We start from the raw sequence: 56800 nt of genomic DNA on the forward strand, positions 1-56800 counted from the left end.
CGATCAGTCTTCGGTCAAATACCTGATGGTGCAGAACCCTGGGCGCTACCGCAGCCCGGCCTATGCCTGGAGCCCGCAAACCTACGCCTGTGCAGTCAAGCGCGGCGACCAGGACTGGTTGAACTTCGTCAACACCGCGCTGCACGAGGCCATGACCGGCGTGGAATTCCCCACCTATGCGGCGTCGTTCAAGCAGTGGTTCGGTGTCGAGCTGCCGTCGCCCGCCATTGGTTTTCCGGTTGAATACAAATGACCCTGTGAGCCCGGAGCGCCACATCAAGGCGCTCCGACTAAGGTATTGCCGACCATGAATTATCAGTTGAACTTTGCCGCCGTCTGGCGCGATTTCGACACCTTGCTGGCGGGGCTGGGCCTGGGCCTTTCCCTGGCGCTGGTGTCGATTGCCATCGGTTGCGTGATCGGCCTGCTGCTGGCGTTCGCGCTGCTGAGCAAGCACCGCCTGCTGCGAGTGCTGGCCTCGGTGTACGTCACGGTGATCCGCAATACGCCGATCCTGGTGTTGATCCTGCTGATCTATTTCGCCTTGCCGAGCCTGGGCATTCGCCTGGACAAGCTGCCGTCGTTTGTCATCACTCTTTCGTTATACGCCGGGGCCTACCTGACCGAAGTGTTCCGCGGCGGGCTGGTGAGCATTCACAAGGGACAGCGTGAGGCGGGGTTGGCGATCGGCCTGGGCGAGTGGCAGGTGAAGGCCTACGTGACCGTGCCGGTGATGTTGCGCAATGTGCTGCCGGCGCTGTCGAACAACTTCATTTCGCTGTTCAAGGACACGTCCCTGGCGGCGGCGATTGCCGTGCCGGAGCTGACCTATTACGCCCGCAAGATCAACGTGGAGAGCTACCGGGTGATTGAAACCTGGCTGGTGACCACGGCCCTGTATGTCGCGGCCTGTTACCTCATCGCCATGCTGCTGCGGTATTTCGAGCAGCGCCTGGCGATCCGCCGTTAGGAGTGTTCCATGTACGAATCCCCCAGTTGGTTGCATGAGTTGTGGGTCGCCCGGGACACCTTGCTGGCCGGTTTCCTGACCAGTGTGCAGTGTTCGCTGCTGGCGATTGTGTTGGGCACCTTGATCGGCGTCGTCGCCGGATTGGCGCTGACATACGGGCGGGTCTGGACGCGCGCGCCGTTTCGTTTCTACGTCGACCTGATTCGCGGCACGCCGGTGTTTGTGCTGGTGCTGGCCTGCTTCTACATGGCGCCGGCGCTGGGCTGGCAGATCGGCGCGTTCCAGGCCGGTGTCCTGGGCTTGACGCTATTTTGTGGTTCGCATGTCGCCGAGATCGTGCGCGGTGCGTTGCAGGCCTTGCCCCGTGGGCAGATGGAAGCGAGCCAGGCCATCGGCCTGACGTTTTACCAGGCGCTGGGCTATGTGCTGTTGCCCCAGGCGTTGCGGCAGATCCTGCCGACCTGGGTCAATTCCTCCACCGAGATCGTCAAGGCCTCGACCTTGCTGTCGGTGATCGGCGTCGCCGAATTGCTGCTCAGCACCCAGCAGATCATCGCCCGGACCTTCATGACCCTGGAGTTCTACCTGTTCGCCGGGTTTCTCTTTTTCATCATCAACTACGCCATCGAATTGCTCGGGCGGCACATTGAAAAGCGGGTGGCCTTGCCATGACTGACGTATCCCTCTCGAACGCCCAACCGCTGCTGGACATTCGCGGCCTGCGCAAACAATACGGTCCGCTGGAAGTGCTCAAGGGTGTGGACCTGAGCATGCAGCGCGGCAACGTGGTCACGTTGATCGGCTCCAGCGGCTCGGGCAAGACCACGCTGTTGCGCTGCGTGAACATGCTGGAAGAATTCCAGGGCGGCCAGATCGTGCTCGACGGCGAGTCCATCGGTTATGACGAGGTGGACGGCAAGCGTGTCCGCCATCCTGAAAAAGTCATCGCCCGACACCGGGCGATGACCGGCATGGCCTTCCAGCAATTCAACCTGTTTCCCCATTTGACCGCGCTGCAGAACGTCACGCTGGGATTGCTCAAGGTGAAAAAGCTGCCCAAGGATGAAGCGGTGGCCTTGGCTGAAAAATGGCTCCAGCGGGTCGGCCTGCTGGAACGGCGCGATCATTTTCCCGGTCAGTTGTCCGGCGGCCAGCAGCAGCGCGTGGCGATTGCCCGGGCCATCGCGATGAACCCGAGCCTGATGCTGTTCGACGAAGTGACTTCGGCCCTGGACCCGGAGCTGGTTGGCGAAGTACTGAACGTGATCAAGGGGCTGGCCGAAGACGGCATGACCATGTTGCTGGTGACCCACGAAATGCGCTTTGCCTTCGAGGTGTCCGACAAAATCGTCTTCATGAACCAGGGCCGCATCGAAGAGCAGGGGCCGCCGAAGGAACTGTTCGAACGCCCCCAATCGCCACGCCTGGCGGAATTTCTCAAGAACACCCGTTTTTAAATTCAATTCAACAAGGAGATAACCATGAGCATTACGCGCTACGGCACCGGCAGCACCGCAGGCGGCGGCCAGCCACGGCCATTCGCCCGCGCCGTGGAGGCCGATGGCTGGTTGCACGTGTCCGGCCAGGTGCCGGCGGTGAACGGCGAGATCATTGCTGGCGGCATCGTCGAGCAGACGCACCAGACCATGAAAAACCTGATCGCGATACTCGAAGAGGCCGGTTACGACCTCAAGGATGTGGTGCGCTGTGGTGTCTGGCTGGATGACCCTAGGGACTTCTGGAGTTTCAACAAGGTCTTCGGCGAATACTTCAGCCCGGAACACGCCCCGGCCCGGGCTTGTGTGCAGGCGAGCATGATGGTCGATTGCAAGGTCGAGATCGATTGTGTGGCCTACAAGAAAAAGGCCTGAACACGATACTCTGGCGAGGCCACTTTCCGTGGCGAGGGAGCTTGCTCCCGCTCGGCTGCGCAGCAGTCGCAAAAATGGGCCTGCTGCGCAGGCCAGCGGGAGCAAGCTCCCTCGCCACAAGGGCGTTCGTGCCCGTTGAAAATTGATCTCAGGAACCGCAGACATGACCGAAGACACCATCAAACGCCGGGCTCGAGGATTGGATCGGGCGTTCGATATTCTCGATTTCCTCAAGGAAATCGGCCAGCCGCTGCGCCCGAACGATATTGCCAGCGGCATCGGCAGCCCCAAGTCCACGGTCTATGAACTGGTGGCGTCGCTGCTGGAGCGGCGCATCCTTGAGCCGGTGGGCAAGGACGGTCACGTCTACCTGGGCCGCCAATTGTATTTCCTCGGGCAGGCGCACCTGCGGCATTTCGATTTGAGCCGCGAGGCCGATCACGCCTTGCAGGAAATCGTCCGCCAGACCCGGGAAACGGCGCAGATGTGCCTGCTCAACGGGCGCAAATACACCGTCGCGCTGATGAAGGAAGGCGAGCGGCATTTTCGCATTTCGTCGGACATCGGCGAGAACGCGCCGATCCCCTGGACCGCGTCCGGGCGCCTGCTGCTGGCACATTTGAGCGACCAGCAGATCGTCGACCTGATCGACCCGGACGACTTCATCCTGCCGGACGGCGAGCGCCTGCCCCTTGAACAGTTCCTCAAGGAAATCCGCCAGGCCGGCATGGATGGATTTTTCTCCTTCGACAGCGTTGCCGACACCTTCACCCATTGCTTCGCCGCCCCGGTCAAAGACCCCAATGGCGTGGCGATTGCGACCCTGTGCATCGTCGCCCCGAGGGCCGACGCCAAGAACAATTACGCCGACTACCGCCGGGTGCTGATCGAAAGCGCCAACAACCTGGCCCGTCGCATCAACGAATAGACAGCCGAGGCTGTGTGAGGAGTTCAACCATGTCTTCTGCGATTCATAACGCTGGCGTCGAGAAGGGCGCTGCCGCGCCGGGTACCCATTTGCTGCGGGACGTCAGCCTGCCGGCACTGGTGCTGCACCGCGACGCGTTGGAACACAACATTCGCTGGATGCAGAAATTCGTCAGTGACAGCGGTGCAGAGCTGGCGCCCCACGGCAAGACCAGCATGACCCCGGCACTGTTTCGCCGCCAGATCGAAGCCGGCGCCTGGGGCCTGACCCTCGCCACGGCGGTGCAGACCCGTGCCGCCTACTCCCATGGCGTGCGCCGTGTGCTGATGGCCAATCAGTTGGTGGGCAGGCCGAACATGGCGCTGATCGCCGATCTGCTGGGCGACCCGACGTTCGAATTCCATTGCCTGGTTGATCATCCAGACAACGTCGCCGAGCTTGGGGCCTATTTCGCCTCTCGCGGTGCGCGCTTGAACGTGATGATCGAATACGGCGTGGTCGGTGGTCGTTGTGGTTGCCGGACCGAGGCCGAGGTGCTGGCCCTGGCAGAGGCCATCGGCGCGCAACCGGCGCTGGCATTGACCGGTATCGAAGGCTACGAAGGCGTGATCCACGGCGACCACGCCGTCAGCGGCATCCGTGCGTTCGCCGCGTCCCTGGTGGGACTGGCGATGCAGTTGCAGGACAGCGGCGCGTTTGCCATCGACAAACCCATCATTACCGCCTCGGGTTCGGCCTGGTATGACCTGATCGCCGAGTCGTTCGAAGCGCGCAATGCCCACGGACGTTTCCTCAGCGTGCTGCGTCCCGGCAGTTACGTGGCCCATGATCATGGCATCTACAAAGAGGCGCAGTGCTGCGTACTGGAGCGGCGCAACGACCTGCACGAAGGCCTGCGCCCGGCCCTGGAAGTCTGGGCCCACGTGCAATCGTTGCCGGAGCCGGGCTTTGCGGTGATTGCCCTGGGCAAGCGCGACGTCGCCTACGACGCCGGGTTACCGGTGCCGCTCAAGCGCTACACGCCCGGTTCGGATTCGGTGGCTGGGGACGACATCAGCGGCTGCAAGGTGACGGCGGTGATGGACCAGCATGCGTTCCTGACGGTGGCGCCGGGCGTCGAGTTGCGGGTAGGCGACATCATTGCGTTCGGCACCTCCCATCCGTGCCTGACGTTCGACAAATGGCGGGTGGCGTGCCTGGTGGATGAGGGATTGCGGGTAGTCGAGAGCATGGAAACCTGTTTCTAACGTTCAGACCGAGTCGCGCCCAGACCTCCTCGAAATGCCAGGATTTATCCATGACAGCTTCAAAACCTCGCATCGCGCTGATCGGCGAATGCATGATCGAACTGCAAGAACGCGCCGACGGCAGCCTGCAACAGAGCTTCGGCGGTGACACGCTGAACGCCGCTGTGTACCTGGCCCGGGCCTTGGGCGACAAAGGTTCGGTGGATTACGTCACCGCCCTGGGCGATGACAGTTTCAGCGACGCCATGTGCCAAGGCTGGGCGGTTGAAGGTATTGGCCTGGGCATGGTCCAGCGCTTGCCGGGGCGTCTGCCGGGCTTGTATTGCATCCAGACCGATGCGGCCGGTGAGCGGCGTTTCCTGTACTGGCGCAACGAGGCGGCGGTGCGCGAGTGCTTCACCACGCCGGCCGCCGCGCCGATCCTGGCGGCGTTGCCTGGCTATGACGTGCTTTATTTCAGCGGCATCACCCTGGCGGTCATCGGCGAGCAGGGGCGGCGCAAACTCATCGAGACCCTGATCGAGGCGCGCCGGCGCGGCGCCCAAGTGGTGTTCGACAATAATTACCGGGCCAGGCTTTGGCCCTCGATCGAGGCCGCCCGCGCGGCTTATCGCAGCGTGTTGCCCTACGTCGAGCTGGCGCTGTTGACGGTGGATGACGAACAGGCGCTGTACGGTCACGCCGACAGCGAGGCGGTGTTTGCCGCGTATGCGCAACTGGGCACGCCGGAAGTGGTGCTCAAGCGCGGCGCCGAGGCCTGTCTGATCTGTTGTGATGGTCGGTCTTACGACGTGCCTGCCCAGCGGGTCGAACGGGTGGTGGACACGACGGCGGCGGGTGACTCGTTCAGCGCCGCCTACCTGGCGAGCCGCTTGCTGGGTGGCAGCCCGGCGGAGGCGGCCGAGGCCGGGCACCTGTTGGCGAGCCGGGTGATCCAGGTACCGGGGGCGTTGATTCCCAGGTAGCGACATCCCTGGAGATCATGCATTTGTGGCGAGGGGATAAATCCCCTCGCCACAAGGGGTCGGTTCGCAGCTCAGGATCTATTCAATCCCGGTAAAACACCTGCACCAGGTGATAGCCGAACTTGCTCTTGATCGGCCCGTGCACCACTCGCAGCGGCTTCTTGAAAATCACCGCGTCGATGGCGCCGACCATCTGCCCCGGCCGTACTTCACCCAAGTCACCGCCGCGCTTGCCGGAGGGGCAGGTGGAGTATTTCTTGGCCAGGACGTCGAACGCCTCGCCCTTGGCGATGCGTTGCTTGAGCTGTTCGGCTTCTTCGGCGGTTTTCACCAGGATATGGCGGGCTTGGGCTTTCATTGCAGCGGTGACCTGAGCGGTGCAAAAGGGCGGCGATTATGCCTCAAGTCACTTGCCATGGTTGATCATCGCCCGAATTTTGGTGGCCAGCAGATCCAGGGTGAACGGCTTGGCGACCATATCCATGCCTTGATCCAGGAACCCTTGGCGCTCGGTGGCTTTCTGTGCGTAACCGGTCATGAACAATACTTTCAAGTCGGGCCTGTGCTGGCGGGCGATTTCCGCCAACTGCCGGCCATTCATGCCCGGCAGGCCGACATCGGTCACCAGCAGATCGATGCGCTGCCTGGACTCCAGCAACGCAATGGCCTGTTTGGCCTCTTCGGCTTCGAGCGCGGTATAGCCCAAGGCGTGCAGCAGATCGAGCACCAACATGCGCACCGCCGGTTCGTCTTCCACCAGCAGCACGGTTTCGCCGGCGTTGGCTGCCGGTGCGTCGGTGGTCGCCGGTTCGGCAGCCTGCTCGGCCGGCGCAACGTGCAGCCGCGGCAGGTACAGCTGCACGCGCGTGCCTTGGCCTGGCACGCTGTCCAGGCTCAGGTGCCCACCGGATTGCTGGGCAAATCCGTAGATCATCGACAACCCCAGGCCGGTGCCCTGGCCGATGGGCTTGGTGGTAAAGAACGGATCGAAGGCCTTTGCCAGAACCGCAGGCGTCATGCCGCTGCCGTTGTCGCGCACGGCGATCATCACGTAATCGCCAGCTTTTACCGGTTCCAGAGTGTTGATGTCGTGGCCGTCGAGGTAGACGTTGGCGGTTTCGATGGTCAATTCGCCGCCGTCAGGCATTGCGTCCCGGGCATTGATCACCAGGTTGAGCAGGGCATTTTCCAGTTGGCTGGCATCGGTGCTGACCGGCCACAGCTCACCGGCCATTTGCAGCCGCAGGACGATGTGATCGCCCGTGGTCCGGCTCAGCAAGTCTTCGAGTGAATGCACCAGGGCGTTGGCATCCAATGGCTTGCGGTCCAGCGACTGGCGCCGGGAGAAGGCCAGCAGGCGATGGGTCAGGGCGGCGGCGCGGTTGGCCGAGGAAATGGCCGCTTCGGTAAAACGGCCTATCTCGGCAGCGCGGCCGGAGGCGATGTAGCGCTGCATCAGGTCCAGGCTGCCGAGAATACCTGTGAGCATATTGTTGAAGTCATGGGCGATGCCGCCCGTGAGCTGGCCCACCGCTTCCATTTTCTGCGCATGGCGCAGCGCTTCCTCGGCACGCTCGCGTTCGAACATTTCGCTTTGCAGGCGATGGTTGGCTTCGGCCAATTGCTGGGTGCGGGCAATGACCCGTTCTTCCAGCGTTTCGTTGAGGTTACGCAGGGCTTCCTCGGTTTTCTTGCGGTCGGTCTCGTCGATCACAAAGATGTAGAAGCCGTTCACCGCTCCGTCACCGCCACGGCGGGGCAGGTAATTGATCAAGGCATGGCGCGGCCGGCCGTCACGGTGAGCCGATTCAACGGTGAAGCTGCACGGCTTGCCTGCCAGGGCGTCGGCGATCTGTTCAGCGCGGGCCGCGTAGGCTTCCTCGCCGATGACTTCGCGAATGGTCTTGCCGTACAGCTCCTGCGGGGTCAGCCCATACCAGTTCAGGTAGGCGCTGTTATTGAGCCGGAAGCGTTCTTCGCGGTCGACGTAGCTGATCAGCACCGGCATGGCGTTGATGATCAATTGCAGCTCGGTCTGGCTTTGGCGCAGGGCGTGTTCGGTGCGTTTGCGTTCGGTCAAGTCCAGCGCCGCGCCGAGAAAACGCTTGGGCCGGCCATGGCGATCCTTGTAGCAACGTCCGCGTACGAACACCCAGCGCAGCTCTCCGTCAGGCTGCAGCAGGCGGTATTCCTCGGCGTATTCGGTGCCGTGGGTGATGCAATGCTTGATGCTGTGCGCGACCATCGCCCGGTCTTCGGGATGCACGCCTTCGAGGTAGGCGTTGATGGGTAATTGGCGCGACAGATTCGGATCGACGCCATGGAGCAGCGCGAAATGCGCGTCGGCGATGAAGCGATCTTCGCGGATGTCCCAATCCCAGGTGCCCAGCGCATCGGTGGCCGCCAGCGCCAGTTGCAGGCGTTCTTCGCTTTCCTGCTGGGCCTTGAGGCTGGCCTCGGAGCGCCGCTCGAACTCCTGGGCCAGGCGTCGCCGTTCGCTGGTCTCGATGGCGGTGATCAGGATTCCCGCTACGCTGCCGCTCTCGTCATGCACCGGGCTGTAGGTCAAGTCCAGCCAGACATCACAGAGTCGCCCGCTGAAAGGCATGCGCCATTGTTGGTCGCGGCAGGTGCGCATGCTGCCTTGTAACACGCTGTGATAAATCCCTTCGGCCATTTCCCGAAGTTCGGGCCAGGCCGTGTGGGTGGGCTGGCCAAATGCCCGGGGATGTTTGTCGCCAACCAGCCGGGCGTAGGCGTCGTTGTACAGATGGGTCAGCTGCGGGCCCCACAGCACGGCCATCGGCATGGGCGAGTGGAGCATGATGTCCACGGCGGTGCGCAGGCTCTGCGGCCAGGTTTCGATGGCGCCCAGCGGGCTGGAAGTCCAGTCCAGGCGGGCGATCACCTGCTGTATGTCGCTGCTGGCGGGTATTGCGTTCATCACGGGAGTTCCTGGATGTCATGTCGATGCTGCGGCTTCTACTATCCTCTGGAGAAGGTAAGCGCGGGTTGATCTGAGGTTTTCCGGCTCGGGTCAGCGTGTCCAATGATGTTAGTGGAAGTATTCCTGACCATGGAAATTGATCCTTTATTACGAATCCTGGCCAGCCAGGACGGCTCCGACCTCTACATGTCCACCGGCGCACCGCCCTGTGCGCGTTTTGAAGGTGTGCTCAAGCCGCTGAGCAACCAGGCGTTCAAGGTCGGCGACATCGCCGGGCTTGCCGAGTCATTGATGGACGCCGAACAACGCCTTGAGTTCGATCGGGAATTGGAAATGAATTTGGCGATTTCCCTGGCCGGTGTCGGGCGGTTCCGGGTCAATATCTTCAAGCAACGCAATGACGTGTCCATGGTGATACGCAACGTCAAGTTGGATATCCCACGTTTCGAAGACTTGAAACTGCCGAAAGTGCTGCTGGACACAATCATGCAGAAGCAGGGGCTGATGCTGTTCGTCGGCGCGACCGGGTCAGGCAAGTCGACGTCCCTGGCGGCGTTGATCGATTACCGCAACCGCAACAGCAGCGGCCACATCATCACCATCGAGGACCCGGTGGAATATATCCATCGGCATAAAAAATCGATCATCAACCAGCGGGAGGTCGGGGTCGACACCCGCAGCTTCCATGCCGCACTCAAGAACACCCTGCGCCAGGCGCCGGATGTTGTCCTGATCGGCGAAATTCGCGACCGGGAAACCATGGAGCACGCCCTGGCCTTTGCCGACACCGGCCATCTGGTGATTTCCACCCTGCATGCCCACAACGCCAACCAGGCCCTGGACCGCGTGATCAATTTTTTCCCGGAAGAACGCCGGCCGCAGCTATTGAACGACCTGGGCAACAACCTCAAGGCGTTCGTCTCCCAGCGCCTGGTCCGCACACGCACCGGTCAGCGCCGGGCGGCGGTGGAGGTCATGTTGGGTTCGCCGACGGTGGCCGACCTGATTCGCCGCAACGAGTTTGGCGAACTCAAGGGGATCATGGAAAAGTCAGAGGAGCTGGGGATGCAGAGCTTTGATCAAGCGCTGTTCAACTTGGTGGTTGAGGGCGCGATTGATGAGGAGCAAGCACTGAAAAATGCCGACTCGGCGAACAACTTGCGTTTGCGCTTGAAGCTGCATGCCGAGTCGGGCGCGACGCCACCGGCCGATCCGCCGGCGGGGGAGTGGGGACTGATGGATTGATTGGCCGGACGCCGCGCTCCTGGCCTCAGGTCGCAAGCTCCGGTCGCCCGCGAAACTGCTCCAACGCTTCGGGATTGGCCAGTGCGTCGGTATTCTTCACCGCCTCGCCATGCACCACGTTGCGCACCGCCAACTCCACCACCTTGCCGCTGATGGTTCGCGGTATGTCGCTGACCGCGAGGATCTTCGCCGGTACATGCCGTGGCGTGGTGTTGGCTCGGATGACCTGGCGAATCTTCTGCTCCAAGGCATCATCCAGCGTCACGTCATCGCGCAGGCGCACGAACAGCACCACTCGCACATCGCCTTGCCATTGCTGGCCGATGGCGACGCTGTCGAGCACCGCGTCGACTTTTTCCACTTGCCGATAGATCTCCGCCGTGCCAATGCGCACGCCGCCGGGGTTGAGCACCGCGTCGGAACGCCCGTGGATCAGGAAACCGCCGTGGGGCAGTTCTTCGGCGTAATCTCCCTGGGACCACACGCCCGGAAACTGGCTGAAATAGGAGGCGCGAAGCTTTTCCTGATGGGGATCATTCCAGAGCCCGATGGGCATGGCCGGAAAATGCCGGGTGCAGACCAGTTCGCCTTTTTCGCCGATCACCGCTTCGCCGGCCTCGTTCCAGACCTGCACCGCCATGCCCAGGCTCTTGCCCTGCATCTCGCCCCGGCGCACGGCTGACAGCGGATTGCCATTGACGAAACACGACACGATGTCGGTGCCGCCCGACATCGACGCCAGGCAGACATCGGCCTTGAAGTCGCGGTACACGTAATCGTAACTGTGGGGCGCCAGGGCCGAGCCGGTGGACAGGATCGTCCTGAGACTGCTCAGGTCATGAGCCTGGCGTGGCTTGATACCTTGGCTTTCCAAGGCCGCCAGGTATTTGGGGCTGGTGCCGAACACGCTGATGCGTTGTTGGTCGATCAGCGCCAGCAGGCGTTCGGGGCCGGGGTGGAACGGCGAACCGTCATAGAGCACCACCGCGCTGCCCACGGACAGGGCTGACACCAGCCAGTTCCACATCATCCAGCCGCACGTGGTGTAGTAGAACAACCGATCCTCAGGGCCGAGATCCACGTGCAAGCCGTGTTCCTTGACGTGTTGCAGCAGCACGCCACCGGTGCTGTGAACGATGCACTTCGGCACGCCTGTGGTGCCGCTGGAATAGAGGATGTACAGCGGATGATCGAACGGCACACTGGCGAATTCCGGCTCGCCGCCGGGTTGATAGAAACCGTCCCATAGCGCCACGTTAGCCTGGGTCTTGAAATCCTCGGCGGATGCATCGGGCCGGGCATAAGGCAGTACGATCAGTTGCTGCAAGGACGGCAATCGCTCAAGGATTTCGTTGACCTTCGGTCGTTGGTCGATGAGCTTGCCGGCATAGCGATAGCCGGCGCAGGTGATCAGCACCTTCGGCTCGATCTGGCCGAACCGGTCAATGACGCCCTGGGTGCCGAAATCCGGCGATGAGCACGACCAGATCGCCCCCAGGCTGGTGGTGGCGAGCATGCCCACCAGCGTCTGCCAGGTGTTGGGCATGCAAGCGGCGACCCGGTCGCCTTGGATCACGCCAGCGGCCTGCAAGCTTTTTTGCAGGCCGGCGACGTGCGTGGCGAGTTCGGCCCAGGTCAAACGTTTCTCGCCGCCGTCCTCATCCAGGGCAACCACCGCCACGGCGTTATCGCGACGGCGCAGCAAGTGCTCGGCGAAATTCAGCGTCGCCCCCGGAAACCAACGGGCGCTGGGCATCTGCGGGCCTTCCACCAGCACCTCGGTGGGCGGCTGGTGAAAACGAATGTCGAAGCAGTCGACGACGGCCTGCCAGAACGCTTCGCGCTGGTCGATGCTCCAGGCGTGCAGGGCCAGGTAGTCGCTCAGTTGCAGGCCGTGCCGTTGGTTGATCAACTGGCAAAAGGCGTTCATGCGCGACTGGACGATGCGTTCGGGGCCGGGTTGCCAAAGGATGTCGGACATGGCGTGCCTCTTGTTTTTCTGTCGGGCCTGACGATTGTTCCTACGCTCTGCGTGGGAATACCTCTGGGGACGCTCCGCGTTCCGCTCTTGGGACGCGGAGCGTCCCTGTCTGCGCTCCCACGCAGAGCGTGGGAACGATCAGTATCCAGTAGGGAGGCTTATTGAGCCAACCACCCACCATCGATATTCCACGCCGCGCCCCGCACCTGGCTGCCGGCTTCGCTGCACAGGAACAGCACCAGCTCGCCCAGTTGCGGCGGGGTAACGAATTCCAGCGACGGTTGCTTCTCGGCCAGCAGGTCATGCTGGGCCTGTTGTGGGTCGACGCCGGTGGCGATGCGATCGTCGATCTGCTTCTGCACCAGCGGCGTCAGCACCCAGCCCGGGCAGATCGCGTTGCAGGTGACGTTGCTGGTGGCGGTTTCCAGGCCAACCACTTTCGTCAGGCCGATCACCCCATGCTTGGCGGCGACGTAGGCAGCCTTGCCCACCGAGCCCACCTGGCCGTGCACCGAGGCGATGTTGACGATCCGTCCCCAGCCCTTGGCCCGCATGCCCGGCAGGCTCAGGCGGGTGGCGTGGAACACCGAGGACAGGTTGATGGCGATGATCGAATCCCAGCGTTCCACCGGGAAATTTTCCACGGCGGCCACGTGCTGGATCCCGGCGTTGTTCACCAGGATGTCCACGCCGCCGAACTCGCGCTCGGCGTAGGCAAGCATGTCGGCAATCTGCGCCGGGTCGCTGACGTCGGCCGGATGATGACCGACCTGGCCGCCGAACTGTTTCACCTCGGCGATCACCGCCGAGGCATCGCCAAAGCCGTTGAGGATCAGGTTGGCGCCGGCCTTGGCCAAGCTCAGGGCGATGCCCAGGCCGATGCCGCTGGTAGAACCGGTGACCAGGGCAGTCTTGCCCGAAAGAGCGGTTGTCATGGGAACCTCACACAATGCCAGTGGCGTAGAACACACCGATCACGAAGAACACCGCAAGGGTCTTGATCAGCGTAATACAGAAAATATCTTTGTAAGCCTCACGGTGGGTCAGGCCGGTCACCGCCAGCAAGGTGATCACCGCGCCGTTGTGCGGCAGCGTGTCCATGCCGCCGCTGGCCATGGCGGCCACCCGGTGCAGCACTTCAAGCGGAATGTTGGCGGCATTGGCGGCGCTGATGAAGGTGTCCGACATGGCCGCCAAGGCGATGCTCATGCCGCCCGACGCGGAGCCGGTGATCCCCGCCAGCAGCGTCACGGTCACGGCTTCGTTGACCAGTGGGTTGGGGATGTTCTTCAGCCAGTCAGCCAACACCAGGAAGCCCGGCAAGGATGCGATCACCGCGCCGAAACCGTATTCCGACGCGGTGTTCATGGCCGCGAGCAATGCACCGCCCACCGCGCTCTTGCTGCCTTCCGCCAACTTGCTGCGAATGGCCCGAAAGCCGAACAGCAACACCAGGACGATGCCCACCAGCAGCGCCGCCTGGACCGCCCAGATAGCGGTGAGTTTGGCGATGTCGCTGGACACCGGCGTCGCCATGCCCGGCAGTGCCAGGCTATGGGATTTGCCGTACCACTGCGGGATCCACTGGGTAAAGAGCAGGTTCATGATCCCCACCGCCAGCAGCGGCGAAACGGCGAGCCACGGGTTGGGCAGCTTGATGTCTTCGGCGGTCTCCGGCTCGTTGCGCAGCTCGGTGCCGTAGCCTTCGCCCATGCGCTGGGCCTTGTTGCGCTGGCGCTGCAAAAACAGCATGCCGAAGCTGAAGACGAAGATCGTGCCGATCACACCCAGCCAAGGCGCGGCCCACGCGGTGGTGTTGAAGAACGTGCTGGGGATGATGTTCTGGATCTGCGGCGTGCCGGGCAGGGCGTCCATGGTGAACGAGAACGCGCCGAGGGCGATGGTGGCCGGGATCAACCGCTTGGGAATATTGCTCTGGCGGAACATCTCGGCGGCGAACGGGTAGACCGCGAACACCACGACGAACAGCGACACACCGCCGTAGGTCAGCAGCGCGCAGACCAGCACGATCACCAGCATGGCCTGGCGCGTGCCCAGCAGGCGAATCGCCGCCGCGACGATGGAACGGGAGAAACCCGACAGCTCGATCAGCTTGCCAAACACGGCGCCAAGCAGGAACACCGGGAAATACAACTTGATGAAGCCGACCATTTTTTCCATGAACACCCCGGTGAACGCAGGGGCAACGGCGGATGGGTCGGTGAGCAGGACGGCGCCGAGGGCGGCGATCGGGGCAAAGAGGATGACGCTGTAGCCACGGTAGGCGGCAACCATCAGCAGCGTGAGGGCTGCCAAGGCAATGATCACACTCATGGTGTGTCTCCTGGATTGTTATTTTTGTGGGTGGTGCTGTGGAGAGGGCTATAGCGATATCTGTGCCATATCGCTAAGCATTTGAAATATATGAAAATTATTTTTGCGAAGTGGAAGAGTCCAAGTGCTTTGTCTCTATTTGGAGATTTACAGCGAGAACTTGGCTACTTTGCGAGCAGGCTTGCCTTCAGGTTTGACGATATTCGGCTTATACGTCCGGATAATTACGGGGAGTGAGTCCGCCAGCGAAGCGCTTCGCAAGGTTGTCCTGCTTTAGAGATATCAAGTCTCTTTATTGAGACTCTGCAATCCCCAGCGCCAGCATTTTCTTGTACAGGGTCGACCTTCCCAGCCCCAGGCGCTCGGCCGCCTCGACAACCCTGCCACCGCATTGCTCGAGCGTGGTTTCGATCAGGTGCCGGTCGAATCGCGCCCGGGCCTGGCTGAAGGTCTCCTGCGGCATTGGTTCCAGGCTTGGGCTGGCGGTGCGCACCACCGGCGTGAAGGTGCCGATGGCTGCGCGGATGTCGTCGGCAGTGAGCACCAGGTCATCGCTGAGCAGCGCGGCCCGCTCCAGCACGTTGCGCAATTCTCGAATGTTGCCCGGCCAGGCGTGCTGGCCCAGGAGGTCGAGGGCGTCGTGGTTCAGTTCGTGCTGGCTGCGCAGTTCTTCGAGGATCGCTTCGCTCAGGGCCGGCAGGTCATCCAGGCGTGCGCGCAGCGGCGGCACTTGGATAGGCAGCACATTGAGGCGGTAATACAAGTCCGCGCGGAACTCGCCGCGCTTGATTGCCGCCTCAAGATCAGTGGACGTCGCGGCGATGATCCGGACATCGCTTTGCAGCACCTCGTTGGAGCCCACCGGTTCGTATTCCTTTTCCTGCAGCACGCGCAGCAGTTTGCTTTGCAGCGGCAACGGCATATCGCCGATTTCGTCGAGAAACAGCGTGCCGCCCTTGGCAATTTGCAGCTTGCCGGCGCGGCCCTTGCGGTCGGCGCCGGTGAACGCCCCTGGGGCGGTGCCGAAGAATTCGGCCTCGAGCAGCGACTCCGGAATAGCCGCGCTGTTGATGCTGACGAACGCCTTGTGCGCCCGCGGCGAAGCGCCGTGGATCGCCTGGGCCAGCAGCTCTTTACCCGTGCCGGTTTCACCCAGCAGCAGCACCGGGGAGTCAGTGCTGGCGCTGCGTCGGGCGCGGCGCTTGACCTCGAGGCTGGCGGCGCTGGTGCCGATGAAATGGGCGAAGTTGTACTTGGTCTGGCGCGCCCGCAATAGCGAGCGCGTGGAGGCCAGTTCTTCCTGCATGCTCAGGTAGCGCTTGAGCATCGGCGACAGGCTGTGCAGCTCGTCGAACAGGGCAAAACCGATGGCACCGATCACCGCGCCGGCGCTGTCGTGAATCGGCAGGCGCATCACCACCAGCGGCTCCTTGGGCGTGTCCTGCATGTCCAGCAGGATCGGCCTTCCGGTGCGCACCACCTCACGCAGCAGGCTTGAAGGAATCACGCTCTCACAGGCACGACCGATCGCCTCGGCCGCCGAGTTCAAGCCGAAGCGACGGGCGTAGCGTTCGTTCATCCAGACGATATTCGCGTCGCGGTCGACAATCACCGTGCCTTCGCTGGACTGTTCAATGATCTCGAACAACGAGCGGATCGCCAGCGTGCGCACGCGCTTGTAATCCTTGAGGCTTTCGGTGGGGTTCATCGGCCATTTCCCTGGAAGGAGAAGCTTGCAGTACGGAATCGGTCTTCCGGCGGCATTATGCCGGGGCACGAAGGCGGATCAACTCTCTTCTGATACGTCGTGGTTGAACGTTCAATAAAATTGTACAGTTAACTCATCTTGTACATGAATTGGTTTGGAACGGCCCATGAATAAATTCAACCCCCGAAAGCTCAAGCTTTCCAAGTGGACGGCTTGCGCGCCGGTCAATCGCGAGAAGCATTTTCTCGTCATCCAGCTGCTTTGCGATGAGCAGGGTGCGCCGATTCAGGTTGAACTGCAGGCCGTTCACAGCGCGCGCGTCGAACTGCTGGATTGGCGCGAACTGTGTGATAGCAAGCGTTGGAAAATGGGCTGGAGCTGATGACCGCTTCACGGCTCAATTATTACTTGTACATAAATAAAAAACTGTACAAGTTTTGTTGAATGATGGCTTAATAATATCCAGCCACGGGCAAGGCTTTCAGACGGCCATTGCCACGCATTCAACGCCTCCGGGAGCCGTACCCATGTTCATTCGTTCACGCAAGCATAAGGACGCCTTGCACGAAATCCAGGCCAGGCAGGCAATTCTTGAAGCGGAGCGGGCGGCGCTTCATGGCTCGATGGCAATCGTCGAGTTCACGGCAACGGGGGAAGTGCTCGGCGCCAGCCCGCTTTTTCTGAAAATGACCGGCTATTCCCTCGACGAGGTCCTGGGCAAGCACCACTCGATGCTCTGCGAACCCGCCTATGGACGCAGTCGAGAAAGCGCGGCGCTGTGGCAACGGTTAGGACAGGGCGAGTCCGCCGAAGCTCGGTTTTTACATCTGCGTCGCGATGGCGGCGGGATGTGGGTAGAAGCCAGCTATGCCCCCGTGCGCGATGACGAGGCAGGCGTGCAGCGCGTCATCCAGGTTGTGCGCGACGTCAATGACCGTGTGCTCCGTGCGCAAACCGAATCCAGTTTCATGCAGGCGATAGACCGCTCCATGGCGGTCATCGAGTTTGATCTGAGCGGCACCGTGGTGCGGGCCAACGAGAATTTCCTCAAGGTCATGGGGTTTCGCCAGGAAGAAGTGCTCGGCCAGCATCACCGGCTGTTTTGCAAACCCAGCGAAGTGCAGGACGAAGCCTATCGTGGCTTTTGGGCCGCGCTGAACCGTGGCCAATACATGAGCGGGCTTTTCCAGCGCGTCGACAAACGAGGCGCAACGGTCTGGCTGCAAGCGACCTACAACCCGCTCTACGATGCCAATGGCCGTTTATATGGGGTAGTCAAGTTCGCCACGGACAACACCCGCGAGGTCGAGCAGCGTCAGACCGAATCCAAAGCGGCGCGATTGGCCTTCGAAACGTCCCGCAAGACCGATGAACACACGCAGTTTGGCACCTCGGTGGTCCAGCAAACGGTAACGGTGGTGCAGAGCATTGCCGATGAGTTGCAGCAAGTCGCCTTGGGCATCGGAGCCCTGAGCGCCCAGTCCGAGGAAATCGGCAGCATCGTCGATGCCATTCGAGGGATCGCCGAGCAGACCAACCTGCTGGCGCTCAATGCGGCGATTGAAGCGGCCCGCGCCGGCGAACAGGGTCGCGGTTTCGCGGTGGTCGCCGATGAAGTGCGCAACCTTGCCCGCCGCACCAGCCAGGCCACCGTCGCCATTTCTGATGTCGTCGGCAAGAACCGCGAACTGGCCAAGCAGGCGGTGACCAGCATGCAGTCCAGTACGCTCAAGGCAGAGCAGGGCGTGAAGCTGGCGAATCAGGCGGGCACGGTCATTCTCGATATCCACCGCGGTGCGCAGCAGGTGGTCGAGGTGATTGGCGAGTTTGCCCAGGCCATGGACCAGCGCGGCGAGGCCTGATCGAGTCAGGCCTGCCCCGGATGCGCCGCCGCCAATAACTCCTTGGTGTAGGGATGCTGAGGCGAGTCGAATACGTCGTGGCTGGCGCCTTGCTCGACGACCTTGCCGTCCTTGATCACGATCATGTCGTGGGCCAGGGCGCGCACCACCGCCAGGTCGTGGCTGATGAACAGGTACGTCAGGCCGTGTTTTTCCTGAAGCTGGCGGAGCAGGGCGACCACTTGTTTTTGCACGGTACGGTCCAGGGCCGAGGTCGGTTCGTCCAGCAGGATCAGCGCCGGCTTGAGCACCAATGCGCGGGCAATGGCGATGCGCTGGCGCTGGCCGCCGGAAAACTCATGGGGATAGCGGTGGCGGCCCTGCGGGTCGAGGCCGACTTCCTTGAGCGCCTGGATCACACTGGCTTCGCACTGCTCGGCGCTGGACCGACTGTGTACTTCAAGCCCTTCGCTGATGATCTGTTGCACCGACATGCGCGGGCTGAGACTGCCGAACGGGTCCTGGAACACCACCTGCATCTGCTTGCGCCACGGCCGCAGCTCTTTTTGCGACAGATGCTCCAAGGCCTGGCCCTGGAAACGAATGCTGCCTTCGGATTCGATCAGCCGCAGGATCGCCTGGCCGAGGGTGGACTTGCCGGAGCCGGATTCGCCGACGATACCCAGGGTCTTGCCACGCTGGATGCTCAGGCTGATGCCGTCCACCGCGCGTAAATATTCCTTGCGCCGCAGCAGCCCGCCGCCGAGCGGGAAGCTGACCCGCAGATCCTCCACCTGCAGGACATCTTCGCGTTCGTCCCGGGGCAGGGCTTCGCCTTCCGGTTCAGCGTTCAATAGCTCGCAGCTGTAAGGATGCCTGGGTGCGCAGAAAAGGGTTTCGCAAGGCGCTTGTTCGACGATTTCCCCGGCTTTCATCACACATACGCGCTGGGCGATGCTGCGCACCAGGTTGAGGTCGTGGCTGATCAGTAACAAGGACATGCCGAGCCGTTGCTGCAACGATTTGAGCAGCAGCAGAATCTTGCGTTGTACCGTCACGTCCAGCGCAGTGGTCGGTTCGTCGGCAATCAACAGTTCCGGCTCGCAGGCCAGGGCCATGGCGATCATCACGCGTTGGCGCTGGCCTCCGGATAACTGATGAGGGTAGGCCTTTAGCCGTTCGGCGGGTTTCTGGATACCGACGAGGGCGAGCAATTCGAGGATGCGCTGGCGTGCTGCCTTGCCACCCAGGCCCCGGTGCAGCATCAGGGTTTCGCCGATCTGTTTTTCAACGCTGTGGAGTGGATTGAGCGAGGTCATCGGCTCCTGGAAAATCATCGCGATCCGGTTGCCGCGCAGCTCCCGCAGCGTCTTGGCCTCGGCGCCGACCAGCTCCTGGCCTCGATAGCGAATGCTGCCGGTGGTGCGCGTGCCGGTGTCGGGTAGCAATTGCAGGATCGAATGCGCCGTGACCGATTTGCCCGAGCCTGACTCGCCCACCAGGGCCAGGCACTCGCCGGGGCGGATGTCCAGGCACAGGTTTTTTACTACCGTCTGGTCGTTGAAGGCCACGCTCAGGTCGCGGATTTCGATCAGGTTGTCGCTCATATCAAGGTTCCGCTTCATGGCTGTTTTCAAGAGCGTGGATCAAAGGCGTCGCGCAACGCCTCGCCAATGAACACCAACAGGGACAGGATCAGCGCCAGGGTGAAAAACGCCGTCAATCCCAGCCACGGCGCTTGCAGGTTCTGCTTGCCCTGGGCGATCAACTCACCCAATGACGCGCTGCCGGCCGGCATGCCAAAACCGAGGAAGTCCAACGCTGTCAGCGTGGAAATCGCCCCGGTGAGAATGAACGGCAGGTAACTCAGCGTGGCGTTCATGGCGTTGGGCAGGATATGCCGCACGATCACCTTGCGGTCGGTCAGGCCCAAGGCCCTCGCTGCTTTCACGTATTCAAGGTTGCGCCCGCGCAGGAATTCGGCGCGGACCACGTCCACCAGGGCCAGCCAGGAAAACAGCGCCATGATCCCCAGCAGCCACCAGAAGTTCGGCTCGACGAAGCCGGACAGGATGATCAGCAGGTAAAGCACCGGCAGTCCGGACCAGACTTCCAGCAGGCGTTGCCCGAGCAGATCCACCCAGCCGCCGTAGTAACCCTGCAAGGCACCGGCGGCGATGCCGATCAGGGCGCTGATGGTGGTGAGGGCGAGGGCGAACAGGATAGATACCCGTGCGCCGAAGATCACCCGCGCCAGTACGTCCCGGGCCTGGTCATCGGTGCCCAGCCAGTTGACGGTCGAAGGCGGGCTGGGGGCCGGTTGATTGAGATCGTAGTTGGGCGTGTCATCGCTGAACGGGATGGGCGGGAAGAGCAGCCAGCCGCCGTCCTTGTGAATCAGGTCCTGCACGTAGTTGCTGCGGTAGTCGGCCTGGAACGGCAACTGCCCGCCAAATTCCTGCTCGGTATGACGCTTGAACACCGGGAAATACAGCGAGCCCTGGTGGCTCACCACCAGCGGCTTGTCGTTGGCGATCAGTTCACCGCCCAGGGTCAGGACAAACAAACCGATGAACAGCCACAGCGACCACCAGCCGCGACGGTTTTTCTTGAAACGCTCGAAACGCCGCCGGCCCAACGGGGAAAGCTTGAACATCAGGCGTTCCTCGCGGCGAAGTCGATGCGTGGGTCCACCAGGGTGTAGCAGAGGTCGCCGATGAGTTTGATCAGCAAGCCGAACAACGTGAAGATGAACAGCGAGCCGAACACCACCGGATAGTCCCGCGACACAGCGGCCTCGTAGCTCATGCGCCCCAGGCCGTCGAGGGAGAAGATCACCTCGATCAGCAACGAACCGGCGAAGAACACGCTGATGAACGCCTGGGGAATGCCCGACACCACCAGCAACATCGCATTGCGGAACACGTGGCCGTATAGCACCCGACGTTCGCTCATGCCCTTGGCCCGCGCAGTGACCACGTACTGGCGGGTAATTTCGTTGAGAAAGGAGTTTTTGGTCAGGATGGTCAGGGTGGCAAAACCGCCGATGACCAGCGACGTGACCGGCAATACCAGATGCCAGAAGTAATCGGCGATCTTGCCCAGGGTCGACAGCGATTCAAAGTTGTCCGACACCAGCCCGCGCACCGGGAACCAGTTGAGCGAGGTGCCGCCGGCGAAGATGACGATCAGGAACATGGCGAAGAGGAACGCTGGCATGGCATAGCCGATGATGATCGCGGTGCTGCTCCAGACATCGAACGCCGAACCGTGGCGCACGGCTTTGCGAATGCCCAGGGGGATCGACACGAGGTAAGTGATCAGTGTCGCCCAGAGCCCGAGGGAGATGGTCACGGGCATTTTTTCCAGGATCAGGTCGGTGACCGAGGCACCGCGAAAAAAGCTCTTGCCGAAGTCCAGGCGGGCGTAACTGGTGAGCATCAGCCACAGGCGTTCGTGGGCCGGCTTGTCGAAGCCGTACTGTTTTTCGATGTCCTTGATCAGTTGCGGGTCCAGGCCACGGCTGGCGCGGGAGCTGCCGGTCATGGCGTTGCCCGAGCTGCCGACACTGGCGCCACCGACGCCTTGCAGCTGGGCGATGGCCTGTTCCACCGGTCCGCCCGGTGCGGCCTGGACGATGACGAAGTTCACCAGCAGGATGATCACCAGCGTGGGGATGATCAGCAGCAGGCGCCGCGCAATATAACCCCACATCAACGATGCCCTCCCGGTGTGCCACGCTTGATCCGTTCAGCGGTCATCTGCTCGTTGGTCAGCGGCGTGGTGCTGACTTCCCACCAGCTTTCGATGGCCTCGTCATTGCTCGCCTGGATTTTCGGCATGCCAAAGCGATTCCACCACACGGTCGAACTGCCCGGCGGATAGTAGTTGGGGATCCAGTAGTAATTCCATTGCAGCACCCGGTCCAGCGCGTGGGCATGGCGGAGCATATCGCTTTGGGTGGTGGCCTTGACCAGGCCATCGATCAGGGCATCGACGGCGGGGTCCTGCAGCACCATGTAATTGTTCGCGCCCGGGTCGTTGGCCGCCGCGGAGCCGAAGTAATTGTAGAGCTCCATGCCCGGCGAAGTGCTCACGGGGTAGCCGGTGATGATCATGTCGTAGTCGCGGCTCATCAGGCGATTGACGTACTGGGACGAGTCGATGCGTCGGATGCTCATGTCGATGCCGATCTGCGCCAGGGTTCGCTTGTACGGCAGCAGCAAGCGATCGATACCGTTCTGAGTGACCAGGAAGGTGAAACTCAGGGCCTCGCCTTCAGCGTTCACCAGGCGGTCGCCGTCGGGTTTCCAGCCCGCCTGCTCCAGCAGCGTCAAGGCTTGCAGTTGCTTGTCACGGATGACGCCGCTGCCGTCGGTCTTCGGTGCCTGAAATACCTGAGTAAACACCTCATCGGGTATTTTGCCGCGCAACGGTTCGAGGATCGCCAGTTCACCCGCATCGGGCAGTTGCCGGGCGGCGAGATCGGTGTTGGAAAAGTAGCTCTGTTGACGCACGTAGAGGTTGCGCATCATCTGGCGGTTGCTCCACTCGAAATCCCAGAGCATCGCCAGCGCCTGGCGTACGCGACGGTCCTGGAACTGTGGACGCTGCAGATTGAACACGAAGCCTTGGGCCGGCTGGGGCGCTTGGGTGGCGAGGTGGGCTTTCTGCAAGCGGCCGTCGTGCAAGGCCGGGCTGTCATAGCCAATGGAGAAACCGGTGGCGGAAAACTCACGGTTATAGTCGTACGCGCCGCCGCGCAGGACCTGCCGGGCGACATCGGTGTCGCCGAAGTATTCAATACTGAAACGGTCGAAATTGTAGAGCCCGCGGCTGACCGGCAGGTCCTTGCCCCACCAATCGGCATTGCGCTGGAAGGTAATGCTGCGCCCCGAGTCGACTTTGCTTACGCGGTACGGGCCGCTGCCCAGAGGCGCTTCGTAGCCGCCTCCGTTGGCAAAATCACGGGTCTTCCACCAATGCTCGGGAAAGACCGGCAGGGTGGCGATGTCCAGGGGCAGGGTGCGATTTTCGTTGTTCTTGAAGTCGAAGCGAACGGTGCGTTCGGACTCCACCTCGACGCCTTTGACGGCGGCAAATTGTGTGCGATAGCGCAGGCTGCCCTGGGTCATCAGCAGCTCGAAACTGTAGCGCACGTCTTGCGCAGTGATGGGCTTGCCATCGGCAAAACGGGCCTTGCTATTAAGGTAGAAACGCAGGGACAGACCATCCTCGGCGCGTTCCATCTTCTCGGCGACCAGCCCGTAGACGGTGTAGGGCTCGTCCAATGAGCGCTGGGCCAGCGGCGAATAAAGCATTCCATCGACCTGGCTGACACCGATACCTTTGTCGATGTACGGCAGCACATGGTCGAAGTGGCCGATTTCCATGGCTGAGCGGCGCATCGTGCCGCCCTTGGGCGCCTGGGGGTTGGCATAGGCGAAGTGGCTGAAGCCTTCGGCGTACTTGGCCGGTTCGCCATAAACCGTCAGGGCATGTTCGGGTGCGGCATTCACGCTTGCAGCGCCTGTCAGCAGGACCACCGCAGTGAATAGCCAGGAGGGAAACGCCAGTCGCATTGTCAGCCTTAAAGCCGGGTGATAGGTGACCACGATTTGTACCCGAGCGGCGAGCTGATCGCCAGCCCCTCGAGTCATAAACATAACGGCCCACCGAAAGGCGGGCCGTCATGTAGATCAATCGGGATCAGTCCTGGCGGCTGGTCACTTCCAGCAGGTGGTAGCCGAACTGAGTCTTGACCGGGCCCTGGACCACATTGATCGGGGCGCTGAACACCACGGTGTCGAATTCCTTGACCATCTGGCCAGGACCGAATGAGCCCAGGTCGCCGCCCTGACGGCTGGATGGGCACGAGGAGTTGGCCTTGGCAACTTCGGCGAAATCAGCGCCGCCTTCAATCTGGGTCTTGAGTTCGTTGCACTTTTCTTCGCTGGAAACCAGGATGTGGCGGGCAGTGGCTTTGGCCATGGGAAATTTCCTTTCAATGTCTTTAAAAGTGCTCAGCCTACCGGAATCAGTACGGGTTTGTTGTCAAAATTGCGTCAAAGCCCGACGATTCGCAGGCGTTCGGCGTGCTTGATGTAGAGCTCCGTGGAGTTGATAACCTGTTGCTGGCCCGCGCAGGCCGTCTGGTTGATGGCGCCTAGGTGGTCCATTGGATAGTCGGAGCGAATGACCTTGCCCAAATGCGAGCTGAACCGTCCGACGACGCCGTCGTTCTGCCCGGCCTCAGTGATGAAGTATTCGGAAAAGGCCCTAAAGAAAGCATGCAAGGGGGCTGGCGTGGCAGCGCAGGTTTGGTCAGCAGCGTCTTGCACCGTGCCGCTCCAGGAATAATAGCGAACGCCGTTGACCAACTGCGGACCATTGCCCCCCCAAGTCTTGGGCAAACCCTGAGGGTATTTGTCATTGAACGCGCCTACGCCTTCGGTGGTGAGCGCTGACAGTGCCGCGATGGCGTTCAGCGGCAGCTGCGTCTGGCCGCTGATCGATGAGATGAAATCGGCGAAAAGGGTGGCGACCCGATTAGCCACATGCTCCGGCAGGCGCCCAGGCGTCAGGGCCTTGCGCAAGTAATCCGCCAGCTCGGACCCGTGGTTGGGCCCGCTGACGGACGTCACCGAGGCGACGCTGTCAGGCGCCAACGCGGCCGCATAGCGGGCGGCCAGCGCACCCTGGCCGTGGCCGATCAGGTTGACCCTGGCCGCACCGGTTCGCTCCAGGACCCGTTCAATCTGTGCGAGCAGCTGTGCGCCGCGTGCCTCATTGGAATGGGTGGCCGACAGGTACGGGATGAACACTCGGGCGCCGGCGGTAAGCAATGCCTGTCTGATGTCGTGGAAGAGTTCGGACGTACCGATTCTGTCGAACCCGAACAAACCATGGACCAAGAGGATGGGAAAGCGGGTGGTTGCATTCCGTTGCATGTTCGTACCTTTTTCGAAGAGGTTCACGTGGAGTTGCCGGTCCACTCTAATCCAGGCCATCACTGGGCGGTGTAGGACGAAACCGCTGCTAGCTGCGGAAAGTGGAGTAAATAACGCGGGATATTTTCCGGAGAAGTCGGACCGCTCCCACGATCGCTAGATGCGTCCGATGGCCTTTGCCCTTTGAAGCGACAGGTACTGGCGCAGGAGGCTACGCCCGGTGTCGTCTTGTCTGACTGTATGTTTGGGCACAAGAGTTTCTAATGGTCCTTCCGGTGCCGTTCCCAGGAAACGGCACCTTTATCCAAAGGACTGGAGTCTGGAAAAATGACCATTGAATCGCCTGCTGATAAAAGCAGGCCTCTAGCGCGCCGGCTATCGGCGCCCATATTTGCGAAGGCCAGAGAAGGCGTGATAGATCCCGCCTGGCGCAAGGCTGTCATCACGGTCAAGGCGTACCCAATGATGACGTGTGGCGATGAACTGCTGCTGTATTGGCATGGACTCAATAATGAAGGCGAGCCTTACCAGCACGAGGTTCGCCGGTTTGTCACGGAACGACAGGTTGGGCACGACATCGTTTTTGTAGTGCGCGGAGACCATATCGCTGAGTTGGAAGGAGGTTCGCTGGAAATTTCCTATCAGGTAGTCGGCAGACAAATTCCGGCCGCATGGGCGTCACAGTCTCTTCAATTGGAAATCGGCGATGTGTCACCTCATTTGTTGCCACCCATCGCGGATGATGCGGTCGGCGGCAGTCTTGACCCGGGACGGGTACCGGAGGGGACGTCGTTGACAGTGCGGCCCTATTCGAAGATGGCGGCAGGAGATCGGTTGATCCTCATCGCCAGTCGGGACTCCAAGCCGTTGTGGCGGGATGTGCTGGATATAGAGGCCCATGCGGTGGGCCGTACGGTATCGTTCTGGATCGAACACTCGCTCATTGCTCCTCACCTCGGGCACTCGCTGACCCTGAGCTATGTCGTCAGGCGCGGGCATTCGGTGCGCCGTGCCGAGCCGTTGTCTATCCGGATAGGTCCTCTGGTGCGTCCCGCCCTGCAAGCGCCCCGCGTACAGGAGCTAGGCGAGGGCTGGCTGGATGTCGACGTGCTCCCGGGCGCGGCGACGGTCGTCATCGATGGCGTTGGGCTGGAGGCGGGCGAATGGGTCTGGTTTCAGTGTAACGGAGCCGGATTCACTGTCTACGAGCGGGAAATCACCGAGGCGACAGCAGGCCAACCGGTGGTCTTTACTGTACCGATTGACTTTTGGCAGGCGCAACGCAACAGATCAGTGAGCGTGTTCTATCAGGTTGAGCGTCTGGATGATGTCAGTCAGCGATCCCCGGATCTTACTTTTCAGGTTCGTTGAGCAAAGCCCTGCCTTCAGGGAGGGCTTGCCACGCAAGATCAGATCCCCAGTCGCAATCGGCGATGCGCCTGGCGCAGCAGTTGCTCGGTGGACTCCCAGCCCAGGCACCCGTCGGTGACCGATACGCCGTAGCGCATCGCCGGGCCTAGTGGCTGGCAGCCTTCGAACAGGTGGCTCTCCAGCATCATGCCGATCAGGGCGCGGTTGCCTTGCAGTCGTTGTTCCAGCACCTCGTTGAACACCTGGGGCTGACGCAGCGGATCCTTGCCGCTGTTGGCGTGGCTGCAATCGACCATGATGCGAGTCGGGATCTTGAGGCGCGTGAGGTCCTTGTGTATCTGGGCCACGCTCTGGTGATCGTAGTTGGGACCGCTATGGCCGCCGCGCAGTACCAAGTGGGTGTCGGGGTTGCCCTGGGTCTGGATGATTGCCGGATGTCCCTGGCTATCGACGCCGAAATGCCGGTGGGGATGGGCAGCCGAACGCATGGCGTCGCAGGCGATGCCGACCCCGCCGTCCGTGCCGTTCTTGAAGCCGACCGGCATGCCCAGGCCGCTGGCCATTTCCCGGTGAATCTGTGATTCGGTGGTGCGGGCGCCGATGGCGACCCAACTGAGCAAGTCGTCGAAGTAGCCGGCGGCCATGGGTTGCAACAGTTCGGTGGCGACGGGCAAGCCCAACTGCAGCATTTCGCGCATCAGCTCCCGGGACACGGTCAGGCCGGTGGCCATGTCATCGCTGCCATCCAGGCCAGGATCGTAGGCCAGGCCTTTCCAGCCCACGGTGGTGCGGGGCTTTTCCACGTAGGCGCGCATGACCAGCAGCATGCTGTCGCTCACTTCGTGGGCCAGGCGAGCCAGGTTGGCGGCGTATTCGAGGGCGGATTTCGGGTCGTGGATCGAGCAGGGCCCGACGATGACCAGCAGGCGGGAGTCCTCACCGTCGAGGATCGCGCGGATGGCTTGGCGATGGGCATTCACTTGATGGCTCAACGCGGCGCTGAGCGGTAATTGGTGCTTGAGTTGCAACGAGCTTGGTAGACGCAGCGTCAGGGCTTCGTTGGCAGGGTTGAGCGTGGACAGCGGCAAAGCGGCGATGGACGAATTCATGATCTGGCTTCCTGGGCGAGCAGCGGGTTCGTTCCCGCGCCGGCCCTACTGGGGTGTTCGACAATTGGCCGTAATGGCCCGCAATGTTGGCTTGCCACCGGTAGGTGACCTATCGGAGGCGGCAGGCTGTCCCGAGCGGTGGCTGGTAAATCGCCAGGCGGAAAAACTGTCGTTACGGTAATAAGTGGTGTAGTTCATGGCTCGATCCTCAAGTTGTCTGGTGTCGCAAATGTCAGGGGCCGGAAAAACAAAACCCCCGGTCGGGAGGCCGACCGGGGGTTTGGAAAAACTCTGGTAGGCGACCCGTTTAAAATGGCCGCCGGTTGGGTATCAGGCGCGCCAGTGGCTAAACCAATACCCAAAATAAAAGCTGACTGGAGCCTGCACGCCGTTCACTCGGGCAGCCGCAACCGAGCGCAGGGCGCTGGCGGTTTGAAGCGGTGCAAGGGCGTCGAACATGATTTGTCTCCGATGAATGGACCTGAGCTTACCCGAGCGCGGTGCGGGCCTTCAATAACAAAATTCTATCGGCTGGCGAAAGTATTCGCCGCGCTTGAGTCCGACTGGCTTTATGACAGACTTATGCCAGGCAGCATGGGGCGGGGCAAGTCCTGCCAGTGCCAGCACTTTGACGAGGTTTCCATGAGCTTTGAATGGCGTGCGGCCGAGGCCAATGACATCGAATACGCCCGGCAACTGACTTGCGACAATATGCTTCCCTACTATCTGCGCCATGATTTGCTGTGGCAGGACGAAGCGTTCGATCTGGCCTGGGTCATTCGCCAGAATTGGATTATCCAGCGTGACGGCCAGGCGCTGGGTTTCGTCAGCCTTAGCCGTGACGCTCGTGCCCTTTATATTCGGGAACTGCAGATCGACAAGGCGTTTCGTCGGCAGGGTGCCGGAACCTGGGCGATCGGACAGGTTTGGGACCTGGTGGGGCTTGAGCGGCGACCGGCGTTGCGCCTGACCGTATTCAATGACAATCCAGCCAGGGCTCTCTATGAGCGCATGAAACTGCGCGTTGTCGGTGAGGATGAGTGTTTCTTGAGAATGCAGCGAGACGTCGATGCTTGAATCTTCGGATATCAGGCCAGCGAAGATGTGTTGTAACTTTTATCTGCCTGTTTGCGCTAGGTCTGCCGAACGCTTTTTTGCTAAGGTGTGGGCAACCCATATAAGACCAAATCGTGAGGTGTCTGCTTGATTAGGGTGTTAGTGGTCGACGACCATGATCTCGTCCGTACGGGCATTACACGAATGCTGGCTGACATCGATGGCCTGCAGGTAGTTGGCCAGGCCGAATCCGGGGAAGAATCCCTGATCAAGGCACGTGAATTGAAACCCGACGTGGTGCTGATGGACGTCAAGATGCCGGGCATAGGCGGCCTCGAGGCCACGCGTAAACTGCTGCGCAGCCATCCGGATATCAAGGTCGTTGCGGTGACCGTCTGCGAAGAAGATCCGTTCCCCACCCGCTTGTTGCAGGCGGGCGCCGCGGGTTATCTCACCAAGGGCGCCGGTTTGAACGAGATGGTCCAGGCTATCCGCCTGGTATTTGCCGGGCAGCGCTACATCAGCCCGCAGATCGCCCAGCAGTTGGCAATCAAGTCTTTCCAGCCGACCAACGATTCGCCCTTCGATGCGCTGTCCGAACGAGAAATCCAGATTGCGCTGATGATCGTCGGCTGCCAAAAGGTCCAAATCATCTCCGACAAGCTGTGCCTGTCGCCCAAGACCGTCAATACCTACCGTTACCGTATCTTCGAGAAGCTTTCGATCAGCAGTGACGTCGAGTTGACGCTGCTGGCGGTGCGCCATGGCATGGTCGACGCCAGCGCCTGAAAATGACTGAACTGTTTGATCCAAGTGCCTTCCTGTCCACCTGCAGCGGCCGTCCCGGCGTGTACCGCATGTTCGACAGCGAGGCGCGCCTGCTTTACGTCGGCAAGGCCAAGAACCTCAAGAAGCGCCTGGCCAGTTATTTCCGCAAGACCGGCCTGGCGCCGAAGACTGCCGCCCTGGTAGGGCGTATCGCGCAAATCGAAACCACCATCACCGCCAATGAAACCGAGGCGTTGCTGCTGGAGCAGACGCTGATCAAGGAATGGCGCCCGCCGTACAACATCCTGCTGCGCGATGACAAATCCTACCCGTACGTGTTCCTGTCCGACGGGGCGTTTCCGCGCCTGAGCATTCATCGCGGAGCCAAGAAGGCCAAGGGACGCTATTTCGGTCCTTATCCTAGCGCCGGGGCGATTCGCGAAAGCCTGAGCCTGCTGCAGAAAACCTTCTTCGTTCGCCAGTGTGAAGACAGTTACTACAAAAATCGCACCCGGCCTTGCCTGCAGTACCAGATCAAGCGCTGCAAGGCGCCTTGCGTTGGGTTTGTCGAGCCGCAGGTCTATGCCGAGGACGTGCGTCACTCGGTGATGTTCCTGGAAGGCCGCAGCAATGCACTGACCGATGAGCTGTCGGCAGCCATGGAAGACGCGGCGGTCAACCTTGAATTCGAGCGCGCCGCGGAACTGCGTGACCAGATCGGCCTGCTGCGCCGCGTGCAGGATCAGCAAAGCATGGAAGGCGGCAGCGGTGATGTCGATGTCGTAGCCGCATTCATCAACCCGGGCGGCGCCTGCGTCCACCTGATCAGCGTGCGGGGCGGTCGAGTGCTGGGCAGCAAGAATTTCTTTCCCCAGGTGGGGATCGAGGAGGACGTGTCCGAGGTGATGGCGGCGTTCCTGGGCCAGTACTACATCAGCAGCCCGGAACGCGACTTGCCCAGCGAGTTGATCGTCAACGTCGTCCACGAAGATTTCCCCGCGCTGATCGAAGGCATTGATAAGCTCCGTGGTCGCGAACTGACCATCAGCCATCGCGTGCGCGGCACCCGGGCGCGCTGGCAACAACTGGCCGTGACCAATGCCGAACAGGCCCTCGGCGCGCGCTTGGCTAATCGCCAGCACGTTGCCGCGCGATTCGAGGCGTTGGCTGACGTTCTCAACCTGGATGAGCCGCCACAGCGACTGGAGTGCTACGACATCAGCCATTCCAGCGGCGAGGCGACTGTCGCCTCCTGCGTAGTGTTCGGTCCGGAAGGTCCGATCAAGTCGGATTACCGGCGCTATAACATCGAGGGCGTTACTCCGGGAGATGACTATGCAGCCATGCACCAGGCGCTGATGCGGCGCTTCGGCAAGCTGAAGGACGGGGAGGGCAAGTTGCCGGACATCCTGTTGGTGGACGGTGGCAAAGGGCAACTGTCCATGGCTCGCGACGTGCTCAATGAGTTGTCGGTCCCGGACCTGATCTTGCTCGGCGTGGCCAAGGGTGCGACGCGCAAGGCCGGATTCGAGACGCTGTACCTGAACGACGCGGCCCATGAGTTCACCCTGAAAGGGGATTCGCCGGCGCTGCACCTCATTCAGCAGATCCGCGACGAAGCTCACCGCTTCGCCATTACCGGACACCGTGCACGTCGTGGCAAAACCCGCCGAACCTCAACGCTGGAGGGCGTGGCAGGGGTTGGCCCGACGCGCCGACGCGATTTGTTGAAACATTTTGGTGGATTGCAGGAACTGTCTCGTGCCAGCATCGAGGAGATAGCCAAAGCACCCGGTATCAGTAAAAAGCTCGCTGAGTCGATTTATGCAAACCTGCATAGCGAGTAGAATGCCCGTCAACCTCGTAGCCAGTTGTGCCGATGAATATCCCAAACCTGATTACCGTTCTACGCGTCCTGCTCATCCCGATCTTCATATTGCTGTTCTATTTACCGTATCACTGGAGCTATGTGGCCTCCGCCTCGGTCTTCGCCTTTGCCGCCGCGACCGACTGGCTCGACGGCTACCTGGCCCGACGCCTGGAACAGAGCACGCCATTCGGCGCGTTCCTCGACCCGGTGGCGGACAAGCTGATGGTCGCCGTCGCCCTGGTGCTGCTGGTGCAGGAACACGGCAACCTCTGGCTGACCCTGCCGGCGGCGGTGATCATCGGGCGGGAAATCGTCGTATCGGCCCTGCGCGAATGGATGGCCGAGCTGGGCGCACGCGCCCAGGTCGCGGTGTCGAACCTCGGCAAATGGAAAACCGCCGCGCAAATGCTGGCCCTGGTGATCCTGCTGGCCAACCCGTCGGACTTCACCTTCTGGGTGCTGCTGGGTTACGGATTGCTGCTGGTGTCCGCTGGCCTGACGCTGTGGTCGATGGTCCAATACCTGCGCGCCGCCTGGCCGCACCTGCGGACTGACGTTGATCCGAAATAAACTTTTTTTGAATCAAAGGGTTGACGGCGTGTTTCGATTCTATAGAATGCGCCACACCAAGACGCGGGAATAGCTCAGTTGGTAGAGCACGACCTTGCCAAGGTCGGGGTCGCGAGTTCGAGTCTCGTTTCCCGCTCCAAATATTTAAAAATGGATCTCTGAAAAGAGGTCCATTTTTTTTCGTCCCAAGAAAAGTTTTTTTTTGGTTTTTTGCCGCGCCTCCCTAAAAGCAGTCAGCAACGGTTGGTGTGCAACTGCATTTCCATGGCGGCATGAAGAAGTCGGACGACCTCAATCATGCCGACGTTTACAACGCGATAAAACACCATATGCCATGGGCCTTTGGCCGACCCATGAGGGCGTTCGGGCGACCAAAGTCCCGCGAGACAGGGCGTACAATTAATGTGATCGTTGCCGGATACGGTCAGTATCAGCGGCTTCGGATTGGCGGAATCAAGGGCCGTTCTGACTGTTGCGCAAGCGACCGCGCATTAAGTTGTCGCTTCCATAACTGCGGCTAAACTCGATCTTGCTGGCCAAGACGGATCGGCGGCAGTAGTGAGTTTCGTTGGTCCCGTTGAATATCTATCTTCGAGACAAGGAGCCGTCAGACTTCGCTAGACTCGCTTCAGCAAAGATAAATCAATCTTACCCATGCATACGTGGTGAACAATGCGGCGCTGTCTTCGACCTGGCTCAACCAAATCTTTCACTTTGCTATGGAGAAGGGGCTAATTGATGTGAGCCCGGCCGTAGACCTTGATATCGTTGCCGAGGCGTACGTACAGGAGAGCTACGGGCGGCGACGCCAGACCAATGCGACCTAGAATGGGATCTGGCGGGTACACTACCGCGCCGCTGTCGAAAACCTAGATTTTGTACGAAAAGAATTGCCGCATACGTCTCAGACTGCAGACCTCACGCCCGCCGGCTGCACTCGGTTAGCTAGTTTTTCTCTCCATTCCTGGAAACGTCTAATGCTTCATAAACAGCTCATCCGGCGCCTGGATCTAGTAACCCTGCAGTTGTTCGTGGCTGTCCATGAGGAAGGCACATTGACGCGCGCTGCATCGAGAGAAGCCATAGCAGTTTCGGCTGCCAGCAAGCGGTTGGTGGAGCTTGAAGCGGTGTTGGGCATACCCTTGTTTTCGCGCACTGCAAAAGGAATGACGCTGACGGCGGCGGGTGAAACGCTCTTACACCATGCCCGTCGTATGCTGACCGAGGTTGAGAAGGTCGGTATTGAGGTTGGGGAGCACTTGCAGGGGCTGCGTGGCTACGTTCGCATGCTTGCCAATCTGTCGGCGATCATCCAGTTCTTACCGGAGGATCTGCACGATTTCGTATTAAGTCATTCTCAAGTGAAGGTTGATTTGGAAGAGCGCCCTAGTGATGGGGTAGTTCAAGGCATCATCGACGGTGTGGCCGACGTGGGTATCTGTTCGATGGATAGCGATTCGCAAGGTCTCTTCAGCGTGCCATATCGCCGTGACCGCCTTATCGTAGCCATGCGCAATGACCATCCCCTAGCAAGCTTTGACGAAGTCGCATTTCTACAGACATTGAAATACGACCAAATAGGCCTGCACTCCGCCAGCTCCATCAATAACCGTATCCATGCAGCGGCGAAAGCGCTGGGCGAACCCTTGCGCCTGCGTATTCATGTTCCAGGTTTCGACGCGGTGTGCCGTATGGTTCAAGCCAATATGGGCATCGGCATTCTGCCGCTAAAAGCGTTTGAGCTATTTGGAAGGGGGTTGGACCTGACAGCGGTACACCTCAGTGATGAGTGGTCCAACCGTACGCTGATGTTGCTGGTGCGTGAGCGCGAGTCCCTGTCGCCGGTTAGCCGGTTGTTATTTGATCATCTACAACAATCCCAGCCTTGAAACCTTCGTTCGCGAAACGCGAACACCCCTTTCCAAATCACCGTTGGATTATGCGGGGATCTGTCCTCTAGTCTTGGCTCAAATTCCAAGAAATACAGAGGACAACCCATGACTGCTCTTAGCGGTATCCGCGTAATTGAAATCGGTACCCTTATCGCTGCCCCTTTTGCTGCGCGCATCATGGCGGAGTTTGGCGCTGAGGTTATCAAGATCGAGACGCTGGGGCAGGGGGATCCCCTTCGAAAATGGCGAAAGTTGCATGAGGGCACCTCCCTTTGGTGGTACCTGCAATCGCGGAACAAGAAGTCTTTGGCGCTGAATCTCAAGTCCCCCGAAGGCATCGCTATCGTCAAGCAGCTGGCGAAAAGCGCTGATGTTCTGATTGAAAACCTGCGGCCTGGTGCACTTGAAAAATTAGGTATTGGCTGGGATGTTCTCCATGCGCTGAACCCAAAGCTGACATTGGTGCGGATCTCCGGCTATGGCCAATCGGGCCCGTATCGTGACCGTCCTGGTTTTGGTGCTATTGGCGAGGCGATGGGCGGAATTCGGTACACCACCGGCACCCCCGGGATTCCACCCGCACGCGTCGGCGTGAGCCTTGGAGACTCGCTGGCTTCGATGCATGCGGTCATCGGCGCACTGATGTCGCTCTTGCGGGTCAAGACGGGGCAGGGTGAAGGGCAAGTGGTGGACGTGTCACTGGCAGAAAGCGTCTTCAACGTGATGGAAAGTCTCGTGCCGGAGTACGACATGCTTGGCCATGTCCGTGAGCGCAGCGGCGGCTCGCTACCGGGTATCGCGCCGTCGAACACCTACCCTACCGCCGATGGTGCGTACGTTGTCATTGCAGGCAACAGCGACCCTATTTTCAAACGTCTTATGGCTGCAATTGGTCGGTCTGATTTAGGCGAGGATCCTGCTTTTGCGCACAATGATGGTCGGGCTATCCAGTGCGACCTGCTTGATGAGGCCATCAGCCAATGGAGCTCCAGGCATCCCATCGATTTCGTCCTCGACACTCTGGAAAAGGCCGAAGTGCCTGCCGGGCGCATCTACTCCGTAGCGGACATCGTTGCCGACCCACACTACCTGGCTCGCGGCATGATTTTAGATGCAGATCTGCCGGGTGGAGCCTCCGTCAAGATGCCAGGCATCGTGCCTAAAATGTCGGACACGCCAGGCAATGTGAATTGGCAGGGACCAAGCCTGGGTCAGCACACCCGAGCGGTGCTGGGCGAGTTAGGTCTGAGTGAAGAGACGATTCAGCGCTTGAAGGATGGGGGGGTGGTGCAATGATTACTGACTACTCGCAGCGCCTCATCATCCAGGAAGTCTCCCCGCGCGATGGGCTGCAAATTGAACCTGTCTGGGTTGAAACAGCGGACAAGATCAACCTGATCAATGAGCTGTCGTTGTGCGGTTTCAGCCGCATCGAAGCGGGCTCTTTTGTCTCCCCCAAAGCCATTCCAGCCTTGCGCGACGGGGAGCAAGTGTTCCAGGGCATCAAGCGTCATGCTGATGTGATCTACGTTGCCCTCATACCCAATTTGAAAGGCGCTCAGCGGGCTATTCAGGCCAATGCAGACGAACTGAACCTGGTGTTGTCGGCAAGTCAAAGCCATAACCAGGCGAATATGCGAATGACCCGCGAACAATCGCTGGCCGCATTTGATGAAGTGGTGTCGCTTGCCCGCGACAGCACTGTCCGCCTGAACGGCACGGTCGCGACAACGTTCGGCTGCCCCTTCGAAGGCCACATTGACGAGGACGTCGTCATGCGGTTGGTCGAAGCCTATCTGGAACTCGGTGTACAGGGCATTACGTTGGCAGATACAACCGGCATGGCAAATCCCCGTCAGGTTTATCGACTTGTGCAACGCCTGCTAGGTCAGATGCCCGCATCAGCCATAACCCTTCACTTTCACAATACCCGTGGCTTAGGCCTGAGCAACGTATTAGCGGCTTACGAAGCTGGAGCTCGTCGTTTTGATGCTTCGCTGGGTGGGTTGGGTGGTTGCCCTTTTGCGCCGGGTGCATCCGGAAACATATGCACCGAAGACCTGGTAAATCTCTGTGATGAGATGGGAATTACTACTGGCGTAGACCTCCAGCATTTGTTGACGCTATCGCGCACTTTGCCCTCATTACTGGGACACGACCTGCCTGGGCAAGTTGTGAAGGCAGGGCGCAACTGTGATCTGCATCCGTTACCCCATAACTGAATCTGATTTCCATAAGACGACCAGTGTCGTCAACCAGACAACAAAAACAAAAGGAGCCCCTGAAGGGAGCTCGCCTGGAGAAAGTACCATGTCCATTTCTGTTTCTACCGCTGATGTAGGCACCTCTGCTGCATCCATAGATGAGAAAAAGCTGATTTCAAAAGTGGCGTGGCGTCTCATGCCGCTGATCATGGTCTGTTATTTATTCGCGTTTTTTGACCGAATAAACATTAGCTTCGCAAAGTTTCAGTTGCAGGCTGATCTTGGATTAAGTAACACCGCATACGGATTGGGCGCGGGGCTGTTTGTAGTCGGTTATGTGTTGTTCGAAGTCCCCAGCAACATGATGCTTTACAAGGTGGGCGCACGTCGCTGGATTGCACGCATCATGATGTCCTGGGGTGTAGCAACGGCGTTGATGATTTTCGTGACGACCGAATGGCAATTCTATGTCCTTCGATTTCTTATCGGCGCCATGGAAGCGGGCTTTGCGCCAGGTGTGCTCTACTATTTAACGTTATGGTTCCCGCAAAACTATCGCGGTCGTATTACCTCAACATTGTTCCTGGCCTCTGCTTTCGCCGGGTTGATAGGCGCGCCCGTGTCCGGTTTGGTACTGGGGCATATGGACGGTTTATTCGACGTGCGTGGCTGGCATTGGCTATTCCTGCTGGGGGGCATTCCCTGCGTAGGTCTAGGTCTGGTGGTTTTTTTCACGCTAAAAGATCGCATTGCTGATGCCCATTGGCTAAGCGCAGATGAACAAACCTACCTGGCCTCTCGTATTGCAAGCCATGAGCCTAATCAGAAACATGGTTCTTTGCTGGCGGCCCTGAAGTTGCCAGGCTTCGCGATGCTGGCGTTCATTTATTTCCTGATTCAAGTGGCGTCCTACGGGCTTAACTTCTGGGCTCCACAGCTGATCCGAAGTGCAGGGACTGAAAGCCCGACTATTATCGGTCTGTTAACCGCCGTACCCTACGTATGCGGTGCGATCAGCATGCTGGTGATTGGCCGTTTGTCTGATGCAACAGGCGAGCGACGTAAGTTTGTCTGCGGCTTGATAGTTGTGGGTGCAATCGGGTTCGTCAGTGCCGGAATATTCGCCAATCACACGGTGTTTTTGATCGTGTCACTGGCGCTGATGGGCACCGGTATCATCGCCTCGATTCCGGCATTCTGGGCCTTGCCGCCGAAGTTGCTTGCGGGCGCCGGGGCCGGGGCTGCTGGCGGCATAGCGTTAATCAATACGGTTGGTCAAATGGGCGGTATTGTCAGTCCGGTGATGGTCGGGTTTATAAAAGATGTTACCGGTAGTACAACTCCAGCTCTTTACCTCATTGGCTTTACCAGCCTGATCGCCGCAGCACTTCTAATTTGGGGCTTGCCTGAAAGTCTCAGAACTCGCGATAAAAGATAATCTTCAAGACTGCCGACGTGGAGAGAGTTGTTGGCAGTCTTGAATTACTCGCATGGCTTAGCGACTGACGTTGCTCAAAGGGTAGTTTTGCTCCTGGATCATAACTTGAGAAAAATTTCTCAGTGGGCGTTTCGGGGACAAAACAACTGCTTCGGCCACCAATGAGATTAAATTGGTTGATATATCAAAGTTAATTCGTGCTCCCCCGATTCATTCACTGATTCCGCCGCTCCCGCCCCCCACCACGCAGGTGAGTTGGCGGAATCAGTAAGGCATTACTGACCACATAGCACGTCGCCAGGTTGAAGCGCTGGAGCGTAATTGTGCGGAGTTCAAACTTCCGCTTTTCGCCATGAACGACAAGCGTCAGGGGATCCTGCACGTCATTGGCCCGGAACAAGGCTTTACGCTTCCCGGCATGTCGATTGTATGGCGACTCCCATACAACGACTCATGGCGCATTTGCTGCACTTGCTTTTGGGATCGGCACCTCCGAGATAGAGCATGTACTTGCAACCCAGTGCCTTTCTATGAAAAAGCTCAAAAGTATGAGGGTGAACATAGAAGGAATGCTCCATTCACGCATCGCCTCCAAGGATCTCGCACTGGCAATGATCGGTCAGATCGGTACTGCGGGCGCCACGGGTTACGCCATTGAATTTACTGGTGCAGCTGTTGAGGCCATGACGATGGAGGCGCGCATGACCCTCTGCAACTTGGCCATTGAGGCAGGGGCACGATGCGCAATGGTGGCTTTTGATGACACAACCGCCGCCCACCTTAAGGTAAACCCATGGCGCCGACAGGTCAGCGATGGGATGAGGCTGAGCGTTACTGGCGGACGCTGCATAGCGATGCCGGAGCTACGTTCGATGCTGAAATAACGATCAATGCTGAAGCTGTTCGGCCCCATGTTACATGGGGAACGTCGCCCGAAATGGTGGTCGACATTGATGGGCACGTCCCTTTTCCGAATGACGAGCCCGATCTTGTAAAGCGTCAGGGTATCAGTCATGCACTTGCGTACATGGGTTTAGAACCTGGCACGGCAATCCGCGATATCTATCTGGATAAAGTTTTTATTGGCTCGTGCACTAACTCAAGAATCGAAGACCTTCGCATAGCCGCTTCGGTCGTGAAGGGGCAAAAGGTCTCCAATGTGATAAAGCAAGCTTTGGTAGTCCCCGGCTCAGGTTTGATCAAGCGACAGGCAGAAGCCGAAGGGTAAGATAAAGTATTTATCGAAGCAGGGTTTGAGTGGCGAGACGCCGGCTGTTCGATGTGCCTGGGGATGAATGAGGATCGGCTAACGTCAGGCGAGCGCTGCGCATCTACGTCCAACAGAAACTTCGAGGGGCGTCAGGGGCCTGGTGGTCGAACTCACCTCGTCAGCCCTGCAATGGCCGCCGCAGCGGCTATTGCAGGCCACTTCACCGATGTCGAAGAGCTTTGAGGTCAACAGGCAAGCATTCAACCAGTTAGACAGCAAGGTAGTTCCGTTGGATCGCGCCAATGTAGACACTGATGCGATTCTCCCGAAGCAGTTCCTGATGATCATCGAGCGCAGCGGTTTTGGCCCTCATCCCTTCGATGAATGGCGTTATTTGGATCATGGCGAGCCTTAGCGTGTCGGTCAGTCTATCTATTGACCGACACACCGCAACGGCGAGCAAGCAGGCTTTAGCTGCATTGCCAGGTCAGCGGGTGCTGCCCAGGATTGGCGCAGACGCCTCGTTAGAGCAGCTCAACCGAATTGACCTGCCGATTCAACCGCGGTTTTTGGCTTCCAGCTACGTGTCAGCTGATAAGCAATGGCCAGCCATATGAACCACCCCGGCATGACCATCAAGGCAACGCGGGTGTCAGGCCTCAAGGCCAGCAGGCACAGAACGAAGCCCATAAACGCCAGTGAGAACCATGCCATTGGGACGCCGCCGGGCATCTTGTAGGCCGATTTTGCGTGAAGCTCAGGACGCTTTTTGCGATAGGCAATGTAGGACGCGAGGATGGTCGACCACGTGAAGATCACCAGAATCGCTGACACGGTGGAAACGATGGTGAATGCCGTCATGACTTCCGGAACGATGAACAGCACGAGCACACCCAGCAGCATCAATACTGTCGTGAAGGCCAGGCTCAGCAGAGGCACGCTGTTGCCCGACAGTCGCCGAAAAATACCCGGAGCGTTGTCCTGATTCGCCAGCCCGAACAGCATGCGGCTGGAGGAGAATACGCCACTGTTGGCCGATGAGGCGGCGGATGTAAGGACCACGAAGTTAACGATGCCGGCTGCTGCGGGAAAGCCTGCGACGAGGAAAAGTTCGACAAAAGGACTTTTTACAGGTGACACCTGTTGCCAGGACGTCACGGCAATAATGCAGCCCAATGCCAACACGTAGAACAGGATGATTCGCAGCGGAATCGAGTTGATCGCTTTGGGTAGGGTCCGCTCCGGAGACCGGGTTTCTGCCGCCGCGGTGCCGATCAGCTCAGTGCCGGCAAATGAGAAGATGGCCATCTGAAAACCGGCGAAAAAACCAAGCAGGCCATTAGGGAATGCCGCCTGCTTATCGACCAGATGGCCCAAGGACGCGGTAACGCCACTGGGGGAAACGAACGAGCTGGCAATCAGCACGATGCTCACGCCAATAAGCGTCACGACGGCGATGATCTTGATGATCGCGAACCAGAATTCGACTTCACCGAAAAGCCTGACCGTCAGCACGTTCAAGGCGAACAGTGTCGCCAGCATCCCGATAGCGGGTATCCAGGCAGGCAGATGGGGGAACCAGTATTGGAAGAACCCTCCGACGACGACGGCATCGCCGATCACTGCAACGCTCCAGCTCAGCCAATACGACCAGCCGAGGAAAAATGCGGCGCGAGGCCCCAGGTAGGCGCCGGCAAAATCCGCAAAGGTCTTAAAATTCAAATTGGAAAGCAGCATTTCGCCCATGGCACGCATGACGAAGTAAACGAACAGGCCAATGATCATGTAGATGAGGATGATCGAGGTGCCGGAGAGGGCGATGATCTTTCCGGAGCCCATGAACAAACCCGTGCCAATGGCGCCCCCCATGGCCATTAATTGGATGTGACGATTGCTGAGCGTGCGCTGCAGCGCAGGCTGCTCAACCTGCTCTGATAAATTCGATTTCATTTCAAAACCTCTTGATCTTATGTTTTTGAGTTTTGGCAGAAAAGTGGTTGTCCAGCGCCATTGTCAGGACGCAATGGCGGGTCACGGTGTTGTTTTATTTGGACAGTGACGCCCCGCTGCATAGGCCTTGGGGCGTCACCGGGAGGTCAACTGGCCGTGCGCAGATGGGCGGCTTTGGTCGGTTGCTGATCAAGCATCTGGAACAGGTTTTTTATATTTTCAGGTGTTGGCACCAGGTGGATGTGCCGGCCGACCTGGTGTTCTTGCGCCATCGCCTGCAGGTAGCGAAGCGACGAGAAATCCTCCAGGGCAAAACCCACGGAATCGAATACCGTGACCTGTTCATCGCTCTCGCGTCCCTGGACGTCGCCTTGCACAATCCGGAAAAACTCGACGACGGGCGAGTCAGCCTCCAGTTGCTGAATATCGCCTTCAATCCGCGTTTGAGGTTCAAATTCCACGATGACCCGGGCGTTGCGCAGGATGTCGGCGTGCAGTTCGGTCTTGCCCGGGCAGTCGCCGCCGACGGCGTTGATATGCATGCCGGGCTCGATCATCTCGGGCGTCAGGATCGTTGCGTAGGCCTTGTCGGCCGTAACGGTGGTGACAATGTGCGCGCCCTTGACCGCTTCCTGTACGGAGGCGGCGTGAATCACTTTGATCGTCGGGAAAGCGGCCAGGTTGCGCAGCAGCTTGAGTGAGGCATCGCGATCAATATCGAAGATGCGGATTTCGTTGATGCCCAGCATTTCATGGAAGGCAAGCGCCTGAAACTCGCTCTGCGCGCCGTTGCCAATGAGCGCCATCGAGGTCGCCCCTGGACGGGCAAGCGCACGCGCCACCAATGCCGAGGTTGCCGCTGTGCGAACGGCGGTGGTGAGTGTCAGCTCGCTTAGCAGGGTTGGATAGCCACTGTGGACATCGGCCAGCAGACCGAATGCCATCACCGTCAGCAGGTTCTGCTGACCATTGTCCGGATGGCCGTTCACGTACTTGAAAGAATACTGCTTGCCATCATCGGTCGGCATCAACTCGATCACACCGTCCGGGGAGTGATTGGCCGTGCGCGGCGACTTGTCAAACTGCGCCCAGCGTAAATAGTCGGCTTCGATGTAGGTGGCCATCTCACGGATTGCCCGGCGGATGCCGACCTTGGCGAACAGGCGTGCGGCATCATCGACATCTATGAATAGCGTCATTTTCTTATTCTCCAATCCATCCAGTTAAACGTTGTAGAGCGGGGTGCTTAAGCGCGTTTGCTCTCGAAACCATGCAGTACGTTCACCGCATTGATGCCGATTTCATCGACCATGTAGCCGCCTTCCATCACGAAGAGGGTGGGGCAACCAACGCTCGCTATCAGCTCGCCAATTCCGATGAAATCCTGGCTTTCCAACAGGAAGTGGCTGATGGGGTCGTCTTTGAAAGTGTCGACGCCCAGTGAGATCACCAATACTTCTGGCGCGAATTGCTGAAGTTTTTTGCAGGCATGGAGCAGCGCGTCGCGATAGGTTTCCCACGCGGTGTTTTTCGGTAACGGGTAGTTGAGGTTGAACCCTTCGCCATGGCCGGCGCCGACTTCACCGCTGAACCCCGAATAGTAGGGATAGGACACGGCCGGCTCGCCGTGCAGCGATACGAACATGACGTCATTGCGCTGGTAAAAAATGTTCTGGGTACCGTTGCCATGGTGAAAATCGACGTCGAGCACCGCGACACGTTTGGCGCCTTGGGTGATCGCCTGCTGTGCAGCAATGGCCGCATTGTTGAGGTAGCAGTAACCCCCCATGTATTCACGTGCCGCGTGATGGCCCGGCGGACGGCAAAGGGCAAAGGCACTGTCGTGGCCCTCATCGATAAGTGCCAGGCCTGTCAGGGCGATATCGGCACTGGTCTTGACTGCCTGCCAGGTGGTGGCGGTGATGGGTGAACCGGCATCCATTGCATAGAAGCCGAGTTTGCCGTCAATAAACGTTGGCACCTGATCGTTGGCCAAATCGCGTACAGGCCATACCAGTGGCAAGGCATCATGAGTGCGTCCTGTTGCGCACCATTCTGACCAGGCGCTTTCCAGAAAGCTCACGTAGCGCTCGCTGTGCGCGTTGACATAACACGAGCGGTCAAACACGCGCGGTTCGACTATCTGGCCAAGGCCTACCTGCTTGACACGGTTGTGAACGGTGTCGGCCCGGCTGGGCTGCTCGAACGACAGCTTGAGCACGCCATCCTTCAACTCGGTGCCATGGTGCAGACGGTGGGAATCACTGAAAACTGTAAACATTCTGCGCATCCGTTAATGTGAGCCAGTGCAAATATTCTGTTCTGGTCAGGACGCGATTTCTTTGCTTTGTTTGCGTACATCTCTATATTTATCGGACGATTTAACTCAGGAATGGCGTAATGAAGAAAAATATATCCAGGCGCATCAGCCTCGACGAGACCGATCTGGCCATTCTTGAGTTATTGCAGGACGATGCGAGCATTTCAAACGCCGAACTCAGTGAGCGGCTTTCGTTGAGCCTCACGCCTTGCTGGCGACGGCGCAAGAGAATGGAAGAGGCGGGGGTGATCAAGGGGTATCAGGCGACACTTGATCGAAGAATGCTGGGGCTGGATATCATGGCCTTCGTGCACATCCGCTTTTCTACCCACGCCGATCACGCGCCGGACGCCTTCGAGGCCGTGATTGCTCAGTTGCCACAGGTATTGGCCTGCCACAAGATCACTGGCGACGCCGACTATGTGCTTCAAGTGCTGGCGGAGGACCTTGATAGCTATAGCGACTTTATCGAGCAAGTGCTGAGGCGCCAGGTGGGTATAGCGTCTATTCAGTCGAGTCTGGCTTTGCGCGAAATCAAAGCGGGTAGCCGTATTGCCATACCCAAATTGAGCAAGGATTGAATGTCAGTCCCTCTGGGCTGAATAAATCTTTAAAACCTTCCCGCCACGTCCGTCGTCATAAGCATCTGCTCGAAACGCTCCAGGAAGACCGACTCGGCGCGGGTCATCTTTTGGTCGCGGTTCCAAAGCAAATAGACGTTCACATCGCTGACGCCCTCCCAGGGCGGCAGGCGCCAGATTTCATCGGCCTGCACATCGGCAGCGACAATGTGTTCTGGCAGGCAGCCAATGCCATATCCTGCGGCAACCAGGCGCAAGATCTCATCCAGGCTGGGTGAAGAGGCGACAATGCGTCCAGTGAAGCCTTGTTGATCCCTGAATACCGTGAGCGGCGATAAATTGCCGCCGATCTGGTCACTGGTGAAGCTCACGAAATTTTCGCTTTGCAGGTCTGACAAGGTCAGGTTCTTGCGTCCAAACAGCCGATGGCGCTTCCCACAGAAAAACGCATACCGCTGTTCAAGCATCACCCGCTGTTCGAGGCGGGGCTGCGGTGTACGGCACAGGCTCAAGCCGAAAGACGCGGTCTTTTGCAGCAGCGCACTGATCACATCCGAGCTGCGCAGTACATCAACTTCCAGTTCCACTTGAGGAAACTCATTGTGGAATTGCGCCAGGAATTCATCGTAGCTGCGAGACTGGATACGGCTGATGGACAGTAGCCTGATTTTACCCGTCACCGTCTCTGCGGGTGCGTCCAGCGCGGGGCCCAGGCGGGAGACCGTTCCGTAAATCTCTGCAGCGATCTGCATGACCTCCTCGCCGGCCTTGGACAGGGTGATACGCGGCCCGCGACGCACCACCAGTTCACTGGCAAGTTGCTCCTCCAGCCGTTTGAGCGCCTGGCTGATTGCCGGTTGACTCAAGTGCAGGCGGGCGGCAGCGCGGCTAATGCTGCCCTCTTGCCCGATAACCAGGAAGGTGCGCAACAGATTCCAGTCCAGGCGATCATTGAGAAAACGCTTGGCTTCGGGGTCGCGCTGAAAACCAGACGATGAGGATGTCATTATTGTCCAGGCTTATACTTGAGTATTTAGATTAGAAGCTTTTCCTAGCATAGGGCTTGGCGCACCATCCAGCAATGCACCGCGAGAGTGCGACCTTCATGCTGATGCATGACCTACCTCCTGCCTATAACAATGATTTCCGGGAGCCTCAGATGACCAGCAAAACCTCCACGCCGCGGCGTGCCGCAGCCGCCGCATTTATCGGCACCACCATCGAATTCTATGACTACTACATCTATGCCTTCGCTGCGGCATTGGTGTTGGGACAGCTGTTCTTTCCCAGTGAAAACCCGGCCCTCAGCACCATGGCCGCGTTTGGTAGCTTCGCTGTAGGCTTCATCGCCCGGCCGTTCGCCGGGATGGTATTCGGTCATCTGGGTGATCGCCTGGGCCGCAAGAAAATGCTGCTGGTGACCATCGTGCTGATGGGCGTTGCGACGACCGGTATAGGCTTGTTGCCCACTTACGCCCAGGCAGGTATCTGGGCGCCCATCGGTCTGGTGTTGCTACGGTTGCTGCAAGGCATTTCTGTCGGCGGCGAATGGGGCGGCGCGGTACTGATGGCCAGCGAGCACGCCCCCAAGGGACGCAAGGTGTTTTTTGCCTCGTTCGCCCAATGGGGCAGCCCGGCCGGCCTGTTGCTGGCGCTGATCGCATTTCGTTTGATCAGTGAAATGGAACAGGAAGCCCTGATGAGTTGGGGCTGGCGCATTCCGTTCCTGATGAGCGGCGTGCTGATGATCGTCGGCCTGGCGATTCGCTTCGGTGTGCCGGAATCGCCAGAGTTCGCCGAGGTCAAGGAGAGCGAGCAAACCTCTGACAACCCGGTGATGGAGGTGCTGCGCACGGGCTGGAAGAACATTCTGTTCGCTGCGCTGGCCGTCACCATTGGTTCGGGCGGCTTCTTCTTCACCAACACGTTCATGATCACCTACGTCACTCAGTATCAGGGCATCGCCAAGACCACGATCCTGGATTGCCTGTTTGTGGTCACCATCCTGCAGTTCCTTTCGCAACCCTGTTCGGCACTGCTGGCCGAACGCTTGGGTGAAGGGCGCTTCCTCAAGTGGGTGGCGTCACTGTGTATCGTGGTGCCATATCCGATGTTCCTGCTGGTACAGACCGGCAACCTGTTCTACATGACCGCCGGTATTGCCCTGGCGGTGATCCTGCTGGCCGCACTCTATGCAGTGATTGCCGGCTACATGGCTGAAGCCTTCCCGGCGCGGGTGCGGTATTCGGGTATTTCGATTGCCTATCAACTCGGTAGCGGCTTGACTGGAGGCCTGACCCCCATGATCGGCACCTTCATCGCCGCTCAATTCGCGGGGCAATGGGTGCCACTGGCGCTGTTCTTCAGCGTGCTGGCCCTGATGTCACTGACCGGCGTGCTGGGGCTGGCGCAGCTACGTAGCGCCAACGCCAGGCCGACTGCTCTGTCCACTTCCCAAGGAGTCGCATGATGAGCAAGCCTCTCGCCATGTCAGCGGTCGAATGGCAAGCGCGCTGTGAGCTGGCGGCGCTGTACCGCTTGATCGCCTACTACCGCATGACCGACCTGATCGATACCCACATCACCCTACGTGTACCGGGACCTGCGCAGCATTTTCTGATCAACCGCTACGGGGTGGCGTTCGAGAGAATGCGCGCCAGCGATCTGATCCTGATCGACCTGCAAGGCAACGTGGTCGGTGGCAACTGCAACGGTGGCAAGGTCAACGCCGCCGGGTTCGTCATCCACTCGGCCATCCATGAGGCGCGCCCGGACCTGCACTGCATCATCCACACCCACACTGCCAGCGGTATGGCGGTGGCGGCCCAGCGCGACGGGTTGCTGCCGCTGACCCAGCATGCGCTGAAGTTCTACGGCAACCTGGCGTATCACACCTATGAAGGCATCGCGCTCTCGCTGGAGGAGCGCGCGCGCCTGGTCGCCGATCTGGGGTCGCACAAGGCGATGATCCTGCGTAACCACGGTTTGCTGGCGGCCGGTGCGGGTGTAGCGGCGGCGTTCCACGAGATCTATTTTCTGGAGCGGGCCTGCCAGGCGCAGATCCAGGCGATGTCAGCCGGTGTCGCGCTGAACATTCCCAGTGAGGCCGTATGCCAACACACGGCGGCGCAGTTTGGCCGTGACGGCATCGATGGCATTATCGACCTGGCCTGGCAGGCCGCGCTCAGTCTGATCGACGAGCAGCGCACCGACTGGTGCAGCTGACCATGGCCCGCATCGTTTTGCTCTGCCAGAACCCCGCGTTGACCGATTGGCTGGCCACGCTTTTCGCCGTCCATGCGCCGCACTTGAACGTACTGCGGCCAGACGATGTGCAGGCGCCGCTCGCCGAGGTCGCGGTGTGCTGGTTCCCACCGCCCGGCAGCCTGGGGCGCTTGCCGCGCCTGCGCCTGGTGCATTCGATCGGCTCGGGTATCGACCATCTGGCCCAGGACGACTCTCGCGATGCGGCGGTGCCGGTCTGCCGCGTGGTCGACCCTGACCACAGCCTGGGCATGAGCGAGTACGTGCACTGGGGCGTGCTGCACTTCCATCGAGGCTTCGACCAGGTGATCGTCGGCCATCCTGCGCAACATTGGCAGCGTCCGGTGCAGCGAAAGGCTGAAGATTTCAGGGTCGGTGTGATGGGCCTGGGCGCGATTGGCACGCCGGTGGCGCTCCGCCTTGCTGCGGCGGGCTACGACGTGCGCGGCTGGGCCCGCACGGCGCGTGAGATCGACGGCGTGACAACCTTCAGCGGTCCCGATTCTCGACGTGAGTTTCTCGACGCACTGGATGTACTGATCAACCTGCTGCCACTCACCCCCGCGACCCATGGCGTGTTGTGCGATGAGGTATTCCAGTGCATGGCCAAAGGCAGCGCATTGATCAATTGCGGCCGCGGCCAGCATCTCAACCTCAATGACCTACGGCAGGCACTGGCGGGCGGGCAACTGCGCGGTGCCTTGCTGGATGTCTTCGAGCAGGAGCCTTTGCCCGCCGACTCGCTGTTGTGGCACACGCCGGGGGTCTGGGTGACGCCGCACATGGCGTCTGCCGCGTCCGACCTGTGCATCGCCCGGCAAGTCGCCGATAACGTGCTGCGATTGGCCCGCGGGCTTGAACTAAACAATCGGGTCAATCCTGAACTGGGCTATTGACCGCATGGGTTTTGAGAGAGGTCCACAATGAAAACATTTTTCCACCCGGCACAGCGCCTTCACCACCCTCGTTCCTACCTGTCGCGCGGCCAGATGCGTCAGCCACAGGAGTTGCCTGCGCGTATCGACCCGCTGCTGGCGATGGTCGAAAAACTGGGTTACCCGCTGTTGGCGCCCGACGATTATGGCCAGGCACCGCTGGCCGCCGTACATACCCAGGCCTATCTGGATTACCTGAGCAGCGCTTACCAGCAGTGGCACGAAGTGCCGGAAGACTGGGGCGATGAAGTCATGTCCAATATCTATATCCGCGAAGGCAACCCTCTGCGTGGGATTCTGGGCAAGACCGCTCGCTATCTGGCTGACGGCAGTTGCCCGATCGGCGAGCACACCTGGCAGTCCGCCTATTGGTCGGCACAGAGTGCCGTGGCTGCGGCCCACGCGGTGATCGAGGGAGACCCGTCGGCCTACGCGCTTTGCCGTCCACCGGGGCACCACGCCCGTGCCGAGGCCGCAGGCGGCTTCTGCTTTCTCAACAATGCGGCAATTGCCGCTCAGGTGCTGAGGGGCAGGTTTTCCAAAGTCGCGGTGCTCGATACCGACATGCACCACGGCCAGGGCATACAGGAAATTTTCTACGACAGGGATGACGTGTTGTATGTATCGATTCACGGTGATCCGACCAACTTCTACCCGGTGGTCGCCGGTTTTGATGACGAGACCGGAACCGGTGCCGGTGAGGGCTTCAACCTGAACCTACCGATGGCCCACGGCGCCAGCGAGGCGGATTTTTTCAATTGCATGGATCAGGCCGCCTCTGCATTGCGCACGTTCGGCCCGGATGTGTTGGTACTCTCGCTGGGCTTCGATATTTACGAGAACGATCCCCAGTCAAAAGTATCCGTCAGCCATGAGGGCTTCCGTTTGCTGGGGCAGCGGATCAAGGCGCTGGGGATTCCTTGCGTGGTGGTGCAGGAGGGCGGTTATGACATCGCCACGCTGGATGAAAATGCCTCGCGCTTCTTCGCCGGCATGACTGCTTGACGTCACATTAATCGGTCCTGCCGCAGTGGCCTTATGAGATTCTTCAGATTGGATATTTCAGGTAGGGCCGATACCGTCTACGTTTTCCCCTGGTAGATATCAGGGGTATCTCATGCACAATCCACACGCTCAGCACGAACAGCAAGAGCGCTCCAGCGGGTCGGCGCGTGAAGACGAAGTGACGACTAACGATCTGTTCAGCACACATTTCTCAGGTTTGTCTGCCATTCAAGCTCAGTACCTGGCCCGTTCGGTGTTCGGCATTGACGGGCAGGCGTCGATACTGACAAGTGAGCGTGATCAGAACTTTAAAATCTCGACCGACCAGGGGCGTGATTTTGTGTTGAAGGCGACCCACCCATCAGAAGATCCTGGCGTGACCGACTTCCAGACCCAGGCTCAATTACACATCATGAACAAGGGGCCAGAGGTTCAGGTGCCAAGGTTGAGGCCGACGCTTGACGGTGAGTATGTACATCGCCGCAATATTCCCGGGTCCGAACAGAGCCAAGCCATCAGAGTCATCGATTTCATACCAGGCGCGCCACTCTACAAGGTGCAGCGCAGCGCCAGGCTACTTGAATCACTAGGTGTGGCAATGGCACATCTGGATATTGCGCTGAAAGGTTTTAATCATCCCCAGATGAATCACAAACTGTTGTGGGACATCCAGCACCTGAAAGAGTTGAGCGCGCTGACGAGTTACATCGACGATGATAAAAAACGTGAGCGAGTTCTCGAAGGCTTGAAGCGTTACGTGACCGAAACTGAACCCGCACTCAAGCAGCTACCAAAGCAAGTCATTCATAACGACATGAATCCGTACAACATCATGGTCGATGATGAGAGTGGGACCAGGCTCACCGCGATCCTGGACCTTGGTGATATGGTTTCGGCCCCAAGGGTCCAGGACCTGGCAGTGCTCTGTGCCTATCAGTTGGCGGAGGGTGACAACGTGTTGAGTCATGCGGTGGAGTGCATAAAGGCCTACCACGCTGTCAGCCCACTCACGCAATCGGAACTCCATCTGCTCCCCAAGTTGATCGAAGCCCGCTTGCTGGCCACGGTGCTGATCACCGAGTGGCGAGCCAGGGACCATCCTGAAAACAGCGAATACATACTCCGCAACAATCCGTCCGCATGGGCTGGGCTGCGGCGCCTTGAGGCATTTGGGCCGGGTCAGGCACAGATCTATATCTTAGAAAAAATCCAGGAAGCGGGGATGGTCGTATGAAAAAAGATTCCAACATGCTCAATTCGTTTGACGCCGCGCGCTTGGGGCACTTGCCTTTACAACAAGCCGACATGATCAAACGGCGCAACAAGGTACTTGGTCCGGCTTACCGTCTGTTTTATGAGGAGCCACTCCATATTGTTCGAGGAGAGGGCGTTTACTTGTTTGATCAGGACGGACGACCCTATCTTGATGCCTATAACAACGTAGCGTCTATTGGCCACTGCCGTCCGGAAGTGGTTGAAGCCATAACCCGTCAGGCTTCAATGCTGAATACCCATACCCGCTACCTCCACGATCTGGTTATTGATTATGCAGAGCGGTTGGTCGGTACGTTTCCGGCTGAGCTGTCACAGGTCATGTTTACCTGCACCGGCAGCGAGGCAAACGACCTGGCATTGCGCACCGCCAAGCACTTTACAGGCGGCACCGGCGTCATCGTGACTCAACTCGCGTATCACGGTGTGACGGCTTCTGTTGCAGAGATTTCCCCTTCGCTTGGCGGCGGCGTTCCACTGGGTCAGCATGTGCGGGCGGTGGAAGCGCCGGATACGTATCTCTTCAGCGGCGAAGATATTGGTGCGCGCTTCGCGAAAGCGGTAGGAGAGGCCATTGCCGACCTCAAGCGACACGGCATCAAACCCGCCGCGTTAATCGTTGATTCCATTTTTTCCAGCGACGGCGTGTTTTGCGACCCGGAGGGCTTTCTGAAGGAAGCTGTGGATTTGATACGCGCCGAAGGAGGCCTCTATATTGCGGACGAGGTGCAATCCGGCTTTGCGCGAACCGGGTCGGCCATGTGGGGCTTTCAGCGGCATGGACTCATCCCCGATATCGTGACGATCGGCAAGCCCATGGGCAATGGTCATCCCATCGCGGGCCTGGTTGCCAGGCCCGAGGTGCTTCAAGCGTTTGGAGATCAAGCCCGCTACTTCAATACGTTTGGCGGCAACCCCGTTTCCTGCGCCGCCGCGATGGCGACACTGCAAGTGATCCAGAACGATAGGCTGCAGGACAACGCGGCGCGCATTGGTGCGCTTATTCATGCTGGCTTTCGGGAGCTTGCCGAAAAAATCGAGCTGATTGGCGATGTCAGAGGCGATGGACTATTTATTGGCGTGGAGCTTGTAGTCGATCGCAAGACCAAGGCTCCCGCCAAAGGGGTGGCCGACCAGATCGTGAACGGTATGCGCCAGCGTGGCGTATTGATCAGCGCAACCGGCCCACGGGGAAATGTGCTGAAGATTCGCCCAATGCTTACGTTCAATGAGGCTCACGCGCAACAGCTGTTGATGGCCGCATCGGGTGCGCTGGAGAATCTTTGAATCAGTAGAGGCTACGACTCATGGCCGTCGATAAAGAATGCACGCCGGCCTCGATCCTTTCCAGCGGTACTGCGCCGAAACCAAGGACGAAGCACCTGTTTTCCAGGCTGGGGATATTTTTTACAAAACAGGGCGTTCCAAGGAAGATCCCTTCGCGTTTGGATTCATTAATCATGCTCTGATAATTCACCAGTGAAGAACACTCGGCAAAAACATGAAGGCCCGCCCGCGCGCTGGAAAGGCTCACCATGTCACCCAGCGACTTTTCAAGAGAGGATCTCAATAGATCTTGCCGGGATGAATACTCGGTACGCATTCTGCGAATATGCTGGGCAAAATGCCCCTCATGAATGAAGTCAGCCAGCGCTGCCTGGAGGTGCAAAGCCCCGGGTCTGAAAAGCTTCGTGCTGGCCTTGGCAAAGGCTTCTGAAAGGTGATTCGGTACCACCAGAAAGCCCATGCGTATCCCTGCGAACATCGCCTTGCTGAAGGTGCCGATGTAGATAACGCGTCCATCAGTGTCCAAACCCTGGAGCGAAGGCAGCGGGGCGCCGTCGTATCTGAACTCGCTGTCGTAGTCGTCTTCCAGGACCCATAGATTTTGTGCTCGGGCGCTTTGAAGCAACTCCAGGCGCCTGGACAACGGCATCACGACGCCCGTCGGATATTGATGCGACGGGCTCACGACGACGATCTTTGTCCGTGGCGGGACGTCACTGTTCGCGAGGTCCAAACCCTGTTCGTTAACCTCACCCCCTGCCACGTTCAGGCCGGAAGCTGAAAAGACGGTAGGAAAGGCCCAGTGGCAAGGATTCTCGACGATCGCAGTATCGCCTGCATCTGCAAGCAATCTCGCACAGAGGTCAACGGCCTGGTGTGTACCGGTCGTGATAATGATCTGGCCAGGATCACAATTGACGGATCGTGAGATTTTCAGATAGCCCGCTATCGCCTCCCGAAGTTGGCGTAATCCGCCATGGTCCGCATAGCCAGAGAGCGCCAGATTGCCTTTCGAAAGATATCTGGCAACGAGCCGCTTCCAGATATGAAACGGGAAGGCTTGCGAATCGGCAACCCCAGGCACAAATGCTCCAGTGGTATTTCCCATACCCCCCGGCAATGAGGTCAATTGAGAACCGCGCCTGGAAAGCTGCATGGAGTGCTGCGTATGTACGTTTCCGGGCGCAGCACTCAGTGGCTGCTTCAGGGTAGGGGCCACGTATGTCCCGTTTCCGGCACGGGTAACCAGATAGTTCTCCGCGATCAGTCGGTCGTAAGCCAGGGATACGGTGATCCGAGAGACCTCAAGGTCAGCGGCCAATGCGCGGGATGAGGGAAGCTTCTGCCCCGAGATCAACGTGTGATCCAGCACTGCAAACCGAATGGTGTCATACATCTGCTTTTGCATCGGAATCGATGACTGCTTATCAAGGTTTTTTAAAAGCAAGTCAGTCAAGAGGACAGCGCGCATTGGAGTGGCTCTATCAAAATGTTCGGTATGGCTATACACCCTATTGCCAGTGAGCGTCATATTCAATCGGGTTTCCCCCAAAGAACCTGTCGATGGACACCGCTACTGTCCTGCACAGAACCAGGCCGTCAATGTGCCAATTGGTAGCACGTAGCGCGATTTTCCTGCGACCGCTCTCCTGCGTAAAAACCAAGGATTGCATTTGAATCAGCCAGTTAACCTGTCATGAGCATTATTGGCACGCACCGTGCTTTATTGTATTTGTGGATAATTGGATACAAAAATACAAAGAGGCTGACCCTATGCAATTTGCCCCCGCTTACGTTGACCGCCAGCCTCTCACTGCGGAAGAGGAGGCCTACAACTTCCTCCTCGATGCCATCTGCGGCGGCCGTTTCCGCAAGGGCGATCGCCTGATTGCCGAGGATATCGCCGGCGAGATCGGCATGAGCCGCATGCCGGTGCGCGAGGCATTCCGCCGCCTGGATGCCCAGGGCCTGGTAACGCTGCGGCCCAATCGCGGTGCCATCGTCAGCGGTCTGGATCTCGATGATCTGTACGAGGTGTTCGAGATGCGTAGCGCGCTTGAAGGCTTGGCGGTGCGCGTCGCGGTCAGCCGCATCGGTGAGCGCCAGTTGGCGGCGCTGGAGCGGTTGCTGGACGAGATGGATGACTACCGCGACGAGAGCGCCGCGTGGGTCCGTCGCCACCGCGCCTTTCACGAATACCTGTGCGGGCTCAGCGGCCGGCCACGCTTGATGAAGCAAATTTCAGCGTTGTATTCGCTGGTGGAAGCCCCCATGCGTTTGTGGCTGCAGCACAGCGAAAAACCCCTCAGCGCGCGCGAGGAACACGCGGTGATCCTCGACGCAATTCGCGCCGGGGACGCCGCCCGCGCCGAAGCCGTGGTGCGCGAACACATCGAAAGCACCGTGCCGCTACTGATTCGATTTCTGCAACTGGAAAAATAAGAGAGGCGGGGCCTAACCCGTCCGTGTTTTGACTTTAGTCCTGCCCCCGTTATTCAACGAAGTGGAGTGTCTGGTCATGCATAAACAACACCGCGCCTTGCTGGTGGCTGTCACCCTGGGTTTCTGTACACAATGGGCGTTTGCCGCGCCCCAGGTGCCGGAGCGCCTGCAAAAGGTCGATAAACTCACCTACTGCTCGGGAATGGATTCACCGCCCCTGGTGTCCTTCGACGAGTCCCAGAAACCGCGTGGGCTCACCGTCGACCTGGGCCTGGAAATCGCCAAGCGCCTGGGCAATAAAACCGTGCAATGGCGGGTCATTCCGTTTTCCGGCCTGGTGCCGGCGCTGCTCGCCCAGCAGTGCGACATGATCGTCGACCAGCTGTTCGACAAGCCCGAGCGCCGCCAAGTGATCGACATCGTCAACTACATGTACTCCAGTCAGGCGGTGGTGGTACCCAAGGGCAACCCCAAGGGCATCAAGACCCTGGATGACCTGTCCACGCACAAGGTCGCCGTGCTCAACGGCTCCACCATCAAGACCCTGCTCGACACCCAGAACGAGAGCCTCGCCAAGGCCGGCAAGCCCCCGATGAAACTGGTGGTGTACAACACCGACACCGATGCCTTCCAGGCCCTGCGCATCAGCCAGGTCGACGCCTATGGCACCACCGTGGAAACCGCTGGCTACTACGCCGCGATGGCCCCGGAGCTGTTCCAGGAAGGCGTGCCCGCGTTCAGCCGCATCCTCACCGGCCTGGGCATGCGCAAGGACGACCCGCAACTGACCGTTGCCGTGCAGCAGATCATCAGCGACATGCGTAGCGACGGCAGCTATGTGCAATTGCTCAACAAATGGCATGTCAGCAGCGACACACTCGACTGAGGTTCTACAACGATGAATTTCAATTGGGATGTGTTCTGGCAATACCTGCTGCAGCCCAGTGGGGTCTACCTCACCGGGCTGTGGCTGACTTGCCTGATCAGCGTGCTGGCGATGCTGCTCGGCTGTGCGCTGGGCCTGGCGGCGGCGCTGTTGCGCCTGTCGAAGAACCCGCTGCTGCATCTGCCGGTGCGCTTTTACGTGTGGTTGATGCGCGGCACGCCGTTGCTGGTGCAGATCGTGTTTCTGTACACCGCACTGGCAGCGGGCGGGATCTTCCGCTTCGAGGACATCGAGCTGTTCGGGCTGATCATCCCCGGCAACATCCAGGCGGCGATCATCGCCCTGGGCCTGAATGAAGGCGCGTACATGGCCGAAATCATCCGCGCCGGCATCGGCGCGGTGGACAAGGGCCAGTACGAGGCCGGACGTTCCCTGGGCATGGGGTTCGGCAAGTTGATGCGGCGCATTGTGCTGCCCCAGGCGTTCCGGGTGATCGTGCCGCCGCTGGGCAATGAGTTCAATGTGATGCTCAAGAACACCACGCTGGTGAGTGTGATCGGCGTGCAGGAGCTGTTGCTCAGCACGCAGATGGTGACCTCGGCGACGTTTCGCGTATTCGAGTTGTACTTGGTCGTCGCCATTTACTTCCTGACCTTGACCACCCTGTGGGGCTTTTTCCAACGCTGGCTCGAACACCGCTTCGGCCAGTCCGATCGGCCTTCGGCGCCACCTCCGGCCGCCAGCCGCATGTTCGGTCGCAGCACCCTGAAACTGCTGAGGGGACGTTAACCATGGCGCACCAAAGTGAAGAGCTGATCATTGACGCACAGGATATCCAGAAGTCGTTCGGCGAGTTGCAGATCCTCAAGGGCATCTCCCTGCAAGTACGGCGCGGCGAAGTGGTGGTGCTGATCGGCGCCTCCGGCTCCGGCAAGACCACCTTTATCCGCTGCATCAACCTGCTGGAAGACATCCAGGGCGGGCGCATTCGCGTCAACGGCCGCGCCATGGGCTATCGCGAACGCAGCGACGGCAGCCTGGTACGCGATTCGGAGCGCAACATCGCCCGCCAGCGTCGCGACATCGGCATGGTGTTTCAGCGCTTCAACCTGTTCCCGCACATGACCGCGCTGGAGAACATCATCGAAGCGCCGATCCAGGTGCTCGGCGTGCCGCGTGCGGCGGCGCTGGAACAGGCGCGCGGCTTGCTGGCGCGGGTCGGCCTGGCGGACAAGGCCAGCCACTACCCGTCGATGCTCTCCGGCGGCCAGCAGCAACGGGTGGCGATTGCCCGTGCTTTGGCGATGAAACCCCAGGCCATGCTGTTTGACGAACCCACCAGCGCTCTCGACCCTGAAACCGTCGGCGAGGTCCTGCAGGTGATGAAGGAGCTGGCCGAGGAGGGCATGACCATGGTGGTGGTCACCCATGAAATGGGCTTTGCCCGCGAAGTGGCCGACCGCGTGGTGGTGCTCGATCAGGGCGAGCTGATCGAACAAGGGCCGCCGGAACAGATTTTCAGCCACCCCAGCCATCCACGTACCCGGGCGTTTCTCAGCCGTGTGTTATGACCTTTTTTGAAGAGCCTTTGCCATGTTGAAATTCTCCGCTCACGAGTATCCCTATCCGTCGCAACGCCAAAGCGTTTTCGCCCGTCGCGGCATGGTCGCGGCGTCGCAGCCTCTGGCGGCACAGGCCGGTATCCAGATCATGCAGAAGGGTGGCAATGCCATCGATGCCGCGATTGCCACGGCGGCGGCCCTCACTGTGGTTGAACCCACCGGCTGCGGCCTGGGCGGCGATGCATTTGCCCTGGTGTGGTGCAGGGGCCAGTTGCATGGCCTCAATGGCAATGGACACGCGCCGGCCGCCTTGAGTATCGAAGCGGTCAAGGCGGCGGGGCACACACAGATGCCGCTGTACGGCTGGACCCCGGTTACGGTGCCGGGTTGCCCGTCGGCGTGGGCCGAGTTGTCGAAACGCTTCGGTAAGTTGCCGTTTGCCGATTTGCTGCAACCAGCGATCAGCCTGGCACGCGACGGTTTTCCGCTGTCGCCGGTGGTTGCCCACCAATGGCAGATCTCCTTGAACGAATTCGGCCCGCACCGCGATGACGTGCTGCAAGCTTGGTTCGATACGTTCCTCGTCGACGGGCACGCACCCCAAGCGGGCGAAATTTTCCGCAACCCGGCCCAGGCCCGCACCCTGGAAGAACTCGCCGCCACCGGCTGCGAAAGCCTGTATCGCGGCGCTCTGGCCGAGCGCCTGGATGCGCATTCGCGCGCCAGCGGCGGCTACCTGCGCGCCAGCGACCTCAAGGATTACCGCGCGCAGTGGGTGGAGCCGATCCACATCAATTACCGTGGTGTCGACGTTTGGGAAA

At 59.7% G+C, this 56800-nt stretch carries 50 protein-coding genes, 1 tRNA gene and 4 pseudogenes (2 of these 55 running past the window's edge); 36 read left to right on the forward strand and 19 right to left on the reverse strand.

Annotated elements, in window-relative coordinates; all coding sequences use genetic code 11:
* The 8 genes from HU742_RS09575 to HU742_RS09610 all read left to right on the forward strand — a co-directional run.
* Positions 1-253: the 3' portion of a transporter substrate-binding protein gene (locus tag HU742_RS09575; RefSeq protein WP_186642323.1), read on the forward strand. It extends 596 nt beyond the left edge of the window; 253 of the gene's 849 nt are visible here — the last part of the coding sequence; its start codon lies beyond the left edge, outside the window; it ends in the stop codon at positions 251-253.
* Positions 254-307: 54 nt separating this feature from the next.
* Positions 308-970, forward strand: coding sequence for an amino acid ABC transporter permease (locus HU742_RS09580; RefSeq protein ID WP_186609149.1), 663 nt, complete (start codon positions 308-310; stop codon positions 968-970).
* A gap of 9 nt (positions 971-979) precedes the next feature.
* Positions 980-1642, forward strand: coding sequence for an amino acid ABC transporter permease (locus HU742_RS09585; protein ID WP_186637498.1), 663 nt, complete (start codon positions 980-982; stop codon positions 1640-1642).
* On the forward strand, positions 1639-2427 hold the full coding sequence (locus tag HU742_RS09590) for an amino acid ABC transporter ATP-binding protein (RefSeq protein WP_186637495.1): 789 nt from the start codon (positions 1639-1641) through the stop codon (positions 2425-2427). Before HU742_RS09585 ends, HU742_RS09590 begins: the two co-directional genes overlap by 4 nt.
* A 24-nt stretch (positions 2428-2451) precedes the next feature.
* On the forward strand, positions 2452-2841 hold the full coding sequence (locus HU742_RS09595; RefSeq protein ID WP_186637492.1) for a RidA family protein: 390 nt from the start codon (positions 2452-2454) through the stop codon (positions 2839-2841).
* Between the two features lie 163 nt (positions 2842-3004).
* Positions 3005-3769, forward strand: a complete 765-nt coding sequence (locus HU742_RS09600; RefSeq protein ID WP_186642324.1) for an IclR family transcriptional regulator — start codon at positions 3005-3007, stop codon at positions 3767-3769.
* Positions 3770-3798: 29 nt separating this feature from the next.
* Complete coding sequence (locus tag HU742_RS09605) at positions 3799-5016, forward strand: amino acid deaminase (RefSeq protein WP_186637490.1); 1218 nt, start codon at positions 3799-3801, stop codon at positions 5014-5016.
* A 50-nt stretch (positions 5017-5066) separates the two neighbouring features.
* Positions 5067-5981 (forward strand): sugar kinase, encoded by a 915-nt coding sequence (locus HU742_RS09610; RefSeq protein ID WP_186637488.1) that lies wholly within the window; start codon positions 5067-5069, stop codon positions 5979-5981.
* A gap of 82 nt (positions 5982-6063) precedes the next feature.
* Here HU742_RS09610 and HU742_RS09615 read toward each other — a convergent pair whose 3' ends face one another.
* Both HU742_RS09615 and HU742_RS09620 read right to left on the reverse strand, forming a co-directional pair.
* Positions 6064-6339 (reverse strand): peptidylprolyl isomerase, encoded by a 276-nt coding sequence (locus HU742_RS09615; RefSeq protein WP_019690952.1) that lies wholly within the window; start codon positions 6337-6339, stop codon positions 6064-6066.
* A 48-nt stretch (positions 6340-6387) separates the two neighbouring features.
* Positions 6388-8925, reverse strand: a complete 2538-nt coding sequence (locus HU742_RS09620; RefSeq protein WP_186642325.1) for a PAS domain-containing protein — start codon at positions 8923-8925, stop codon at positions 6388-6390.
* Positions 8926-9057: 132 nt separating this feature from the next.
* On the opposite strand from HU742_RS09620, the gene HU742_RS09625 reads away from it, so the two are divergent.
* On the forward strand, positions 9058-10173 hold the full coding sequence (locus HU742_RS09625; RefSeq protein WP_186637473.1) for a PilT/PilU family type 4a pilus ATPase: 1116 nt from the start codon (positions 9058-9060) through the stop codon (positions 10171-10173).
* Positions 10174-10198: 25 nt separating this feature from the next.
* On the opposite strand, the gene HU742_RS09630 is transcribed toward HU742_RS09625, so the two are convergent.
* The 4 genes from HU742_RS09630 to HU742_RS09645 all read right to left on the reverse strand — a co-directional run bounded on the left by HU742_RS09630 (position 10199) and on the right by HU742_RS09645 (position 16196).
* Positions 10199-12154, reverse strand: coding sequence for an acetoacetate--CoA ligase (locus tag HU742_RS09630; RefSeq protein ID WP_186642326.1), 1956 nt, complete (start codon positions 12152-12154; stop codon positions 10199-10201).
* Positions 12155-12312: 158 nt separating this feature from the next.
* Positions 12313-13089 (reverse strand): 3-hydroxybutyrate dehydrogenase, encoded by a 777-nt coding sequence (locus HU742_RS09635; protein WP_186642327.1) that lies wholly within the window; start codon positions 13087-13089, stop codon positions 12313-12315.
* Positions 13090-13096: 7 nt separating this feature from the next.
* Positions 13097-14488 (reverse strand): GntP family permease, encoded by a 1392-nt coding sequence (locus HU742_RS09640; protein WP_186642328.1) that lies wholly within the window; start codon positions 14486-14488, stop codon positions 13097-13099.
* 292 nt (positions 14489-14780) lie between these two features.
* A complete protein-coding gene (locus HU742_RS09645; protein WP_186642329.1) occupies positions 14781-16196 on the reverse strand; it encodes a sigma-54 interaction domain-containing protein in 1416 nt (471 codons plus the stop codon).
* A gap of 166 nt (positions 16197-16362) precedes the next feature.
* On the opposite strand from HU742_RS09645, the gene HU742_RS09650 reads away from it, so the two are divergent.
* The 3 genes and pseudogenes from HU742_RS09650 to HU742_RS27060 all read left to right on the forward strand — a co-directional run.
* Positions 16363-16578 (forward strand): TIGR02450 family Trp-rich protein, encoded by a 216-nt coding sequence (locus HU742_RS09650; RefSeq protein WP_186637449.1) that lies wholly within the window; start codon positions 16363-16365, stop codon positions 16576-16578.
* 145 nt (positions 16579-16723) lie between these two features.
* A pseudogene (locus tag HU742_RS27055) lies at positions 16724-17503 on the forward strand (PAS domain-containing protein); the annotation flags it as partial.
* A 105-nt stretch (positions 17504-17608) separates the two neighbouring features.
* Positions 17609-18058, forward strand: a pseudogene (locus HU742_RS27060) (methyl-accepting chemotaxis protein); the annotation flags it as partial.
* Between the two features lie 5 nt (positions 18059-18063).
* Here the strand turns inward: HU742_RS27060 and HU742_RS09660 are convergent.
* The 6 genes from HU742_RS09660 to HU742_RS09685 form a co-directional block, all read right to left on the reverse strand.
* Positions 18064-19644: an ABC transporter ATP-binding protein gene (locus HU742_RS09660; RefSeq protein ID WP_186642330.1), complete on the reverse strand. Its 1581-nt coding sequence runs from the start codon at positions 19642-19644 to the stop codon at positions 18064-18066.
* 26 nt (positions 19645-19670) lie between these two features.
* A complete protein-coding gene (locus HU742_RS09665; protein WP_186637440.1) occupies positions 19671-20693 on the reverse strand; it encodes an ABC transporter permease in 1023 nt (340 codons plus the stop codon).
* Positions 20693-21751 (reverse strand): microcin C ABC transporter permease YejB, encoded by a 1059-nt coding sequence (locus HU742_RS09670; RefSeq protein WP_186637437.1) that lies wholly within the window; start codon positions 21749-21751, stop codon positions 20693-20695. Before HU742_RS09670 ends, HU742_RS09665 begins: the two co-directional genes overlap by 1 nt.
* Positions 21751-23619: an extracellular solute-binding protein gene (locus HU742_RS09675; protein WP_186637930.1), complete on the reverse strand. Its 1869-nt coding sequence runs from the start codon at positions 23617-23619 to the stop codon at positions 21751-21753. The genes HU742_RS09670 and HU742_RS09675 overlap by 1 nt, the downstream gene beginning before the upstream one ends.
* A gap of 127 nt (positions 23620-23746) precedes the next feature.
* Positions 23747-24046 carry a peptidylprolyl isomerase gene (locus tag HU742_RS09680; RefSeq protein ID WP_496197674.1) on the reverse strand — a complete coding sequence of 100 codons (300 nt, stop codon included), beginning with the start codon at positions 24044-24046 and terminating at the stop codon, positions 23747-23749.
* A 56-nt stretch (positions 24047-24102) separates the two neighbouring features.
* Positions 24103-24987, reverse strand: coding sequence for an esterase/lipase family protein (locus tag HU742_RS09685; RefSeq protein ID WP_186642331.1), 885 nt, complete (start codon positions 24985-24987; stop codon positions 24103-24105).
* Between the two features lie 327 nt (positions 24988-25314).
* On the opposite strand from HU742_RS09685, the gene HU742_RS09690 reads away from it, so the two are divergent.
* Complete coding sequence (locus tag HU742_RS09690) at positions 25315-26358, forward strand: hypothetical protein (protein WP_225923552.1); 1044 nt, start codon at positions 25315-25317, stop codon at positions 26356-26358.
* 38 nt (positions 26359-26396) lie between these two features.
* On the opposite strand, the gene HU742_RS09695 is transcribed toward HU742_RS09690, so the two are convergent.
* Both HU742_RS09695 and HU742_RS26885 read right to left on the reverse strand, forming a co-directional pair.
* A complete protein-coding gene (locus HU742_RS09695) occupies positions 26397-27467 on the reverse strand; it encodes a 3-deoxy-7-phosphoheptulonate synthase (protein WP_186637429.1) in 1071 nt (356 codons plus the stop codon).
* 330 nt (positions 27468-27797) lie between these two features.
* On the reverse strand, positions 27798-27926 hold the full coding sequence (locus HU742_RS26885; protein WP_264082666.1) for a hypothetical protein: 129 nt from the start codon (positions 27924-27926) through the stop codon (positions 27798-27800).
* 183 nt (positions 27927-28109) lie between these two features.
* Between HU742_RS26885 and HU742_RS09700 the strand changes: the two genes are divergently transcribed.
* From HU742_RS09700 to HU742_RS09750, 11 genes and pseudogenes are all read left to right on the forward strand, one after another.
* Positions 28110-28544: a GNAT family N-acetyltransferase gene (locus HU742_RS09700; RefSeq protein WP_186637427.1), complete on the forward strand. Its 435-nt coding sequence runs from the start codon at positions 28110-28112 to the stop codon at positions 28542-28544.
* Between the two features lie 126 nt (positions 28545-28670).
* The gene (gacA, locus tag HU742_RS09705; protein ID WP_003200277.1) at positions 28671-29312 is read left to right on the forward strand and encodes a response regulator transcription factor GacA; all 642 of its coding nucleotides are present in this window, start codon (positions 28671-28673) and stop codon (positions 29310-29312) included.
* A 2-nt stretch (positions 29313-29314) separates the two neighbouring features.
* Positions 29315-31138, forward strand: coding sequence for an excinuclease ABC subunit UvrC (uvrC, locus tag HU742_RS09710; protein ID WP_186637425.1), 1824 nt, complete (start codon positions 29315-29317; stop codon positions 31136-31138).
* 32 nt (positions 31139-31170) lie between these two features.
* Positions 31171-31731, forward strand: coding sequence for a CDP-diacylglycerol--glycerol-3-phosphate 3-phosphatidyltransferase (pgsA, locus tag HU742_RS09715; RefSeq protein ID WP_039589536.1), 561 nt, complete (start codon positions 31171-31173; stop codon positions 31729-31731).
* A gap of 63 nt (positions 31732-31794) precedes the next feature.
* Positions 31795-31870, forward strand: a tRNA-Gly gene (locus tag HU742_RS09720).
* Positions 31871-32708: 838 nt separating this feature from the next.
* A complete protein-coding gene (locus HU742_RS09725) occupies positions 32709-33620 on the forward strand; it encodes a LysR family transcriptional regulator (protein WP_186642332.1) in 912 nt (303 codons plus the stop codon).
* 108 nt (positions 33621-33728) lie between these two features.
* The gene (locus tag HU742_RS09730) at positions 33729-34919 is read left to right on the forward strand and encodes a CaiB/BaiF CoA transferase family protein (RefSeq protein ID WP_186642333.1); all 1191 of its coding nucleotides are present in this window, start codon (positions 33729-33731) and stop codon (positions 34917-34919) included.
* The gene (locus tag HU742_RS09735) at positions 34916-35845 is read left to right on the forward strand and encodes a hydroxymethylglutaryl-CoA lyase (protein WP_186642334.1); all 930 of its coding nucleotides are present in this window, start codon (positions 34916-34918) and stop codon (positions 35843-35845) included. Before HU742_RS09730 ends, HU742_RS09735 begins: the two co-directional genes overlap by 4 nt.
* 88 nt (positions 35846-35933) lie before the next feature.
* On the forward strand, positions 35934-37265 hold the full coding sequence (locus tag HU742_RS09740; RefSeq protein ID WP_186642335.1) for an MFS transporter: 1332 nt from the start codon (positions 35934-35936) through the stop codon (positions 37263-37265).
* A gap of 274 nt (positions 37266-37539) precedes the next feature.
* A pseudogene (leuC, locus tag HU742_RS09745) lies at positions 37540-38718 on the forward strand (3-isopropylmalate dehydratase large subunit); the annotation flags it as partial.
* Positions 38702-38887 (forward strand): annotated as a pseudogene (locus tag HU742_RS09750) (hypothetical protein); the annotation flags it as partial. The pseudogenes leuC and HU742_RS09750, both read left to right, overlap by 17 nt.
* Before the next feature lie 122 nt (positions 38888-39009).
* Here HU742_RS09750 and HU742_RS09755 read toward each other — a convergent pair.
* The 3 genes from HU742_RS09755 to HU742_RS09765 all read right to left on the reverse strand — a co-directional run bounded on the left by HU742_RS09755 (position 39010) and on the right by HU742_RS09765 (position 42706).
* Complete coding sequence (locus tag HU742_RS09755) at positions 39010-40425, reverse strand: amino acid permease (RefSeq protein ID WP_186642336.1); 1416 nt, start codon at positions 40423-40425, stop codon at positions 39010-39012.
* 146 nt (positions 40426-40571) lie between these two features.
* The gene (ocd, locus tag HU742_RS09760) at positions 40572-41624 is read right to left on the reverse strand and encodes an ornithine cyclodeaminase (protein ID WP_186642932.1); all 1053 of its coding nucleotides are present in this window, start codon (positions 41622-41624) and stop codon (positions 40572-40574) included.
* 47 nt (positions 41625-41671) lie between these two features.
* Complete coding sequence (locus HU742_RS09765; protein ID WP_186642337.1) at positions 41672-42706, reverse strand: histone deacetylase family protein; 1035 nt, start codon at positions 42704-42706, stop codon at positions 41672-41674.
* Positions 42707-42825: 119 nt separating this feature from the next.
* Here HU742_RS09765 and HU742_RS09770 point away from each other — a divergent pair, with 119 nt between their 5' ends.
* Complete coding sequence (locus HU742_RS09770; protein WP_039589627.1) at positions 42826-43326, forward strand: Lrp/AsnC family transcriptional regulator; 501 nt, start codon at positions 42826-42828, stop codon at positions 43324-43326.
* Between the two features lie 29 nt (positions 43327-43355).
* Here HU742_RS09770 and HU742_RS09775 read toward each other — a convergent pair whose 3' ends face one another.
* Positions 43356-44333, reverse strand: a complete 978-nt coding sequence (locus HU742_RS09775) for a LysR family transcriptional regulator (RefSeq protein ID WP_186642338.1) — start codon at positions 44331-44333, stop codon at positions 43356-43358.
* Between the two features lie 152 nt (positions 44334-44485).
* Here HU742_RS09775 and HU742_RS09780 point away from each other — a divergent pair, with 152 nt between their 5' ends.
* The 6 genes from HU742_RS09780 to HU742_RS09805 all read left to right on the forward strand — a co-directional run bounded on the left by HU742_RS09780 (position 44486) and on the right by HU742_RS09805 (position 51089).
* A complete protein-coding gene (locus tag HU742_RS09780) occupies positions 44486-45796 on the forward strand; it encodes an MFS transporter (RefSeq protein ID WP_186642339.1) in 1311 nt (436 codons plus the stop codon).
* A complete protein-coding gene (locus HU742_RS09785; protein ID WP_186642340.1) occupies positions 45796-46551 on the forward strand; it encodes a class II aldolase/adducin family protein in 756 nt (251 codons plus the stop codon). The genes HU742_RS09780 and HU742_RS09785 overlap by 1 nt, the downstream gene beginning before the upstream one ends.
* Positions 46552-46553: 2 nt before the next feature.
* Entirely contained in the window at positions 46554-47486 is a 933-nt protein-coding gene (locus tag HU742_RS09790; RefSeq protein WP_186642341.1) for a 2-hydroxyacid dehydrogenase, read from the forward strand.
* 27 nt (positions 47487-47513) lie between these two features.
* A complete protein-coding gene (locus HU742_RS09795; protein ID WP_186642342.1) occupies positions 47514-48530 on the forward strand; it encodes a histone deacetylase family protein in 1017 nt (338 codons plus the stop codon).
* A gap of 112 nt (positions 48531-48642) precedes the next feature.
* Positions 48643-49764, forward strand: coding sequence for a phosphotransferase (locus tag HU742_RS09800; protein ID WP_186642343.1), 1122 nt, complete (start codon positions 48643-48645; stop codon positions 49762-49764).
* Complete coding sequence (locus tag HU742_RS09805) at positions 49761-51089, forward strand: aspartate aminotransferase family protein (protein WP_186642344.1); 1329 nt, start codon at positions 49761-49763, stop codon at positions 51087-51089. The genes HU742_RS09800 and HU742_RS09805 overlap by 4 nt, the downstream gene beginning before the upstream one ends.
* Before the next feature lies 1 nt (position 51090).
* Here the strand turns inward: HU742_RS09805 and pdxR are convergent, their stop codons facing one another.
* Entirely contained in the window at positions 51091-52560 is a 1470-nt protein-coding gene (gene pdxR / locus HU742_RS09810; protein ID WP_186642345.1) for a MocR-like pyridoxine biosynthesis transcription factor PdxR, read from the reverse strand.
* A gap of 302 nt (positions 52561-52862) precedes the next feature.
* Between pdxR and HU742_RS09815 the strand changes: the two genes are divergently transcribed.
* The 5 genes from HU742_RS09815 to HU742_RS09835 all read left to right on the forward strand — a co-directional run.
* Entirely contained in the window at positions 52863-53531 is a 669-nt protein-coding gene (locus HU742_RS09815; RefSeq protein ID WP_186642346.1) for a GntR family transcriptional regulator, read from the forward strand.
* A 76-nt stretch (positions 53532-53607) separates the two neighbouring features.
* Positions 53608-54417, forward strand: a complete 810-nt coding sequence (locus HU742_RS09820; RefSeq protein WP_186642347.1) for an ABC transporter substrate-binding protein — start codon at positions 53608-53610, stop codon at positions 54415-54417.
* A 12-nt stretch (positions 54418-54429) separates the two neighbouring features.
* Positions 54430-55206, forward strand: a complete 777-nt coding sequence (locus HU742_RS09825; RefSeq protein ID WP_186642348.1) for an amino acid ABC transporter permease — start codon at positions 54430-54432, stop codon at positions 55204-55206.
* A gap of 2 nt (positions 55207-55208) precedes the next feature.
* On the forward strand, positions 55209-55988 hold the full coding sequence (locus HU742_RS09830; RefSeq protein ID WP_186642349.1) for an amino acid ABC transporter ATP-binding protein: 780 nt from the start codon (positions 55209-55211) through the stop codon (positions 55986-55988).
* Positions 55989-56010: 22 nt separating this feature from the next.
* Positions 56011-56800, forward strand: partial view of a gamma-glutamyltransferase family protein gene (locus HU742_RS09835; RefSeq protein ID WP_186642350.1) — the 5' end (the start) only. The gene runs 821 nt beyond the window's last position; 790 of the gene's 1611 nt are visible here — the first part of the coding sequence; its start codon is at positions 56011-56013; the stop codon falls past the right edge of the window.

It is taken from the genome of Pseudomonas marvdashtae (genome assembly GCF_014268655.2).
GTDB lineage: Bacteria > Pseudomonadota > Gammaproteobacteria > Pseudomonadales > Pseudomonadaceae > Aquipseudomonas > Aquipseudomonas marvdashtae.

What these genes read in the sequence shown, in the direction of transcription:
- HU742_RS09645 (WP_186642329.1), bottom strand. Translation starts at nt 16,196, where the DNA reads ATGAACCCCACCGAAAGCCTCAAGGATTACAAGCGCGTGCGCACGCTG.
- HU742_RS09595 (WP_186637492.1), top strand. Translation starts at nt 2,452, where the DNA reads ATGAGCATTACGCGCTACGGCACCGGCAGCACCGCAGGCGGCGGCCAG.
- HU742_RS09600 (WP_186642324.1), top strand. Translation starts at nt 3,005, where the DNA reads ATGACCGAAGACACCATCAAACGCCGGGCTCGAGGATTGGATCGGGCG.
- uvrC (WP_186637425.1), top strand. Translation starts at nt 29,315, where the DNA reads ATGACTGAACTGTTTGATCCAAGTGCCTTCCTGTCCACCTGCAGCGGC.
- HU742_RS09825 (WP_186642348.1), top strand. Translation starts at nt 54,430, where the DNA reads ATGAATTTCAATTGGGATGTGTTCTGGCAATACCTGCTGCAGCCCAGT.
- HU742_RS09670 (WP_186637437.1), bottom strand. Translation starts at nt 21,751, where the DNA reads ATGTGGGGTTATATTGCGCGGCGCCTGCTGCTGATCATCCCCACGCTG.
- HU742_RS09790 (WP_186642341.1), top strand. Translation starts at nt 46,554, where the DNA reads ATGGCCCGCATCGTTTTGCTCTGCCAGAACCCCGCGTTGACCGATTGG.
- HU742_RS09695 (WP_186637429.1), bottom strand. Translation starts at nt 27,467, where the DNA reads ATGAATTCGTCCATCGCCGCTTTGCCGCTGTCCACGCTCAACCCTGCC.
- HU742_RS09625 (WP_186637473.1), top strand. Translation starts at nt 9,058, where the DNA reads ATGGAAATTGATCCTTTATTACGAATCCTGGCCAGCCAGGACGGCTCC.
- HU742_RS26885 (WP_264082666.1), bottom strand. Translation starts at nt 27,926, where the DNA reads ATGTTCGACGCCCTTGCACCGCTTCAAACCGCCAGCGCCCTGCGCTCG.
- HU742_RS09795 (WP_186642342.1), top strand. Translation starts at nt 47,514, where the DNA reads ATGAAAACATTTTTCCACCCGGCACAGCGCCTTCACCACCCTCGTTCC.
- HU742_RS09605 (WP_186637490.1), top strand. Translation starts at nt 3,799, where the DNA reads ATGTCTTCTGCGATTCATAACGCTGGCGTCGAGAAGGGCGCTGCCGCG.
- HU742_RS09675 (WP_186637930.1), bottom strand. Translation starts at nt 23,619, where the DNA reads ATGCGACTGGCGTTTCCCTCCTGGCTATTCACTGCGGTGGTCCTGCTG.
- HU742_RS09650 (WP_186637449.1), top strand. Translation starts at nt 16,363, where the DNA reads ATGAATAAATTCAACCCCCGAAAGCTCAAGCTTTCCAAGTGGACGGCT.
- HU742_RS09820 (WP_186642347.1), top strand. Translation starts at nt 53,608, where the DNA reads ATGCATAAACAACACCGCGCCTTGCTGGTGGCTGTCACCCTGGGTTTC.
- HU742_RS09770 (WP_039589627.1), top strand. Translation starts at nt 42,826, where the DNA reads ATGAAGAAAAATATATCCAGGCGCATCAGCCTCGACGAGACCGATCTG.
- HU742_RS09765 (WP_186642337.1), bottom strand. Translation starts at nt 42,706, where the DNA reads ATGTTTACAGTTTTCAGTGATTCCCACCGTCTGCACCATGGCACCGAG.
- HU742_RS09700 (WP_186637427.1), top strand. Translation starts at nt 28,110, where the DNA reads ATGAGCTTTGAATGGCGTGCGGCCGAGGCCAATGACATCGAATACGCC.
- HU742_RS09585 (WP_186637498.1), top strand. Translation starts at nt 980, where the DNA reads ATGTACGAATCCCCCAGTTGGTTGCATGAGTTGTGGGTCGCCCGGGAC.
- ocd (WP_186642932.1), bottom strand. Translation starts at nt 41,624, where the DNA reads ATGACGCTATTCATAGATGTCGATGATGCCGCACGCCTGTTCGCCAAG.
- pdxR (WP_186642345.1), bottom strand. Translation starts at nt 52,560, where the DNA reads ATGCGCGCTGTCCTCTTGACTGACTTGCTTTTAAAAAACCTTGATAAG.
- HU742_RS09640 (WP_186642328.1), bottom strand. Translation starts at nt 14,488, where the DNA reads ATGAGTGTGATCATTGCCTTGGCAGCCCTCACGCTGCTGATGGTTGCC.
- HU742_RS09610 (WP_186637488.1), top strand. Translation starts at nt 5,067, where the DNA reads ATGACAGCTTCAAAACCTCGCATCGCGCTGATCGGCGAATGCATGATC.
- HU742_RS09665 (WP_186637440.1), bottom strand. Translation starts at nt 20,693, where the DNA reads ATGTTCAAGCTTTCCCCGTTGGGCCGGCGGCGTTTCGAGCGTTTCAAG.
- HU742_RS09690 (WP_225923552.1), top strand. Translation starts at nt 25,315, where the DNA reads ATGACCATTGAATCGCCTGCTGATAAAAGCAGGCCTCTAGCGCGCCGG.
- HU742_RS09780 (WP_186642339.1), top strand. Translation starts at nt 44,486, where the DNA reads ATGACCAGCAAAACCTCCACGCCGCGGCGTGCCGCAGCCGCCGCATTT.
- HU742_RS09830 (WP_186642349.1), top strand. Translation starts at nt 55,209, where the DNA reads ATGGCGCACCAAAGTGAAGAGCTGATCATTGACGCACAGGATATCCAG.
- HU742_RS09615 (WP_019690952.1), bottom strand. Translation starts at nt 6,339, where the DNA reads ATGAAAGCCCAAGCCCGCCATATCCTGGTGAAAACCGCCGAAGAAGCC.
- HU742_RS09740 (WP_186642335.1), top strand. Translation starts at nt 35,934, where the DNA reads ATGTCCATTTCTGTTTCTACCGCTGATGTAGGCACCTCTGCTGCATCC.
- HU742_RS09755 (WP_186642336.1), bottom strand. Translation starts at nt 40,425, where the DNA reads ATGAAATCGAATTTATCAGAGCAGGTTGAGCAGCCTGCGCTGCAGCGC.
- pgsA (WP_039589536.1), top strand. Translation starts at nt 31,171, where the DNA reads ATGAATATCCCAAACCTGATTACCGTTCTACGCGTCCTGCTCATCCCG.
- HU742_RS09660 (WP_186642330.1), bottom strand. Translation starts at nt 19,644, where the DNA reads ATGAGCGACAACCTGATCGAAATCCGCGACCTGAGCGTGGCCTTCAAC.
- HU742_RS09785 (WP_186642340.1), top strand. Translation starts at nt 45,796, where the DNA reads ATGAGCAAGCCTCTCGCCATGTCAGCGGTCGAATGGCAAGCGCGCTGT.
- HU742_RS09590 (WP_186637495.1), top strand. Translation starts at nt 1,639, where the DNA reads ATGACTGACGTATCCCTCTCGAACGCCCAACCGCTGCTGGACATTCGC.
- HU742_RS09635 (WP_186642327.1), bottom strand. Translation starts at nt 13,089, where the DNA reads ATGACAACCGCTCTTTCGGGCAAGACTGCCCTGGTCACCGGTTCTACC.
- HU742_RS09805 (WP_186642344.1), top strand. Translation starts at nt 49,761, where the DNA reads ATGAAAAAAGATTCCAACATGCTCAATTCGTTTGACGCCGCGCGCTTG.
- HU742_RS09630 (WP_186642326.1), bottom strand. Translation starts at nt 12,154, where the DNA reads ATGTCCGACATCCTTTGGCAACCCGGCCCCGAACGCATCGTCCAGTCG.
- HU742_RS09725 (WP_186642332.1), top strand. Translation starts at nt 32,709, where the DNA reads ATGCTTCATAAACAGCTCATCCGGCGCCTGGATCTAGTAACCCTGCAG.
- HU742_RS09685 (WP_186642331.1), bottom strand. Translation starts at nt 24,987, where the DNA reads ATGCAACGGAATGCAACCACCCGCTTTCCCATCCTCTTGGTCCATGGT.
- HU742_RS09620 (WP_186642325.1), bottom strand. Translation starts at nt 8,925, where the DNA reads ATGAACGCAATACCCGCCAGCAGCGACATACAGCAGGTGATCGCCCGC.
- HU742_RS09580 (WP_186609149.1), top strand. Translation starts at nt 308, where the DNA reads ATGAATTATCAGTTGAACTTTGCCGCCGTCTGGCGCGATTTCGACACC.
- HU742_RS09775 (WP_186642338.1), bottom strand. Translation starts at nt 44,333, where the DNA reads ATGACATCCTCATCGTCTGGTTTTCAGCGCGACCCCGAAGCCAAGCGT.
- HU742_RS09735 (WP_186642334.1), top strand. Translation starts at nt 34,916, where the DNA reads ATGATTACTGACTACTCGCAGCGCCTCATCATCCAGGAAGTCTCCCCG.
- HU742_RS09815 (WP_186642346.1), top strand. Translation starts at nt 52,863, where the DNA reads ATGCAATTTGCCCCCGCTTACGTTGACCGCCAGCCTCTCACTGCGGAA.
- HU742_RS09800 (WP_186642343.1), top strand. Translation starts at nt 48,643, where the DNA reads ATGCACAATCCACACGCTCAGCACGAACAGCAAGAGCGCTCCAGCGGG.
- HU742_RS09730 (WP_186642333.1), top strand. Translation starts at nt 33,729, where the DNA reads ATGACTGCTCTTAGCGGTATCCGCGTAATTGAAATCGGTACCCTTATC.